Source organism: Caballeronia catudaia, assembly GCF_001544755.2.
GTDB lineage: Bacteria > Pseudomonadota > Gammaproteobacteria > Burkholderiales > Burkholderiaceae > Caballeronia > Caballeronia catudaia.
Genome location: NZ_FCOF02000041.1, coordinates 1 through 56793 on the forward strand (window position 1 = coordinate 1; position 56793 = coordinate 56793).

At 64.2% G+C, this 56793-nt stretch carries 53 protein-coding genes (1 of these 53 only partly in view); 14 read left to right on the plus strand and 39 right to left on the minus strand.

Going from position 1 to position 56793, the window contains the following annotated elements:
* The first annotated feature begins 198 nt into the window (after window positions 1–198).
* Genes AWB75_RS28920 through acnA form a run of 3 tightly spaced genes read left to right on the plus strand, consistent with a single transcriptional unit; the run spans window position 199 to window position 4945 of the window.
* Window positions 199–717, plus strand: a complete 519-nt coding sequence (locus AWB75_RS28920; RefSeq protein WP_061127448.1) for a hypothetical protein — start codon at window positions 199–201, stop codon at window positions 715–717.
* 31 nt (window positions 718–748) lie between these two features.
* The gene (locus tag AWB75_RS28925) at window positions 749–2200 is read left to right on the plus strand and encodes a bifunctional 2-methylcitrate dehydratase/aconitate hydratase (protein WP_061127449.1); all 1452 of its coding nucleotides are present in this window, start codon (window positions 749–751) and stop codon (window positions 2198–2200) included.
* Window positions 2201–2239: 39 nt separating this feature from the next.
* Window positions 2240–4945, plus strand: coding sequence for an aconitate hydratase AcnA (gene acnA / locus AWB75_RS28930; RefSeq protein WP_061127450.1), 2706 nt, complete (start codon window positions 2240–2242; stop codon window positions 4943–4945).
* 77 nt (window positions 4946–5022) lie between these two features.
* Here the strand turns inward: acnA and AWB75_RS28935 are convergent, their stop codons facing one another.
* Complete coding sequence (locus tag AWB75_RS28935; protein WP_061127496.1) at window positions 5023–5346, minus strand: DUF2917 domain-containing protein; 324 nt, start codon at window positions 5344–5346, stop codon at window positions 5023–5025.
* A gap of 301 nt (window positions 5347–5647) precedes the next feature.
* Here AWB75_RS28935 and AWB75_RS28940 point away from each other — a divergent pair, with 301 nt between their 5' ends.
* A complete protein-coding gene (locus AWB75_RS28940; RefSeq protein WP_061127451.1) occupies window positions 5648–7072 on the plus strand; it encodes an aminotransferase-like domain-containing protein in 1425 nt (474 codons plus the stop codon).
* Window positions 7073–7081: 9 nt separating this feature from the next.
* Here AWB75_RS28940 and AWB75_RS28945 read toward each other — a convergent pair whose 3' ends face one another.
* The 4 genes from AWB75_RS28945 to AWB75_RS28965 form a co-directional block, all read right to left on the minus strand.
* Complete coding sequence (locus AWB75_RS28945) at window positions 7082–7912, minus strand: NAD(P)-dependent oxidoreductase (protein WP_061127497.1); 831 nt, start codon at window positions 7910–7912, stop codon at window positions 7082–7084.
* Window positions 7913–8346: 434 nt separating this feature from the next.
* Entirely contained in the window at window positions 8347–8958 is a 612-nt protein-coding gene (locus tag AWB75_RS28955) for a hypothetical protein (RefSeq protein ID WP_061127453.1), read from the minus strand.
* A gap of 38 nt (window positions 8959–8996) precedes the next feature.
* Window positions 8997–9770, minus strand: coding sequence for a molybdopterin-dependent oxidoreductase (locus AWB75_RS28960; RefSeq protein ID WP_061127454.1), 774 nt, complete (start codon window positions 9768–9770; stop codon window positions 8997–8999).
* 3 nt (window positions 9771–9773) lie between these two features.
* Window positions 9774–10364 carry a cytochrome b/b6 domain-containing protein gene (locus AWB75_RS28965; RefSeq protein ID WP_200823050.1) on the minus strand — a complete coding sequence of 197 codons (591 nt, stop codon included), beginning with the start codon at window positions 10362–10364 and terminating at the stop codon, window positions 9774–9776.
* Between the two features lie 153 nt (window positions 10365–10517).
* Between AWB75_RS28965 and AWB75_RS28970 the strand changes: the two genes are divergently transcribed.
* Both AWB75_RS28970 and AWB75_RS28975 read left to right on the plus strand, forming a co-directional pair.
* Entirely contained in the window at window positions 10518–11189 is a 672-nt protein-coding gene (locus tag AWB75_RS28970; protein ID WP_061127456.1) for a heavy metal response regulator transcription factor, read from the plus strand.
* The gene (locus AWB75_RS28975; protein ID WP_061127457.1) at window positions 11186–12592 is read left to right on the plus strand and encodes a heavy metal sensor histidine kinase; all 1407 of its coding nucleotides are present in this window, start codon (window positions 11186–11188) and stop codon (window positions 12590–12592) included. Before AWB75_RS28970 ends, AWB75_RS28975 begins: the two co-directional genes overlap by 4 nt.
* A gap of 6 nt (window positions 12593–12598) precedes the next feature.
* Here the strand turns inward: AWB75_RS28975 and AWB75_RS28980 are convergent, their stop codons facing one another.
* The 13 genes from AWB75_RS28980 to AWB75_RS29040 all read right to left on the minus strand — a co-directional run bounded on the left by AWB75_RS28980 (window position 12599) and on the right by AWB75_RS29040 (window position 24339).
* Window positions 12599–14401, minus strand: coding sequence for an FAD-dependent oxidoreductase (locus AWB75_RS28980; RefSeq protein ID WP_061127458.1), 1803 nt, complete (start codon window positions 14399–14401; stop codon window positions 12599–12601).
* On the minus strand, window positions 14398–15504 hold the full coding sequence (locus AWB75_RS28985; protein WP_407642179.1) for a DedA family protein/thiosulfate sulfurtransferase GlpE: 1107 nt from the start codon (window positions 15502–15504) through the stop codon (window positions 14398–14400). Before AWB75_RS28985 ends, AWB75_RS28980 begins: the two co-directional genes overlap by 4 nt.
* A gap of 279 nt (window positions 15505–15783) precedes the next feature.
* A complete protein-coding gene (denD, locus tag AWB75_RS28990; RefSeq protein WP_061127460.1) occupies window positions 15784–16761 on the minus strand; it encodes a D-erythronate dehydrogenase in 978 nt (325 codons plus the stop codon).
* 28 nt (window positions 16762–16789) lie between these two features.
* Window positions 16790–17578 (minus strand): 2-oxo-tetronate isomerase, encoded by a 789-nt coding sequence (otnI, locus tag AWB75_RS28995; RefSeq protein WP_061127461.1) that lies wholly within the window; start codon window positions 17576–17578, stop codon window positions 16790–16792.
* Between the two features lie 349 nt (window positions 17579–17927).
* Window positions 17928–18569 (minus strand): 3-oxo-tetronate 4-phosphate decarboxylase, encoded by a 642-nt coding sequence (otnC, locus tag AWB75_RS29000; RefSeq protein ID WP_061127462.1) that lies wholly within the window; start codon window positions 18567–18569, stop codon window positions 17928–17930.
* Entirely contained in the window at window positions 18569–19855 is a 1287-nt protein-coding gene (gene otnK / locus AWB75_RS29005) for a 3-oxo-tetronate kinase (protein ID WP_061127463.1), read from the minus strand. The genes otnC and otnK overlap by 1 nt, the downstream gene beginning before the upstream one ends.
* Window positions 19852–20748 (minus strand): L-threonate dehydrogenase, encoded by an 897-nt coding sequence (gene ltnD, locus AWB75_RS29010; RefSeq protein ID WP_061127464.1) that lies wholly within the window; start codon window positions 20746–20748, stop codon window positions 19852–19854. Before ltnD ends, otnK begins: the two co-directional genes overlap by 4 nt.
* A gap of 13 nt (window positions 20749–20761) precedes the next feature.
* The gene (locus tag AWB75_RS29015; RefSeq protein WP_061127465.1) at window positions 20762–21466 is read right to left on the minus strand and encodes a FadR/GntR family transcriptional regulator; all 705 of its coding nucleotides are present in this window, start codon (window positions 21464–21466) and stop codon (window positions 20762–20764) included.
* 87 nt (window positions 21467–21553) lie between these two features.
* Window positions 21554–21892: a thioredoxin family protein gene (locus tag AWB75_RS29020; RefSeq protein WP_061127466.1), complete on the minus strand. Its 339-nt coding sequence runs from the start codon at window positions 21890–21892 to the stop codon at window positions 21554–21556.
* A 70-nt stretch (window positions 21893–21962) separates the two neighbouring features.
* The gene (locus AWB75_RS29025) at window positions 21963–22490 is read right to left on the minus strand and encodes a chromate transporter (RefSeq protein ID WP_061127498.1); all 528 of its coding nucleotides are present in this window, start codon (window positions 22488–22490) and stop codon (window positions 21963–21965) included.
* On the minus strand, window positions 22487–23035 hold the full coding sequence (locus tag AWB75_RS29030; protein ID WP_061127467.1) for a chromate transporter: 549 nt from the start codon (window positions 23033–23035) through the stop codon (window positions 22487–22489). The genes AWB75_RS29025 and AWB75_RS29030 overlap by 4 nt, the downstream gene beginning before the upstream one ends.
* A 6-nt stretch (window positions 23036–23041) precedes the next feature.
* Entirely contained in the window at window positions 23042–23968 is a 927-nt protein-coding gene (panE, locus tag AWB75_RS29035; protein WP_061127468.1) for a 2-dehydropantoate 2-reductase, read from the minus strand.
* 29 nt (window positions 23969–23997) lie between these two features.
* Window positions 23998–24339 (minus strand): hypothetical protein, encoded by a 342-nt coding sequence (locus AWB75_RS29040; protein ID WP_061127499.1) that lies wholly within the window; start codon window positions 24337–24339, stop codon window positions 23998–24000.
* A gap of 255 nt (window positions 24340–24594) precedes the next feature.
* Between AWB75_RS29040 and gndA the strand changes: the two genes are divergently transcribed.
* Window positions 24595–26001: an NADP-dependent phosphogluconate dehydrogenase gene (gene gndA / locus AWB75_RS29050; protein WP_061127470.1), complete on the plus strand. Its 1407-nt coding sequence runs from the start codon at window positions 24595–24597 to the stop codon at window positions 25999–26001.
* Window positions 26002–26133: 132 nt separating this feature from the next.
* Here the strand turns inward: gndA and AWB75_RS29055 are convergent, their stop codons facing one another.
* Genes AWB75_RS29055 through AWB75_RS29080 form a run of 6 tightly spaced genes read right to left on the minus strand, consistent with a single transcriptional unit; the run spans window position 26134 to window position 32866 of the window.
* A complete protein-coding gene (locus AWB75_RS29055) occupies window positions 26134–27255 on the minus strand; it encodes a Gfo/Idh/MocA family protein (RefSeq protein ID WP_061127471.1) in 1122 nt (373 codons plus the stop codon).
* Entirely contained in the window at window positions 27252–28316 is a 1065-nt protein-coding gene (locus tag AWB75_RS29060) for a sugar phosphate isomerase/epimerase family protein (RefSeq protein ID WP_061127472.1), read from the minus strand. The genes AWB75_RS29055 and AWB75_RS29060 overlap by 4 nt, the downstream gene beginning before the upstream one ends.
* A gap of 46 nt (window positions 28317–28362) precedes the next feature.
* Window positions 28363–29328: a substrate-binding domain-containing protein gene (locus AWB75_RS29065; protein WP_061127473.1), complete on the minus strand. Its 966-nt coding sequence runs from the start codon at window positions 29326–29328 to the stop codon at window positions 28363–28365.
* Between the two features lie 31 nt (window positions 29329–29359).
* Entirely contained in the window at window positions 29360–30376 is a 1017-nt protein-coding gene (locus AWB75_RS29070; RefSeq protein WP_061127474.1) for an ABC transporter permease, read from the minus strand.
* Window positions 30357–31844, minus strand: a complete 1488-nt coding sequence (locus AWB75_RS29075) for a sugar ABC transporter ATP-binding protein (protein WP_061127475.1) — start codon at window positions 31842–31844, stop codon at window positions 30357–30359. The genes AWB75_RS29070 and AWB75_RS29075 overlap by 20 nt, the downstream gene beginning before the upstream one ends.
* Window positions 31845–31846: 2 nt before the next feature.
* The gene (locus AWB75_RS29080; RefSeq protein ID WP_061127476.1) at window positions 31847–32866 is read right to left on the minus strand and encodes a LacI family DNA-binding transcriptional regulator; all 1020 of its coding nucleotides are present in this window, start codon (window positions 32864–32866) and stop codon (window positions 31847–31849) included.
* Between the two features lie 197 nt (window positions 32867–33063).
* Here AWB75_RS29080 and AWB75_RS29085 point away from each other — a divergent pair, with 197 nt between their 5' ends.
* Complete coding sequence (locus AWB75_RS29085) at window positions 33064–33480, plus strand: YciI family protein (RefSeq protein WP_061127477.1); 417 nt, start codon at window positions 33064–33066, stop codon at window positions 33478–33480.
* Here AWB75_RS29085 and AWB75_RS29090 read toward each other — a convergent pair.
* The 3 genes from AWB75_RS29090 to AWB75_RS29100 form a co-directional block, all read right to left on the minus strand.
* On the minus strand, window positions 33477–34670 hold the full coding sequence (locus tag AWB75_RS29090) for a thiolase family protein (RefSeq protein WP_061127478.1): 1194 nt from the start codon (window positions 34668–34670) through the stop codon (window positions 33477–33479). The two genes, AWB75_RS29085 and AWB75_RS29090, sit on opposite strands and share 4 nt — an antisense overlap.
* Window positions 34671–34681: 11 nt before the next feature.
* Window positions 34682–35389 (minus strand): SDR family oxidoreductase, encoded by a 708-nt coding sequence (locus tag AWB75_RS29095; RefSeq protein WP_061127479.1) that lies wholly within the window; start codon window positions 35387–35389, stop codon window positions 34682–34684.
* Window positions 35390–35470: 81 nt separating this feature from the next.
* Window positions 35471–35899 (minus strand): MarR family winged helix-turn-helix transcriptional regulator, encoded by a 429-nt coding sequence (locus AWB75_RS29100; protein WP_061127480.1) that lies wholly within the window; start codon window positions 35897–35899, stop codon window positions 35471–35473.
* Window positions 35900–36265: 366 nt separating this feature from the next.
* On the opposite strand from AWB75_RS29100, the gene AWB75_RS29110 reads away from it, so the two are divergent.
* Window positions 36266–37420 carry a branched-chain amino acid ABC transporter substrate-binding protein gene (locus AWB75_RS29110; protein WP_061127482.1) on the plus strand — a complete coding sequence of 385 codons (1155 nt, stop codon included), beginning with the start codon at window positions 36266–36268 and terminating at the stop codon, window positions 37418–37420.
* A 59-nt stretch (window positions 37421–37479) separates the two neighbouring features.
* Here the strand turns inward: AWB75_RS29110 and AWB75_RS29115 are convergent, their stop codons facing one another.
* The 5 genes from AWB75_RS29115 to AWB75_RS29135 form a co-directional block, all read right to left on the minus strand.
* Window positions 37480–37866 (minus strand): Fis family transcriptional regulator, encoded by a 387-nt coding sequence (locus AWB75_RS29115; RefSeq protein WP_235012287.1) that lies wholly within the window; start codon window positions 37864–37866, stop codon window positions 37480–37482.
* A gap of 102 nt (window positions 37867–37968) precedes the next feature.
* Window positions 37969–38220: a hypothetical protein gene (locus AWB75_RS29120; RefSeq protein WP_061127484.1), complete on the minus strand. Its 252-nt coding sequence runs from the start codon at window positions 38218–38220 to the stop codon at window positions 37969–37971.
* Window positions 38221–38385: 165 nt separating this feature from the next.
* A complete protein-coding gene (locus tag AWB75_RS29125) occupies window positions 38386–39057 on the minus strand; it encodes a response regulator (protein WP_061127485.1) in 672 nt (223 codons plus the stop codon).
* Window positions 39032–40552, minus strand: a complete 1521-nt coding sequence (locus AWB75_RS29130; protein WP_087086971.1) for a sensor histidine kinase — start codon at window positions 40550–40552, stop codon at window positions 39032–39034. Before AWB75_RS29130 ends, AWB75_RS29125 begins: the two co-directional genes overlap by 26 nt.
* A 185-nt stretch (window positions 40553–40737) precedes the next feature.
* Window positions 40738–41664 carry a LysR substrate-binding domain-containing protein gene (locus AWB75_RS29135; RefSeq protein WP_061127486.1) on the minus strand — a complete coding sequence of 309 codons (927 nt, stop codon included), beginning with the start codon at window positions 41662–41664 and terminating at the stop codon, window positions 40738–40740.
* 128 nt (window positions 41665–41792) lie between these two features.
* Between AWB75_RS29135 and AWB75_RS29140 the strand changes: the two genes are divergently transcribed.
* Together AWB75_RS29140 and AWB75_RS29145 are read left to right on the plus strand one after the other, a co-directional pair.
* Window positions 41793–42947 carry a methionine aminotransferase gene (locus AWB75_RS29140; protein ID WP_061127487.1) on the plus strand — a complete coding sequence of 385 codons (1155 nt, stop codon included), beginning with the start codon at window positions 41793–41795 and terminating at the stop codon, window positions 42945–42947.
* Window positions 42948–42970: 23 nt separating this feature from the next.
* Entirely contained in the window at window positions 42971–43753 is a 783-nt protein-coding gene (locus AWB75_RS29145; RefSeq protein ID WP_061127501.1) for an ABC transporter substrate-binding protein, read from the plus strand.
* 48 nt (window positions 43754–43801) lie between these two features.
* Here the strand turns inward: AWB75_RS29145 and AWB75_RS29150 are convergent, their stop codons facing one another.
* Window positions 43802–44155 carry a type II toxin-antitoxin system PemK/MazF family toxin gene (locus AWB75_RS29150; protein ID WP_061127488.1) on the minus strand — a complete coding sequence of 118 codons (354 nt, stop codon included), beginning with the start codon at window positions 44153–44155 and terminating at the stop codon, window positions 43802–43804.
* Between the two features lie 136 nt (window positions 44156–44291).
* Between AWB75_RS29150 and AWB75_RS29155 the strand changes: the two genes are divergently transcribed.
* Window positions 44292–45863, plus strand: coding sequence for a DHA2 family efflux MFS transporter permease subunit (locus AWB75_RS29155; protein WP_061127489.1), 1572 nt, complete (start codon window positions 44292–44294; stop codon window positions 45861–45863).
* A 30-nt stretch (window positions 45864–45893) separates the two neighbouring features.
* Here the strand turns inward: AWB75_RS29155 and AWB75_RS29160 are convergent, their stop codons facing one another.
* The 3 genes from AWB75_RS29160 to AWB75_RS29170 all read right to left on the minus strand — a co-directional run bounded on the left by AWB75_RS29160 (window position 45894) and on the right by AWB75_RS29170 (window position 51805).
* Complete coding sequence (locus AWB75_RS29160; protein WP_061127502.1) at window positions 45894–46331, minus strand: DUF29 domain-containing protein; 438 nt, start codon at window positions 46329–46331, stop codon at window positions 45894–45896.
* Between the two features lie 92 nt (window positions 46332–46423).
* Window positions 46424–50167: a DUF748 domain-containing protein gene (locus tag AWB75_RS29165; protein ID WP_061127490.1), complete on the minus strand. Its 3744-nt coding sequence runs from the start codon at window positions 50165–50167 to the stop codon at window positions 46424–46426.
* Window positions 50168–50338: 171 nt separating this feature from the next.
* A complete protein-coding gene (locus AWB75_RS29170; protein ID WP_061127491.1) occupies window positions 50339–51805 on the minus strand; it encodes a DUF1254 domain-containing protein in 1467 nt (488 codons plus the stop codon).
* Window positions 51806–52126: 321 nt separating this feature from the next.
* Between AWB75_RS29170 and AWB75_RS29175 the strand changes: the two genes are divergently transcribed.
* Window positions 52127–52777, plus strand: a complete 651-nt coding sequence (locus AWB75_RS29175; RefSeq protein WP_061127492.1) for an FMN-binding negative transcriptional regulator — start codon at window positions 52127–52129, stop codon at window positions 52775–52777.
* 132 nt (window positions 52778–52909) lie between these two features.
* Window positions 52910–55153, plus strand: coding sequence for a heavy metal translocating P-type ATPase (locus AWB75_RS29180; protein WP_087086973.1), 2244 nt, complete (start codon window positions 52910–52912; stop codon window positions 55151–55153).
* Here the strand turns inward: AWB75_RS29180 and AWB75_RS29185 are convergent.
* The 3 genes in view from AWB75_RS29185 to AWB75_RS29195 are tightly spaced (at most 20 nt apart) and all read right to left on the minus strand, a layout consistent with a single transcriptional unit that may run on beyond the window.
* On the minus strand, window positions 55096–55575 hold the full coding sequence (locus AWB75_RS29185) for a thioesterase family protein (protein ID WP_061127493.1): 480 nt from the start codon (window positions 55573–55575) through the stop codon (window positions 55096–55098). The genes AWB75_RS29180 and AWB75_RS29185 overlap by 58 nt on opposite strands.
* Before the next feature lie 3 nt (window positions 55576–55578).
* Window positions 55579–56526 carry an L-carnitine dehydrogenase gene (locus tag AWB75_RS29190; RefSeq protein WP_061127494.1) on the minus strand — a complete coding sequence of 316 codons (948 nt, stop codon included), beginning with the start codon at window positions 56524–56526 and terminating at the stop codon, window positions 55579–55581.
* Between the two features lie 20 nt (window positions 56527–56546).
* Window positions 56547–56793, minus strand: partial view of a BKACE family enzyme gene (locus tag AWB75_RS29195; RefSeq protein WP_061127495.1) — the 3' end only. It continues 683 nt past the right edge of the window; 247 of the gene's 930 nt are visible here — the last part of the coding sequence; its start codon lies beyond the right edge, outside the window — the gene reads right to left on this strand; the stop codon is at window positions 56547–56549.

Sequence of the window (56793 nt, forward strand, 5' to 3'; positions counted from 1 at the left end):
GGGCCGCGCACATCATCGAGCAACGCATCGACAACAAGATCATTCGGCCGAGCGCGAATTACACCGGACCGGAGAATTTGAGGTTCATCCCGATAAATAAGCGAAAATAGCAGGCTCCGCGATCGGATTTCGCAGAGCAGAAACCCACGCCGCGCGGCAAACTGTCATTCAACCCCAATGTTTTGAAAGGTTTTTTCGATGAATAAACTTCTGATCGCTGCATTCGCCGGAACGCTGGCAACGACGAGCGTCTTCGTCAGCGCCGACGCCTTCGCCGCGACGGCCACCGATTCGAGCACGAGCAAGGCCACCTCCACGGCCAAGCGTCCTGCCCCGGCTCGCCGCCTGATCAAGCGCAGCCCCAAGGCCGAAGCGGCCGCGGCGGCAAAGGTTGATCCGATCCCGGAAGGTGCAGTGAAATGGGCGTGTAAGGACGGCCAGGCTTTCTACCTGAAAGGCGACATGAAGCGTGACACCATCGTCACGGTGAACTGGGCCAAGAAGGACTACAAGCTTCCCCGTCAGGACACGACGACGGGCGCAGACCGTTTCCATGATCCGGCGTCGGGCATGGACCTGGTCGTGATCCCGTCGAAAGCAATGCTGTTCTCCGACAAGGATTCGTCGCGCCTCGCCGACGAATGCGTAACGCCGGCCATGGCCGCGGGCGCCGCAGCGCCCACCCAGTCGGAACAGCTGATCAAGAACGTGCAATAACTCAGGCAGCACTTACATCAGGAATCATTCGATGTCCGCACCGATCGCCAATGTTCGCCCTGATCCGGACACGGTACTTGTCGATATCGTCGATTACGTTGTCAATTACAACGTCGACAGCACGCTTGCGCTCGAAACGGCGCGCAACTGCCTCATCGACACGCTCGGTTGCGGACTCGAAGCCCTCTCTTATCCCGCCTGCACCAAGCTGATGGGACCCATCGTGCCGGGCACGATCGTCCCCAACGGTGCGAAGGTGCCGGGCACCCAGTTTCAGCTCGACCCGGTTCAGGCCGCGTTCAATATCGGCGCGATGATCCGCTGGCTCGACTTCAACGACACATGGCTCGCAGCCGAATGGGGCCACCCGTCGGATAACCTGGGCGGCATTCTGGCGACCGCCGACTGGCTTTCGCGGAATGCGATCGCATCGGGCAAGAAGCCGCTCACGATGAAAGACGTCCTGATCGCGATGGTCAAGGCGCACGAAATTCAAGGCTGCATCGCGCTGGAGAATTCGTTCAACAAGGTCGGTCTCGATCACGTGCTGCTCGTGAAGCTCGCTTCCACGGCAGTCGTCGGGCAGATGATCGGACTCACGCGCGACGAGCTGATCAACGCAGTATCGCTCGCCTTCGTCGATGGTCATCCGCTGCGCACGTATCGTCACGCGCCGAACACCGGTTCGCGCAAATCGTGGGCCGCCGGCGACGCGACCTCGCGCGCCGTGCGTCTCGCATTGATCGCGAAGACCGGCGAGATGGGGTATCCGTCCGTTCTGACCGCTAAAACGTGGGGCTTTTACGATGTGCTCTTCAAGGGCAACGCGTTCAAGTTCCAGCGCCCGTACGGCTCGTACGTGATGGAAAACGTGCTCTTCAAGATCTCGTTTCCTGCCGAGTTCCACGCGCAGACCGCGGTCGAAGCCGCGATGACGCTGCACGGCAGGCTGAAAGCAGCCGGCAAGAGCGTCGATGACATCGCGAAGATCACAATCCGCACGCACGAAGCGGCGCTTCGCATCATCGACAAGAAAGGGCCGCTGAACAATCCGGCCGACCGCGATCACTGCCTTCAGTACATGATCGCCGTACCGTTGATTCATGGCCGTCTCACCGCCGCCGACTACGAAGATTCGATCGCGCAAGATCCGCGCATCGACGCTTTGCGCGCGAAGATGGAATGCGTGGAAGACACGCACTACACGAAGGATTATCACGACCCGGACAAGCGCTCGATCGCGAACGCGCTGACCGTCGAGTTCAACGACGGCACCAGGCTCGATGAAGTCGCGGTCGAGTATCCGATCGGTCACAAGCGCCGCCGCGCGGACGGCATTCCGCTGCTCGTCGAGAAGTTCAGGACAAACCTCGCGCGGCGATTCCCGCAGAAGCAACAGCAGGCGATCCTCGCGGTATCGCTCGATCAGGCAAGGCTCGAAGCCATGCCGGTCAATGAATATGTCGATCTGTATGTGATTTAGAAGAAGCACTTTCCTCGTCTTAGCCCAAGGAAAATAAACATGGCCCACAATCTCCACAATACGCTCAAGGAATTCGACAGCGGTTCCGGCAAAGGCAAGTTCTACTCGCTGCCGCAACTCGGCGATGCACTGAAGGTCAAGATTCAGCGCCTGCCCGTTTCGATCCGTCTGGTGCTCGAGTCGGTGCTGCGCAACTACGACGGCAAGAAGATCTCCGAGGAGCACATCGAGCAACTCGTCAACTGGAAGCCGAATGCAGCGCGCGTCGATGAGATTCCGTTCGTCGTTGCGCGCGTGGTGCTGCAGGATTTCACCGGCGTGCCGCTTCTCGCCGATATCGCCGCGATGCGTGGCGTCGCGAAGCGCACGGGCAAGGACCCGAAGGCGATCGAGCCGCTCGTGCCGGTCGACCTCGTCGTCGATCACTCGGTGCAGATCGATCACTTCCGTGAGCCGAACGCGCTCGACCTGAACATGAAGCTGGAATTCCAGCGCAACAACGAGCGCTACCAGTTCATGAAGTGGGGCATGCAGGCGTTCGATACGTTCAAGGTCGTGCCGCCGGGCGTCGGCATCGTGCACCAGGTGAACCTCGAATATCTCGCGCGCGGCGTGCACAAGAAGGACGGCGTCTACTATCCGGACACGCTCGTCGGCACGGATTCGCACACGACGATGATCAACGGCATCGGCGTGGTGGGCTGGGGCGTGGGCGGCATCGAAGCGGAAGCGGGCATGCTCGGCCAGCCGGTGTACTTCCTGACGCCGGATGTGGTCGGCGTCGAGCTGAAGGGCAAGCTGCGCGAAGGCTGCACGGCCACCGACCTCGTGCTCACGATCACCGAAATGCTGCGCAAGGAGAAGGTCGTCGGCAAGTTCGTCGAGTTCTTCGGCGAAGGCACGGCGTCGATCGCGGTGCCGGATCGCGCAACCATCGGCAACATGGCGCCCGAGTACGGCGCGACGATGGGCTTCTTCCCCGTCGACGAAAAGACCATCGACTATTTCAAGGGCACCGGCCGCACCGACGCCGAAATCGCCGCGTTCGAGCAGTACTTCAAGGCGCAGAAGCTGTGGGGCGTGCCGAAGGCCGGCGACATCGACTACACCAAGACGCTCACGCTCGATCTCGGCACGGTCGCGCCGTCGCTCGCCGGCCCGAAGCGTCCGCAGGACCGCATCGAAATCGGCAACGTGAAGAGCACGTTCACCGATCTCTTCTCGAAGCCTGTCGGCGAAAACGGCTTCAACAAGAAGCCCGCCGAGCTCGAAGCGAACTACACGACGACCGATGGCGTCAATGTGAAGAATGGCGACGTGCTGATCGCGGCGATCACCTCGTGCACGAACACGTCGAACCCGAGCGTGCTGCTCGCGGCGGGTCTGCTCGCCAAGAAAGCCGTCGAAGCCGGCCTGACCGTTGCACCGCACATCAAGACGTCACTTGCGCCGGGATCGCGCATCGTCACCGAATATCTGACGAAGACGGACCTGCTGAAATACCTCGACCAGCTCGGCTTCACGCTCGCGGCGTACGGCTGCACGACGTGTATCGGCAACGCGGGCGACCTGACGCCGGAACTGAACGACGCGATCACGAAGAACGATATCGTCGCGGCAGCGGTGCTGTCGGGCAACCGTAACTTCGAGGCGCGCATTCACCCGAACATCCGCGCGAACTTCCTGGCCTCGCCGCCGCTCGTCGTCGCGTACGCGATCGCGGGCAACATCACGCGCGACCTCATGACCGAGCCGGTCGGCAAGGGCACGGGCGGCCGCGACATCTACCTCGGCGACATCTGGCCGACGAGCGAGGAAGTGCATGCGCTGCTCAAGTACGCGCTGGACGCGAAGGCGTTCCGCGAGAACTACTCGCAACTCACGAAGGAAGGCGATCTGTGGAGCAAGATCGAAGGCGAAAGCGGTCAGGTGTATGACTGGCCGAAGTCGACGTACATCGCCGAGCCGCCGTTCTTCGGCAGCGATTTTTCGATGAAGCCGGCCGATTCGATCCCCGCCGTGAAAGGCGCACGCGCGCTCGGCATCTTCGGCGATTCGGTGACGACCGACCACATCAGCCCGGCGGGCTCGATCAAGGAAACGTCGCCGGCGGGCGTGTGGCTGAAGGCGAACGGCGTGCAGAAGGCCGACTTCAACAGCTACGGCTCGCGCCGCGGCAACCACGACGTGATGATGCGCGGCACCTTCGCGAACGTGCGGATCAAGAACCTGATGATCCCGGCGAAGGCGGACGGCACGCGCGTCGAAGGCGGCCTGACGATTCATCAGCCGAGCGGCGAACAGCTTTCGATCTACGACGCCGCGATGAAGTACATCGACGCCGGCACGCAGACCGTGATCTTCGCGGGCGAAGAGTATGGCACGGGCTCATCGCGCGACTGGGCGGCGAAGGGCACGCAACTGCTCGGCGTGAAGGCCGTGGTCGCGCGCAGCTTCGAGCGCATCCACCGCTCGAACCTCGTCGGCATGGGCGTGCTGCCGCTGCAGTTCAAGGGCTCCGACAGCGTGCAGTCGCTCAACATCACGGGCGAAGAGACGTACGACATCGAAGGCCTCGGCGACGACTTCAAGCCGCAGCAGGAAGTCACGCTCGTGATCCATCGCAAGGACGGCAAGGAAGATCGCGTGCAGGTGCTGCTGCGCATCGACACGCCGATCGAAGTCGACTACTACAAGCACGGCGGGATTCTGCCGTTCGTGCTGCGCTCGCTGCTCGCGGCGTAAGCAAGCTTTTGCAGGTGACCGCGCTCGAAAGAGCGCGGGAACATTGAACCCGGCCACGGCCGGGTTTTTTTTCGTCTCTACGCTTTGAGGATCGCGATGTGAGCCGATGGCGTCCGGCGCGCGAACCACGCGCGCACGATCTGGCTCAGGCGCTGCGCGCTTCCGCGCGTCGAATCGGAAGCCAGCGAAAACCAGCTCGCGTCCGCCGTCGCGCTGACCCAGATCGTCGTGTACGGCTTCAGTTCGACGGACGCGCCCGCGTTCAGCCAGTGATCGCCGGTCTCGCCTTCGATCGTCAGCCAGAGTTGCCCGCGCTTGACACGCAGCGTCTGCGGCCGATCGATCACCCAGCGGGTCGGCGCATCGCGCCGGTCGAGTTCGAAAGTACGGATCTCACGCATGATGCTGCTCCTCATTGAACCGGTGGCCGCTGTATCGAAGTGACCGCGGCCCTTGAGCGTATTATTCGACCGATTCCGAACACCTTGAATGAACACTTCTGCACAGTTGTGATGGAACTGTTAAGCCGAAACCGCCGAACAGTTTGTGTAGGAGTGTCAGGTGTGTACACTATAAAAACAGCGCGGATAGCCATCTGGACAGGCTTGACGGCGGTTTTCGGATGCGTTCGAATGCCGTCATGACACCGGCGAACAGCGAAATCAAACTGTTCACCCATCCCGACCGAACACTTAAAACACGATGAACGCACTTCCGCTTCACATCGACGGCGGCACCGGCGTGCCGTTGACCGAGCAGATCGTCAGCCAGATCGAGGCGATGATCCGCTCGCGCCGCGTGCTGGCGGGCGCCAAGCTGCCGTCGATCCGTCAGTTGGCCGCCGAACAGCGCATCAGCCGCTTTCCGGTCATCGAGGCGTACGACCGCCTCGCGTCGCGCGGGCTGATTCAGCCGAAACACGGCTCGGGCTTTTACGTAGCGGACCACGTCGAGGAACGCGACAGCAAAACGAGTAACTGCGATCCGCGCCTCGCGGAAGAGGAATCGAATCAGATCCTTCAGCAGTTCAACTACCCCGGCGAGACGCTCAAGCTGTCGAGCGGATTCGTGCCCGAAGCCTGGCGCGACGTGGACGGACTCACGCAGGCGATCCGCCAGGTGTCGCGCATCGATGTGTCGAGCGTGGTCGACTACGCCCTTCCCCACGGCGACACCAATCTGCGCCAGCAGATAGCCATGCGCATCAATGCGCTCGGCATCGACGCCGATCTGCCGAACGTGATGATGACGAGTGGCGCGAGCCAGGCGTTCGATCTCATCGTGCGCTACATGCTGAAGCCGGGCGATACGGTGTTCGTCGAAGATCCCGGTTACTACAATCTTTTCGGCCTGCTGAAGCTGCAGGGCGTGCGGCTCGTCGGCGTGCCGCGCCTCGCGAACGGACCGGATGTGGATGTCGCCGAGGCATTGCTCAAGCAGCATCAGCCGAAGCTTTTCTTCCTCAACACCGTGTTCCAGAACCCGACCGCGACCAACATCGCGCCGCAGGTCGCGTTCAAGCTGCTGCGGCTCGCGACGCAGCACGGCTTCACCATCGTCGAAGACGACATTTATGCCGACTTCCAAGCCGTGCCGACGCAACGGCTCGCATCGCTCGACCAGCTCGATCGCGTGATCTACGTCGGCGGATTGTCGAAGACCTTGTCGTCGTCGCTGCGCATCGGCTATCTCGTGGCGAATCGCGAGCTCGTCAAGAATCTCGTCGACGTGAAGGTGCTGACGAGCCTCGGCGGCTCGCGTTTCGCGGAGAGCGTCGCGGCAAGCCTGCTCGAACGCGGCACGTATCGCAAGTATCTGGAGCGATTGCGCAAGCGCGTGCGCGATTCGCTGTCGAGCGCGGTGCAGACGCTCGAAGCACACGGCTGGGACGTATTCGACGAGCCGAGCGGCGGCAACTTCGTCTGGGCGAAAGTGCCGGGCATCGACGATTCGGCCGTGCTCGTCGATGAAGCCCTGAAGTTCGGCGTGACGCTCGCGCCTGGCAGCTACTGCCGTCCGAACGGCGAAGCGTGTCCGTGGGTGCGTATCAATTCGGCCTATGCGGGCGACCGGCGCGCGACGCGCTTCTTCGAGCACATGCAGGAAACGGCTATTACCCGCGTGTAGCGTCGCTCATCAGGCACGTCGGTTGAAGAAGCGTTCGAGCGCACCCGTCGCGTCTTTGTCATTCGCCAGTCGCGCGTACAGCCCCGCCGCGCCTTCGTAGATGCGATGCTCGGCGAACTCGTCGCCGATGAACTGCGCGATCTCTTCCATCTCCGCGACCCAGCGATACGCCTTCGGCGGCATCTTCGGCACATTGCCCGCGAGCCACGCGGCAAGCGCGGGCTGGCTTTCCGCAAGTTCGGCGACGAGCGCGTCGCCTGCGCCGTTGCGCATCGCGGCGAGCGACATGGCCGAGCCGAGCGCCGTCAATCCCTTCGTGATGCCCGCATACGACATCTTGAGCGCGGATGCCGCGCCGATGGGACCATCGAGCACACGCACGACGAGGCCGGCATCGGCGAGCACCTGTGCGCGATGCGCGTGCGGCCCCGACATGTAGAACTTCGGCGACGAAGGCGCGCCGATGATCGCGCCATCCACGAACGGCGTGCCCGTCGGTGCAAGCGTGCGTTCGATCTTGCCGGCAGTATCGGGATTGATCGCGTTGCAGTCGACATAGACGGGACGCACGCTTGCGCGTCCAAGCACGGGCGCCATCCGTTCAGCGGTCTCGATTGCAACCGCGGGCGGCACGATCGACAGCATGAACTCGCAGGCGGCCAGTGCTTCGAGGCTCGCCTCTTCCATGCCGGCTTCGCGTGCGCGCACCGCGCTCGCGCTGCTGCGGCCTTCGAGCGATGTCAGCACGCGCGCGCCCGCTTGCGTCAAAGCGCGTCCGATGGCCGATCCCATGCTGCCCGCGCCGAGCAACGCGACAGTCGGTTGATTCGATCGAGTCACTTGCACGCTCCGTGTGGTCGAGAAGGAAACACAGAATACGCCTGCGAGCAGGAAGGCGCTCGCGTCATTCGCTTTCGTCGCTTACGGAGGTACGCGGTTTCCAAAGTGCATCGAGGCGCCTCAGCATGTCCTGCCCTTTCTGCGTCAGAAGCGGCATCGGATCGCCGGTCCGCAGGCGTCTGATCTCGATGAGCGCTTCTCGTCGAAGATGCGTCGTGCTCTGCCCGAAGAGTTCGACTTGGTGAGGCGAGCGTTGAACCAGCAAGAGGGTGGGCTATGTTATTTTTTTCGCGTGTTACGCCGTTACACTCTCGAAACTGGCACTTATTGCAAGATGCTTTCGTTCGAATTTCTATTCGACATCCTTATCAACTGCGAAGATAACAAAACGCCCGCCGGCATCGCTCCGGCGGGCGCAAGCAAAGCGCGATCAATTACATCGGCGGCGCGACGCCATCCTTCTCCACGACGATGCGCTGCGCCGCGAAGTCCGATCCCGCCGGGCTCGCGACGACGAACACCTTCTTGCCAGGCTTCAAATCGTCGTGCGTCGCGGGCGCGAAGGTTACGACAGGCACGTTCTCCGGCACCGTCACCGCATTCGATCCGCCCTTGTACGAAAGCTTCAGATCGCGCCCGCTCGTGCCCTGCACGACCTGATCGACGTTCGCGTTGGTCATCGAACTCTGCGGACCGAGGTCCCATGCATAGTGACCTTCGCCCGTGCCGCGCGCGGCTTCGGGAAACACGAGCACTTCGGTCGCGGTGAGCTTGCCGTCGGTGCCGGTGGTCGCGGCCGTGCCGACGAACGAGCCCGGCTTGATGTCCTGCAGCTTGATGTTCTTCAGCGCGGTCACCGGCGTATCGGCCTTGACGGCGATCTTCACCGTGTCGCCGCTGCGTCGATGGACGGTGAGCGTATCGCCGGACAGCGACACGATATCGCCACGAATGCGCGCCGGCTTTGCAGCGGGCGTCTGAGCGAAGGCGGCGGAAGCGAGTGCCAGCGTCACGATGCTGACGCCGAGTTTCATGCGAATCGACATGCGTTCTCCTTTCGATGGATGTAAAGCGAAGTAGTGGATTACGAACCGCCGAACCAGTTGTAGCCCTGGTTCTCCCAGTAACCGCCGGGATAGTCGTTCGTCACGGTGATCGCGACGATATGCTTCGGATTCTTGTAGCCGAGCTTGGTCGGCATGCGCAGCTTCATCGGAAAGCCGTATTTCGGCGGCAGGATCTGGCCGTCGTAGGTGAGCGTGAGCAACGTCTGAGCGTGCAATGCGGTCGGCATGTCGATGCTCGTCGAGTAGTTGTCGGCGCAGTGAAAGGCCACGTATTTCGCGCTCGTATCGGCGCCTGCAAGTGCCAGAAAACGCGCGAAGCGCACACCGCCCCACTTGCCGATCGCGCTCCAGCCTTCGATGCAGATATGCCGCGTCACCTGGCTTACCTGCGGCATCGCGTGCAGTTCGTCGAGCGTCCAGACGCGCTTGCCTTTCACGAGTCCGCCGACTTCCAGCTTGTAAGTCGACGGATCGACTTCCGGCACTTGGTCGATGTCATAGAACGCGTTGAACGGAAACGGCCGCGTGATCATCGATTCGGAATACGTCGGCGCGAGCTTGTTCGGGTCGAACAGCAGCGCCTGCACGTCGTCGTTGAGGAATGAAATGCGGCGCAGCATCGCGTTGACGGACTTGTCGTCGGTGATATTGCAGCCCGATAACATCGCGAGCCCTCCGAGCGAAAGCATGCGCTTGCCGAATAGACGGCGCGCCGGGGCCTTCAATTCCTTCGCGGCATCCTTGATGATGAGTTCGGCATCCGGTCTCGATTTGAATAGCTTGAGCGACATGGCTTAACGACCTCGAATCATCAACACGAGCGAGCGCGGCACGAGCGCGACCATCGCGATATGCACGACGAAGAACGCCACCAGAAAGCTCATGCCGAAGAAGTGCACGACGCGCGCGCTGTCATAACCGCCCATCAGCGTGCGCAGCAAGGGAAACTGCACGGACTTCCACACCGCGAGTCCCGACAGAATCACGATCACGATGTCCACGATCACCGCGAGATAAGCGAACTTTTGTACGGCGTTGTAGTGCGTGAGATCGTCGTGACCGAGCTTGCCGCGCAGCGCGTCGAACGCATCGATGAAGACGCTTTTGATCGACAGCGGAAACATGCGGCGGCGAAAACGGCCGGTGACGAGATTCATCGCGAGATAGACGATGAAGTTCGCGACCAGCAGCCACATCGCGGCGAAATGCCATTGCAGCGCGCCGCCGAGCCAGCCGCCCAGCGTGATAGCGGGCGAGAAAGTAATCGATCTGAATATCGGCGATGCGTTGTAGATCTGCCAGCCGCTTGTCACCATGATCAACACGGCGAACGCGTAGAGCCAGTGCGTGATGCGCAGCCAAAGCGGTTGTACTTGCACATGCATTTGCAGATAGCCTCGCATATGGGATGACGATGGGCATGTTAGCGGCGCGGCGCTGATCGATCGATGACCTCTCGATGACTTTTTTGTCATCTTTCGCGGGACGTGCAGCGGCTCTGGCTAGAATGTCAGCAATTCATCGAACGCTGCGCCAGCATGACCATCCTCGTAATCGAAGACGACCGCAAGACCGGCGACTACCTGAAAAAGGGGCTCATCGAGTCCGGCTATCAGGTCGAACTCGTGCGCAACGGTACGGATGGACTGCATCAGGCGCTCGCGAACAACTACGAGCTGATCGTGCTCGACGTGATGCTGCCCGGCATCGACGGCTGGCAGATCATGTCGGCCTTGCGCGCGAAACGTGACTTGCCTGTCATCTTTCTCACGGCGCGCGATCACGTGACGGACCGCATTCACGGATTGGAACTCGGCGCGGACGACTATCTCGTCAAGCCTTTCTCCTTCACGGAACTCGTGCTGCGTATCCGCACGCTGCTGCGGCGCGGCGTGATGCGCGAATCGGACACGTTTCAGGTCGCGGATCTTCATGTCGATGTCCTGCGCCGCAAAGTGACGCGCAAAGGCATGGATATCGCGCTGACGAACAAGGAGTTCGCGCTGCTGCATCTCTTTTGCAAGCATCAGGGCGAAGCGCTTTCGCGCACGCTGATCGCATCGGAAGTGTGGGACATGAATTTCGACAGCGACACCAATGTCGTCGATGTCGCGATAAAGCGCCTGCGCGCGAAGATCGACAATCCGTTCGACCTGAAGCTGATTCACACGGTGCGCAGCATCGGCTATTCGTTCGGGGAGAATCCTTGAACCGGCCTTCGCGTTCGCTTGCAGTACGCATCGCGTTATCGTTCGTGGTGATCGTGTGCGTCGTCGTGGGCATGGTCGGCGCATCGCTGTATCACGCGACGAATCTCGCGCTGTCCACGCGGGCGGATTATCAATTGATCGGACGCGTCGAGCATTTTCGTTCGCTGCTGCACGATCTCTACACGATCAAGGAAATCGAAGCGCGCCCCCGCCTCTTCGAAACGATGCTCGGCGACCGGCAGGACGTCATCATCTTTCGCCGCGCGGGCGCCGCGCCTTTCATCAATGTGAATCCCGAGCAGATGCCGCTGCCGCCGTTGAAGGCCGTGCCGGTGACGCGTCCCATCGGGCTCGACGACCTCTACGAAGGCACGCGCGCGGATGGCGTGCGCATGCGCTGGCTCGGCGCGCAGGCGCGTATCGGTGAAAGCGGCGAGGTCGTGGAGATCATCGCGGCTCACGTGATGACGCAGGAAGCGCACGTGTTGTCGACGTATCTGGTGCGCGTGTGGATCAACGTGATCGGCGCGGTGCTCGTCACGCTGCTGCTCGCCTGGTGGGTCACGAGCCGGGGGCTGAAGCCGCTCAGATCGATGGCCGACAAAGCCGCGGAGATCACGCCGAACCAGTTGTCGTCACGGCTCGATGTCGCGCATGCGCCCGCGGAATTGCAGAGTCTCGCCGCTTCGTTCAATGCGATGCTCGATCGTCTGGAGCACGGCTACGAGCGTCTGCTGCAATTCTCCGCCGATCTCGCGCATGAGTTGCGCACGCCCATCGGCGTGTTGATCGGCGAGACGCAGGTGACGCTCGCGCATGAGCGCGGCGTCGCGGAATATCGTAGCGTGCTCGAATCGAATCTGGAGGAACTGGAGCGGCTCGCGCGCATCGCGCAGAACATTCTCTTTCTCGCGCAGGCCGATCACGGGCCGCAACGCATCGAGCGCGAGCGGCTCGATATCCGCGAGGAGGTCGAAACCATTGGCGCTTACTTCGAAGGCATCGCTGACGAGCGCCGCATCACGTTCGAGATCGACGCCAACGGCGAGATGCTCGCGAATCCGATCATGTGCCGCAGAGCGATCGGCAATGTCGTCGTCAATGCGGTGCGTTATGCGGCGACGGGGACCGTCGTGCGCCTGAGCGGGCACGCGGACGAAGAAGGCGCGCGCATCGTCGTGGGAAATCATGGCGCGCGCATCGCACAGGAAGAGCTCGAAAAGCTCTTCGACCGCTTTTATCGCGGCGATGCGGCGCGCAGCGAGTTCACCGAATCGAGCGGGCTCGGCTTATCGATCGTGCAGGCGATCATGCGTCTGCATGGCGGCAGCGCGTCCGCCACATGCACGCAAGATGGATGGATCGAATTCACGCTGCACTTTCCGTCCGCTCACGTGACCTGACCGGCATTACCGCGCCGGCACACTCAAAGCCTCGCGCTTCGCCAGCAGCCCATGAATCTGCGCGACGACCGCCGCGCCTTCGCCCACCGCAGCCGCGACGCGCTTGGTCGAACTGGAGCGCACGTCGCCGATTGCGAACACGCCCGGCACGCTCGTTTCGAGCGCGAGCACGCCTTGCGTGCGCCCTTCGTGCGCCTCGGGACCGGTCAGCACGAAACCCTTGCCATCGACATTCACGTTGCAATTGCGCAGCCAGTCGGTGTTCGGGTCCGCGCCGGTGAAGAGAAACAGATGCCGCGAATCAATCGTGAGCGGACCGTCGGGCGTCTTGCAGTTGACGGCGGTGAGCGCGCGGCCATCGCCATCGAGCGAGGTGATCTGCGTATGCGTGCGCACCGTCACGTTCGGCAAGGAGCCGATGCGCTCCACCAGATAATGCGACATGCTCGCCGCGAGCCCCGCGCCGCGAATCAGCACGTGTACGTGCTTCGCGTGCGAAGCCAGATACACGACCGCCTGTCCCGCCGAATTGCCGCCGCCGACGAGCACGACTTCCGCGTTCTTGCACAGCTTCGCCTCGACCGGCGACGCCCAGTAGTACGTGCCGTGCCCTTCATAACGCTCGAGTCCGGCGATGTCCGGCCGCCGATACGCCGCGCCCGACGCGATCACGACCGTCTGCGTCGTCACGCGCGTGCCGTTTTCCAGCTCGATCTGAATCGGATTGCAGTCGCAGTGCAGCGCCTTGATCTTCGTCGGAATCGCGATATGCGCGCCGAACTTCTGCGCCTGCACGAATGCGCGACCGGCGAGCGCCTGGCCGGAGATGCCCGTCGGAAAACCGAGATAGTTCTCGATGCGCGAGCTCGCGCCCGCCTGCCCGCCCGGCGCGCGGCAATCGAACACCGCCACCGACAGGCCTTCCGACGCCGCATACACCGCCGTCGCGAGACCGGCCGGCCCCGCGCCGACGATCGCCACATCGTAGATATGCGCCGGATCGAACTCGGGCAGCCAGCCGAGTTGCGTCGCGATCTGATTTTCGTCGGGCGCGCGCAGCACCGTGCCGTCCGGACAGATGACGAGCGGAAAATCGGAGGTCGATGCCGAGATGCGTTCGAGCAGCGCAATGGCGTCGGGATCGGTGCAGGCGTCGATCACCGTATGCGGATAACCGTTGCGCCGCAAAAAGCTTTGTAGCGACACGAGGTGGCCATCGTCCGACTGGCCGAGCAGCACCGGGCCACTGCCTTTTTCGATGAGCCCGACGCGCCGCAGGATCAGCGCGCGCATGATGCGCTCGCCCAGTTCGGCTTCCGCGACGAGCAGCGCACGCAGACGTTCCGGCGGAATCACGATGCCGTCGACGTCCTCGGCGGCCAGGCCATCGACGAGACATGGCTTGCCCGAAAGCTGCGCCACTTCGGCCAGAAAATGCCCCGGCCCGTGCTCGACGACGAGATGCTCCTGCCCGAGCGCATTGCGCCGCGTGACTCGCACGAGCCCGGCGAGCACGATCACCATGCCGCGGCCGGTTTCGCCCGTGCGAAACATCCACTCGCCGCGACGCCAGTGCGCCGCGGTGCCGAAGCGGCTCATGCGCTCGATTTCGCTGTCCGTCAGGCGCGGAAACATCTGATGCGCGCGCGTTTCGAGCGGCGAGAACGGCGCGCTTTCATCGGTTGCGATCGGAGGAGCGGCAGGCGTCGGCACGACATTCGGGTTCGGACTTTCGATAGGCTCGCGCGCACTCCACGCGACGACATTCGGCATGCCTTGTCCGTACTCGCCATTGGGGGTGGTGCTCATGCACGATCTCCGTGTGGAAAACCCGCTTCATGAAGGGATGCCGAACCCGCCGAGCCCGCCGATGCCGCCGATGCCGAGGCTTTCACCGGCCACGGGCACATCGCGGCCATTTCGGCGACTTCCTCGGGCGTCGTCGCCACGAGCTCGCCGAACTCGGTCAGCGTCGCGACATCGAAACCGGCGAGCCGCCAGGCGTCGAGCCCGCCGGTGAGCGGCACGACGTCGCGAAAACCCGCGTTGCGCATCGTCTTCGCCATCCACGCCGCCGATACCTCGTTCGGGCACGAACAATAGATGACGACCTTGCGCGACTTGTCGTAGCTTTCGATGATGTTCGCGAGATCGCGCTCGTCGGCGAAGAGCGAGCCGGGAATCGTCTGCGGATCGAGCATGCGCTTTTCCGGCGAACGGATATCGAAGATGACGGGCAGCGGCTCGTCGTTCATCAGCGCATAAAGCTCGTCCACGCTGATGCGCGCCTTCTCCAGCGTCGCCATGAGCGCGCGGCGGCGCCACCAGCGATAGACGACATAGACCGCGAGCAGCGCGGCGACGACCATCACCGCCTGGCGGCCGAGCTGCGAGATCATCGCGAACACCATTTCCAGTTGCGCCGCGAAGATCACGCCGACGGTCAGTCCGACCGCGCCCCACAACGCGATGCCCGCGCCGTCGTGCGCGATGAAGCTGCGCAGGCGCACGCCCATCGCGCCCGCGAGCGGGACGGAGACGAGCGACAGGCCGGGGATGAACTTCGCGACCAGCAGCACGCGCACGCCCCAGCGGCCGAAGAAGCGCTCGGTCTTTTTCACGCAAGTGTCGCGTGAGAGGGACAGCTTGCAGATGGTCTTGAGCGTCTTGTCGCCGTACTTGCGCCCGCCCTGAAACCAGACGAGATCGCCGAGCACGCCGCCCGCCACCGCGACGCACAGCACGCCGGCGAGCGGCGGCCAGAACGCGCCGCCGTCGACCGCCATCAGCGCGATGGACGCGCCGACGATGATCATCGTCGGCATCGCGGGCACGGGCAGCCCGAGCGCCGAGCCCATTACGTTGACGAAAACGATCGCCGGGCCGAATCGATCGACTAGCTGATGCAACAACATGGGAAATCTCCCGCGCGGGAAGGTGTATTCGCGAAGACGACGGGAAGCGCGCCGCCGGATTGGGTCAGCGGCGCGGCGAAGGCGCAAGAAGCACGAAAGCGAGCGAGATACGAGCTTGCCACCGCCCGTGGTTCAACGCGGTGCACGCGGCGCCAGGCCGACGTTCGTCACATTTAAGAGATAAGTGTAGCCCGGAAATGCGAATGCACGCATGACGGGCGCGAAGGACGCGGGCATCGCATTGCACGATGCCCGGTTGAGGGTCAGAGTTTGGGATTACGCGCGTTCGTCGGCGCGCTTTTCCTCGATATAGGCGCGGATCACGTCGGCGAAATTCTCGTCGCCCGACAGGCCCAGCTGCTCCGCGCGCGCGGTGTTCCATGCGCCCGGCCAGCTGCCGACGATCTTCTCGATGCGCTCGTCGCGCTGCCAGTCGATGCGCCCGGCGGCCTCATCGCCCGCCACTTCACGCAGCGCCGCGACCATCTCGTTCACGCTCACCGACAAGCCCGGCAGATTGACGATCGGCCGGTTGCCGAGTTTCTCACGATCGATCTCGCAGCCCGCGATCAGCGCTTCGACCGCGCTCTTCGGCGAAAGCAGCCACACGCGCGTTTCGCCGTCGACGGGACACGTCGAGCGAACGCCCGCCAGCGGTTCGCGAATGATGCCGCTCGCAAACGACGACGCCGCCGCGTTCGGCAAGCCCGGCCGCACGCTGATCGTCGGCAGGCGCAGCACGCGGCCATCGACGAAACCGCGCCGCGCATAGTCCGACAGCAGCAGCTCGGCGATCGCCTTCTGCGTGCCGTACGACGATTGCGGATTGAGCGCGGTGTCGTCCTGCACGACATCGGGCAGCGTGCCGCCGTACACCGCCACCGAGCTCGTGAACACGACGCGCGGCTTGTGGCCCGCCGCGCGGCACACTTCGAGCAGCGCGCGCGATGCGTCGAGGTTGATCTTCATGCCGAGATCGAAGTCGGCTTCGGCTTGACCGCTGACGATCGCGGCGAGATGAAAGATCGCTTCTGTCTGCGTATCGATGTGGCGGCGCAGCACGGCGGGATCGGATATATCGCCGGTTTCCGCGCGCACGCGTTCGTCGCTGAGGAGGCGATCGTCGTTCGGCAGCGCGACGTCCAGCAGGACGATTTCCGTGACCGGCTTGCCGTTCAGTTCGTTTCGATCCAGCAGACGCTTCGCGAGACGCTGGCCGATGAAACCCGCGCCGCCGGTGATGAGAATCTTCATGTGCGCTTTCCTTTCGTTGTTGCGTCGTTCAAAGGTAAGGTTTGAGCCAGCCGAGACCCTCGGATGTGCCCGCTTTCGGTTTGTATTCGCAGCCGATATAGCCCTCGTAACCGAGGGAATCGATCAGGTCGAACAGATACGGATAGTTCAGCTCGCCGATGCTCGGTTCATGCCGCTCCGGCACGCCCGCGATCTGGATATGGCCGATGCCCGCATTCGGGCGCTTCATGTCGCGCTTCAGCTTGATCGCGATGTCGCCTTCCACGATCTGGCAGTGGTAGATGTCGAATTGCACTTGCAGGTTTGGGGCGTTTATCTCGTCGCAGATTTGCTGGGCTTCGTCCTGGCGGTTCAGGAAGAAGCCGGGGATATCGCGGGTGTTGATCGGCTCTATTACGATGCCGATGTTCGCCTTCCGCGCTTCTCTTGCCGCGTAGTCGAGGTTCTTTTTGTATGTTTCGCGATGTTTGTCGCGGGGTTGATCTTTGGCGATCAGGCCGGCCATTACGTGGAGTTTCTTGTTGCCTAGTATGGCGGCGTATTCGAGGCCCTTTTCCACGCTCTGTTTGAACTCCTCTTCCCTTCCGGGGATGGACGCTATGCCGCGTTCGCCCTTGCTCCAATCGCCCGGTGGGGCGTTGAAAAGCGCTTGCGTCAGGTTGTTGTCTTTTAAACGCTGCTCGATGTCTTGCGCTGCGAAGTCGTACGGGAACAGGAATTCAACCGCCTTGAAACCGTCTCTCGATGCTGCCGCGAAACGGTCCAGGAACGCATGCTCCGTGTACATCATCGTCAGGTTTGCGGCGAATTTTGGCATTTTCTTCGTGCTCCTTATGGAATCATGATTTCTTGTCGGTTTATTTGTGTTGCCCCTGTGCGGGGCAGCAGTCACTTTCTTTGCTCGGGACCAGAGTAAGCGCTAAAGCGCCAACTCTGGTCGACGCAAAGAAAGTAACCAAAGAAACAGCTATCCCCATCCAAAGTACTTCACACCGGCCCCGGCACAGGCGATCGGCTGAATGGAACCCGGAGTAGCGGGTGCCCTCATTGCCGAACCGGGCTTAGATCGCGCACGGTCTGTGTCGTCGCACCGCTCAACAAATGGGTACAGCCCTTGCAAGCTCCGGCACTGCGCTACGCGCTGCCGTTGGGCATTCTTCAGGTTGCTACCAGCGTGCGCCAAATGTTTTTCTTAGATCCTCTATCGCTGCTTCCGGTAATGGCTCGGGGCGCGGCATCGTCGACAGATATAACCGCGCTGTCTCCTCCAGCTCCTCCAGCGCATAGCTCGCGTGCGATACCGTCTTCTCCCATACCACCGGTCCCAATCGCTCCAGCAACACCGCACGCACCCTCGACGCCAACGCCGCCACCTCCTCCGCTACGCCCTCATCTCCCGGACGGCGGTACGCTATCAACGGCACATGGCCCACCTTCATCACGTAGTACGGCGTGATCGGCGGCAAAACGTCATCGTTGCTCCATACGCCCGCCAACGTCAGCGCGACCAGATGCGTCGAATGCGTGTGAACCACGCCTTTTGCACCGGCACTGTTTTCATAGATCTTGCGATGCAGCGCCAGCGTCTTCGACGGCCTTCCGCCCGACACATGATTGCCCCGGCTGTCCACCTTCGAAATGTCGTTCGGGTCGAGGCGGCCGAGGCACGCGTCCGTCGGCGTGATCAGCCAGCCATCATCGAGACGCGCGCTGATATTGCCCGCGCTGCCAACCGTGTAGCGCCGCTCGTACAGGCTCTTGCCCGTCACGCAAATCTCTTCCCGGATACGGTTCTCGTTCGATGCCATCACAATGCCTTCAGCGCCTTCTCGAAGAAATCGGTCGCGCCGAAATTGCCGGACTTGAGCGCGAGACCGATGCTGTCTTCTTGGTTTCTCCCAATCGCTTGCGTCGCGGGCACGCCCGGATCGATCTGCGGCCCAATCCTCAAGCTGCGCACATCGAGGGCCTGCACCACCGCGCCCGACGTCTCGCCGCCCGCGACAACGAACTTGCGCACGCCCTCGTCACGCAACTTTCGCGCGATGGACGCAAGCGCCGCTTCGACCAAATGCCCCGCCTTCTCGACGCCCAACTCCTTTTGCACCGCCTTCACTTCGTCAGGCGACGACGTCGCGTAGATCAGCACCGTCTCGTTCTTCGCGAAGTGATCGCGCGCGAACGCGACCGCTTCATCGACGACCGGCTCGCCGCGCGAAAGCGCCATCGGATCGATGCGATAAGCCGGCTTCGATGCGCGCCAGCGCGCAACCTGCGCGTTCGTCGCCTTCGATGCGCTGCCCGCCAGCACCACCGACTTGCCCTCGAGCTTCGGCAAGTCCGCGGCGTGTTCCGCGTGCGCAAGCAGATTCGCCGCGCGAAAGTTCTGCGGAAGCCCAAGCGCGATGCCCGAGCCGCCCGTGATCAGCGCGAGATCGCGGCACGCGTCGCCGAGGGTGTACAGATCGGCGTCGGAGACCGCATCGGCGATCGCCAGGCGCACGCCGTCCCGCTTCAATTCGTCGATGCGCGCGCGGATCGCGTCCGCGCCCTTCGCGATCGTGTCGTAGCGGATCAGACCAACCTTCGATTTCGTCTGCCGCTGCAACACGCGCACGAGGTTCGGATCGGTCATCGGCGTGAGCGGATGATTCTCCATGCCGGATTCGTTCAGCAACACATCGCCGACGAACAGATTGCCGCGAAAGATCGTGCGGCCATTCTCGGGAAACGCCGGGCACGCGATCGTGAAATCGTCCTTGAGCGCATCCAGTAACGCGTCCGCGACCGGGCCGATGTTGCCTTCGTCGGTGGAATCGAAGGTCGAGCAATACTTGAAAATGAACTGGCGGCAGCCCCGCGCGCGCAGCCATTCGAGCGCGTCGAGCGACTGGCGCACGGCGTCATCGGCGGGAATCGTGCGTGACTTCAGCGCGACGACGAGCGCGTCCGCGTCGATCTGCGTATCGGCAGAAGGCACGCCGATGGTCTGCACCGTACGCATGCCGCCGCGCACGAGCATGTTGGCGAGATCGGTCGCGCCGGTGAAATCGTCGGCGATACAGCCGAGCAGTGCCCGCGCAGCTTGCGTCATGCCTTCGCTCCCTTCGGGATCTCGATGCCCGGAAAAATCTTGATGACCGCGGAATCGTCCTCGCCGCCGTGTCCGGCCGTGGACGCCATCATGAACATCTGATGCGCCGCCGCCGACAGCGGCAGCGGAAACTTCGACGTGCGCGCCGTATCGAGCACGAGGCCCAGATCCTTCACGAAGATATCGACGGCCGAGAGCGGCGTGTAGTCGCCCGCCAGAATGTGCGGCACGCGGTTCTCGAACATCCACGAGTTGCCCGCGCTGTGCGTAATGACGTCGTAAAGCGCAGCGGGATCGACGCCTTCGCGCAAGCCCAGCGCCATCGCCTCGGCCGACGCCGCGATATGCACGCCCGCCAGCAACTGATTGATGATCTTGACCTTCGAGCCCGCGCCGTGCGCGTCGCCCAGCCGATACACCTTGCCCGCGACCGCGTCGAGCACGTCCTCGCACGCGGCGTAGGCGTCGGCGGGACCGGACGTCATCATCGTCATGTCGCCGGAATTGGCCTTGGCCGCGCCGCCGGACAAGGGCGCGTCGAGCATCAGCACGCCTTTCTCGCCGATGCGCGCGCCGAGATCGGCGGCGAATTGCGGCGATACCGTCGCGCACGCGAGCACGACGCTGCCGCGCTTCATCGCGGGCACGGCGCCGCTTTGACCGAATAGCACGGCCTCCGTTTGCGCCGCATTGACGACGACCGTCAGCACGACATCGCACTTGCCGCCCAGCTCCGCAGGCGTTGCGCACGGGATGCCGCCTTCCGCCGCGAAGGCATCGAGCACGGGCTGGCGCACGTCGCACGCATGCACCGCAAAGCCCGCGCGCAGCAACGAACGCGCGACGCCCATGCCCATCGCGCCCAGGCCGATCACTCCGACGTTTCGTGTCATTCCGAGTAGCCCCTTAACAGATGCCCGCTTCCGCCAGGCGGCGCGCGGCGTTGATGAGATGCGTCTGCGCGGCGGTGCGCGCGGCGGCGGCGTCGCGCGCGCGGATCGCCTCGACGATCGCGGCGTGCTCCTCGCGCACCTGACGCATGAAATCCTCGCGCAGCGCCTCGTTGCCGCGCGTAACGATAGTGCCGGCTTCGAGATACTGATTCAGAAAGGTGAGGGTTTTCAGGAAGTACGGATTGCCCGTCGCGTTCGCGATCTCGCGATGAAACGCCACGTCCTCCGCGACGCCGTCCTGGCCCGCACGCACCGCTTCGTCGATGCGGACGAGGGCAATATCTATCGCGGCCAGTTGTTCATCGGTGCGGCGCAGCGCGGCTTCGGACGCGACTTCGGCTTCGATTGCGCGGCGCAGCGCGAGAATCTGCACGACCGCGCCCGGCTCGGCCGCCTGCGCGTAATCGATGCGCAACGGCCGGATGCCCGCCCGCTCGACGATGAACACGCCGCTGCCCTGCCGCGGCTCGACCATGCCTTCATTCTTCAGCCGTGACACGGCTTCGCGAATGACCGTGCGGCTCACGCCGAACTCCTGCGCGAGCACGGCTTCGGTCGGCAGCTTGCCGGTTTCGGCGAAACTGCCCTTCTCGATCAGCTTCTGCAATTGCTGCGCGACGGTATCGCTCAACGCGCGCGGCGGAATCTTCTCGAACATGGGATCCGGCGAGGCTTGTAATGTCATCGGGTCATCATACAAGTTTTGTACACAAATTTTGACCAAGGGATTTCCCTTGGTCCGGCGTTATTGCGCGAGCGGTTCGTCGATGAGCGCGAGCGCGTCGCGGATTTCGGATGCGTCGCCGGGGCGCACGAGGCGCGCGACTTCCTTGCCGCCGAGCATGAAGACGAGCGTCGGCCAGAGCTTCACGCGAAACGAGCGGCCGAGCGCGCGGCCCGGGCCGTCCTCGATCTTCATGTGCTTCACCGCGCCGTGTTGCTGAAACGCCTGCGCGATCAACGGCTGCGCGGCGCGGCAGAAGCCGCACCAGTCGGTGCCGAACTCGACGACCGTCGGGCCGCTCAGCGCGTCGACCTCCGCGCGCTCCGGCGCGGTCTTCGCGTATTGGATATTCATGCTCATGGCGCTCTTCCTTGCTCCTTTCGTTTCGATGAAGTCAGCAGAAAACTTGCCTGGTGTTCATTGCCGGGGTTCACTGCCCGAATCCCGTCAGCCCGGCGAGCGCACCGCCCGCGAGCAGCCATAACGGATGCAGCCGCGTTTTGTACGACACGGCGGCGACGGCGGCGGTGATCGCCGCCAGTGTCCATGTGCGGTCGGACGCCTCCGCGATCAGCAACGCGCTCGCCGCGACGAGCCCCGCCGTTATCGGCACGAGGCCGAGCTGGACGATGCGCCGCCACGGACGGTCCTTGAAGCGCTCCCACGCGTGCAGCGCGCCGATCGTCACGAGCGACGAAGGCCCGAACTTCGCGAGCGACGTGACCAGCACGCCCGGCCAGCCCGCCACATGCCAGCCGATCAGCGTGACGACCATCATGTTCGGGCCGGGCGCGGCCTGCGCGAGCGCGAAGAGCGCGGAGAAATCGGCTCTCGACATCCATTCGTGAACCTGCACGACCTGGCGCTGCATTTCCGGCAGGATCGAATTGCCGCCGCCGAACGCGAGCAGCGAGAGCTGGCTGAAGATCGCGGCGAGCGACAGGAGATCACTTTTCATCGGCCGGCCTTCCATGCGATCAGCACCGAGAGCGGCGTGAAGACGAGCATCGTCGGCAGAAGCGGCGTGCGCAGAAACGCGATCGCGCCGAACATCAGCAGCGCGACGATGGCCGCCTCCGGCTTGCGGCGCAGCGGCCACATGATCTTCACCGCCATCGCGACGAGCAGGCCCGCCGCCGCTGCCGCGAGCCCCGCGAATAGATGCGCGATGCGCGGATCTTCATGCGTGCGCTGATAGATCACGCCCAGCCCGATCACGATGAGCGACGGCCCGACGAGCAGTCCGCACAGACCCGCGAGCGCGCCCGGCCCGCCGCGAAAGCGCATGCCGATCGCCACCGACAGGTTGATCACGTTGCCGCCCGGAAGGAACTGGCAGAGGCCGAGCAGATCGGTGAATTCGTCGGCGTCGAGCCATTTGCGGCGCTCGACGATCTCGCGGCGCGCGAGCGGCAGCGCGCCGCCGAATGCGGTCAGCCCGAGCGTGAGAAAGCCGATGAAAATCTCCGCGACGGTCGGGCGCGGCGGGGCGTCGTGCGTCATCGCGTGTCAGGCGCGCGCCCGACGCGCCTCATACGCCTTCAGATGCGCGTACGCCACTTCCAGCATCGACGCGCCCTCCGGTTTCGTCCGGCGCCGCGCGATCAGATCGCCGACGATGTGATCCGCCTCGATCGGCGCGTTGTTTTCCAGATCGCGCAGCATCGATGCGGTCATCGTCGAGCTGCGATCAGCGAAGAAAGAACGCGCGCGCTCGAGCACCGCTTCCGCCGGCGGATGATCGTTGTCCGCCGCGATGCCCTGACATTCCGTGAAGAGCCGCCGCAGCACGTCCTCACCGCCGGGCGCCGCGAGAATGTCGCAGATCGGCGCGCGCATCAGGCAGGTGCCGGTGGCGAGCGTCGCGAGGAACACCCACTTGTCCCACATCGACTGGAGCACGTCGTCGCTGACGGTCAGATCGAAGCCCGCATCGCCGAGCTGCCCGGCGACGGCCTCCACGCGCGGTGAGCGCCCGCCCGCGCGCTCGCCGAACACGAGCGAATGCATGCTGCTCATCTGCACGATCTCGCCTTCCGCATTGAGCGTCGCGGCAATCGAGCACTGGCCGCCTAGCACGTTCGCGGGATTGAAGCGCGCGTCGAGCGCATCGAGATGCGCCATGCCGTTGAGAAGCGGCAAGATCAGCGTGTCCGGGCCGACGGCGGGCGCGAAGGAATCGATCGCGCCTTGCAGGTCGTACGCCTTGCAGCTCAGCATCACGAGATCGTAAGGACCTTCGATGTCTTTCGCGAGCACCATCGGCGGACATTCGAACGCGAGATCGCCTTCGGGCGTCTTCACTTTCAGGCCGCATTGCCGCAGCCGTTCCGCGCGGCGCTCGCGCACGAGAAAAGTCACGTTCCTGCCCGCGTCGAGCAGCCTCGCGCCGAAATATCCGCCGATGGCCCCCGCGCCCACTACCAGAATCCGCATGTCTCGCTCCTTGTGTCAGATGCACGGCTTTACGCCTGCCATACGCCATAGCCCGCTTCCCGCAAGCCGATGGCCAGTTCCACTTCCATGTCGCGCGCGCCGTCGTAGGGCATCGGGTTGTACATCTCGTACAGATGCGGCAGAAGCCGCAGCCCGAATTCGCGCACGAGGCGATTCGACTGAATGCCCGCCTTGTGTTTATCGAAACGCACGTCCGGATCGATGCCTGTCATGCCGACGTACACGAACGGCATGCCGATCACGTAATCCGGATTCGCGCGGCGAAAACGCGCTTCGTTCCAGACCGTGCCGGACAATTCGACTACGTAGACGGAGTAATGATGACTGCGCGCGCGCCGTGAATGCGGCATATTTCTGCGGGCCTTCGCGGCGTGCTCGTTGCGGGCGTTCATTCTAAGGCGGCATGGCGCAATGCGCTCGTCCGGGCGGCACGCGCCCTGCCGGAAGCGGCTCAAAGTGGTAAATTCGGGCGGTCTGCGCTCGCGCAAAGCGGATCGCCGCATCGGTCGCCGTACTCGCGCGCGTGCGCCGCTCCCATCGACACATTTTCATTCCGAAGCCGCGCGCCACGAGCCGCGTCGCTTCGGTCATCCGGAGATCAAGCAATGAGCAAGCAAGCTATCGGCGTGGTGGGCCTCGCCGTCATGGGCCGTAATCTGGCCTTGAATATCGAGAGCCGCGGTCACGCCGTTTCGGTCTACAACCGCAGCCGCGCCAAAACCGACGAACTGATTGCCGAACATGCCGACAAGAAGCTCGTGCCGACCTACACGCTCGAAGAGTTCGTGGAATCGCTGGAAAAGCCGCGCCGCATCCTGATGATGGTGAAGGCCGGCGCCGGCACCGACGACACCATCGCCGCGCTGCGCCCGCTGCTCGAAAAGGGCGACATTCTCATCGACGGCGGCAACACGCACTTCACCGACACCATCCGCCGCAATCAGGACCTCGCGAAGTCGGGGCTGCATTTCATCGGCACGGGCGTTTCGGGCGGTGAGGAAGGCGCGCTGAAAGGCCCGTCGATCATGCCGGGCGGACAGAAGGAAGCGTACGAACTGGTCGCGCCGATTCTCACCGAGATCGCCGCGAAGGCGCCGGACGGCGAGCCGTGCGTCGCGTACATGGGTGCGGACGGCGCGGGCCACTTCGTGAAGATGGTGCACAACGGTATCGAGTACGGCGACATGCAGTTGATCGCCGAGAGCTATGACGTGCTCAAGCGCGTCGCCGGATTGTCGAACGAAGAGCTCGGCAAGGTGTATGTCGAGTGGAATCAGGGCGAGCTGGATAGCTATCTGATCGAGATCACGTCGAAGATCTTTACGAAGAAGGACGATGAAACGGGCAAGGATCTCGTCGATGTCATTCTCGACCGCGCCGCCCAGAAGGGCACGGGCAAGTGGACGAGCCAGAACGCGCTGGATCTGGGCGCACCGCTGCCGCTGATTACCGAGGCTGTGTTCGCGCGCGTGCTGTCGTCATTGAAGGATCAGCGCGTGGCGGCGAGCAAGGTGCTCGCGGGACCGACGCCGAAGTTCGACGGCGATCGCGCCGCGTTCATCGAATCGGTGCGGCGCGCGCTGTATCTGTCGAAGATCGTTTCTTATGCGCAGGGCTTTGCGCAGTTGCGCGCGGCGTCGGAAGAATATAAGTGGGATCTGCATTACGGCGAGATCGCGAAGATTTTCCGGGCCGGTTGCATCATCCGCGCGCGCTTTCTGCAGAAGATCACGGATGCGTATGCGAAGAATGCGCAACTCGCGAATCTGCTGCTCGATCCGTATTTCAGCGATATCGCGGCGAAGTATCAGGACGCATTGCGCGATGTCGTCGTCGCGGCGGTGAAGGCGGGCATTCCGGTGCCGGCTTTCTCGTCGGCGATCGCATATTTCGACGCGTATCGGTCGGAGAGGCTACCCGCGAATCTCGTGCAGGCGCAGCGGGATTTCTTCGGCGCGCATACGTTCGAGCGGGTCGATAAGGCGGGAAGTTTTCACGCGAATTGGGGTTAAAACGCCAAGCTGTTTTTATCGGGAAAATGCGGCTCTCGTTTGAGCCGCATTTTTTTGTTGCCTCGCACGGCTCGGCATGCTGGAAGAAGCGATGATTCGAGGAAAGTGGGCCATCGACTGAAACATCCTTCGTCAGGCAAGCGCCACCCACTCCCCATCCCCCCCACTGCTCCTTAAAACCGCCTCCACGAACCTCAACCCCGCGACCCCGTCCTCGACGGTCGTGAGCCAGTCATCCCCTTGCGTGGTCCCGCTCGCGATGCACGCCGCCGCATCGGTATAAACCTGGGCGAACGCTTCCAGATACCCTTCCGGATGCCCCGCCGGCACGCGCGTCGCGTGCAGCGCCTCGGGACTCTGCACGCGCCCGCGCGTGATGCGTTCCGACGCCCCTCCTATCGGCGTGAACCACAGTTCATTCGGCCTCTGCTGATCGAACGCGATGCCCGCCTTCGTGCCATACACGCGCAAGCGCAGCGCATTCTCTTCGCCCGCCGCGACCTGGCTCGCCCACAGCATGCCGCGCGCGCCGCCCGCGTAACGGAACATCGCCTGAACGTGATCGTCGACGCGCCGGTTCGGCACGAATGTCGTCACGTCCGCCGATAACGCCGCTGGCCGCATCCCCGTCACGTATTCCGCGAGCTGATACGCATGCGTGCCGATATCGCCGAGACAACCGGCGGGGCCCGCGAGCGCCGGATCGGTGCGCCACACGGCCTGACGGTTCGATTGCGCTTCGACCGGCAACGAAAGCCAGTCCTGCGCATACTCGACCTGCACGACGCGGATATCGCCGAGCAAGCCGCGCCGCACCATCCCGCGCGCGTGACGCACGAGCGGATAGCCCGTGTACGTGTACGTCACCGCGAACACGCGATCTTTCTCGCGCGCAAGCTTCGCAAGCGCCTCGCCTTCGGCCAGCGACACCGCGAGCGGCTTGTCGCAGATCACGTGGATGCCCGCTTCGAGAAACGCCGTCGCGATCGGCGCATGCAGATGATTCGGCGTGACGATCGCCACCGCCTCGACGCCGTCCGAGCGCCCCGCTTCGATGCGCGCCATCTCGCGATAATCGTCGTAACTGCGCGCAAGACCGATCGCCGCCGCGCTCGACGCAGCCCGTCGCGCATCCGACGACAACGCGCCCGCCACGAGCTCATAACGATCGTCGAGCCGCGCCGCGATACGATGCACCGCGCCGATGAACGCGCCCTCGCCGCCGCCGACCATCCCCAGTCGCACGCGATTCATCGCTCGTCTCCGACGATGCCGAGCACGCCGCGCATCTGCTCGCGGCTCGCGCCGCTGCCGGCGAAATCGTCGAACGCACGCTCGGCCACGCGGATGATGTGGTCGCGTATGAACACCGCGCCTTCACGCGCGCCGTCTTCGGGATGCTTCAGCGCGCATTCCCATTCGAGCACGGCCCAGCCGTCGAAATCGTATTGCGACATCTTCGAGAAGATCGCCTTGAAGTCGATCTGACCATCGCCCAAAGAACGGAATCGCCCCGCGCGATCCACCCAGCCGGAATAGCCGCCGTACACGCCTTGTCGACCGTTCGGCCGGAACTCCGCGTCCTTCACATGAAACGCCTTGATGCGCGCGTGATAGATACCGATGAACGCGAGGTAATCGAGTTGCTGCAAGACGAAATGACTCGGATCGAAGAGGATGTTCGCGCGCGGATGATCGTCCACCGCCGCGAGAAAGCGCTCGAACGTCACGCCGTCATGCAGATCCTCGCCGGGATGCAGTTCATAACATACGTCGATGCCCGCGCGATCGAACTCATCGAGAATCGGGCGCCAGCGCTGCGCGAGTTCATCGAATGCGGCTTCGACGAGCCCCGCCGGACGCTGCGGCCACGGATAGACATACGGCCACGCGAGCGCGCCCGAAAACGTCACGTGCGTGCTCAGGCCAAGGCGCTTCGACGCCGCCGCCGCGAGCTTGAGTTGCGCTATCGCCCATTCGGTGCGCGCCGCGGGATTGCCACGCACGTGCGGCGCGGCGAAGCCATCGAACAGCGTGTCGTAGGCCGGATGCACCGCGATCAACTGGCCTTGCAGATGCGTCGACAGTTCTGTGATCGCGACGCCCGCATCATCGACCGTGCGGCGGATGTCATCGCAATACGCGTCGCTCGACGCGGCCTTCTCGAGATCGATCAGACGCGGATCGGCGGGCACCTGTATGCCTTTATATCCAAGCGATGCCGCCCACTTCGCGAGGTTCGCAAGCGTATCGAACGGCGGCTGATCGCTCATGAATTGCGCGAGAAAAATCGCCGGCCCTTTGATGGTCTTCATCTTTCGCCTCTAGGAGAAAGAAGGCCGATTGAACGGCCTTCGCACATCAGAACGGCGAGTTCGGGAAATAGAACTGCCTGGCGTTCTCCTTCGTGATGAGCACCGAAGGGATGATCGTCGTCGGCGGCAGCTTGTCGCCCTTCAGACGCGCTTCGGCGGTGAGCTTGATCGCGTCGTAGATGAACTTAGGCGAGTACGAGACATCGGCCTTCACACGCGGATCGCCATCGATGATGCGCTTCACCGCTTCCTTCGATCCCGCGCCGCCGAACACGATCTTGATGTCCGTGCGCTTCGCCTGATCGATCGCCTTCAGCACGCCGACCATCATGTCGTCGTCAGCGGCCCAGACTGCATCTATATGCTTGAAGCGCGTCAGATAGTCCTGCATCACCTTGAAGGCGTCGTCGCGATTCCAGTTCGCGTACTTGGCGTCGAGAATCTTCATGTCGGGATGCTGCTTGATCACGCCCTCGAACGCGGTCCAGCGCTCGTTGTCGAGCGTCGTCGGAATGCCGCGCAGCGCGACGATATCGCCCTTGCCGTTAAGCTCCTTCGCGAGATACTCGGCGGGAATCTTGCCGAACGCGGTGTTGTCGCCAGCAACGTATGCGTCTTGCGCGCTGGTGTCGGTGAGGCCGCGATCGACCACCGTCACGTACACGCCTTTCTTGTGGACCTGCGCGACCGGCTGCGTGAGCGATGCCGATTCCTGCGGAAAGATCACAAGCGCGTTGATCTTGTTGACCGTCACGAGATCCTGCAACTGATTCGCCTGCTCGGGCGCGGTGCTCGCCGTCTTGACGATCACCTTGAGATCGGGATGCGCTTTCTCCAGCTCCTTCTTCGCCTCGTTGGCCCACCACACGATGCCGCCCGTGAAGCCATGATCCGCGGTCGGAATGGCGACGCCGAGGATCACCTTGTCCGCGGCGGATGCAGACGACGATGCAACGGCGAACGCACTCGCCGCGAGCGTGAGCGCGCCGAGCGCGCGAAGCATTTTCTTCATGACAATGTCTCCGGTTTTATAAAGGCAATCTCTATCGACGGCCGCGCTGCAAGAAAGCTACGAGGATAATCACGGCGCCCTGCACTGCCGCGTTCAGATACACGCTGATGATGCTCGTGAGATTCAGAATGTTGTTGATGACCGAAAGCAGAATCGCGCCGATGACCGTGCCGATCACACGCCCTTCGCCGCCTTTGAGCGCGGTCCCGCCCACGACGACCGACGCGATCGCTTCGAGCTCCCACAATAGGCCGGTCGTGGGGGTCGCAGAGCCTAAGCGCGGCACATACAGAATAGTCGCCACCGCAACGCACATGCCGAGCAGAACATAGGTGACGATCTTCACGCGATCGACGCGAATCGCCGCATAGCGCGCGACCTGTTCGTTCGATCCGATCGCCTGCACGTGCCGTCCATACACCGTGCGATTGAGCACGAGCGCGCCGCCCGCCGCGACGATCAGAAACACCCAGATCGGCACCGGCACGCGCAGCACGCTCGCGTAATAGACCGGACCGTAGAGATCGACGAGCGAATTGTCGAGCGTGAGCGCGCCGCCATCGGCGAGCCATGTCAGGAGCGCGCGAAAGATGCCGAGCGTGCCCAGCGTGACGATGAACGGCTCGATGCGCCCCTTCGTCACGAGCACGCCATGCGCGAAGCCGAACACCGCGCCGAGCGCGAGCGCGAGCACCATGCCCAGCGCGATGATCAAAAGCGGCGGCACCGCATGGCCATGAAAACCCTGCATGAGCGCGTTCATCATGTAGATCATGCTGCCCGCGATCAGCGCGGCCATCGAGCCGACCGACAAGTCGATGCCGCCCGAAATGATCACGAACGTCATGCCGACCGCGATAATGCCGATGAACGACGTGCGCGTGAGCACGTTCATCGCGTTATCGAGCGTGGCGAAATCGCTGTTGAGCAGCGTCCCGCCGATGCACAGCGCAATCAGCCCGATCAGCGGCCCGACGCCGAACAGAAAGCGCGCGACAGTCGAGAGGCGGCTCTCGCTTTCGGTGTCTTCAGTGTGTGCCGGTCGCATGCGCGATCAACCTCTCTTCGGTCAAATGGTCCATGCCGAGCGTCGTGACGAGCTCGCCCGCGCGCATCACCGCGACGCGATGACATAAGCCGATCAATTCGATCAGCTCGGAAGAAATCACGATCACCGCGCGCCCTTGCGCGGCGAGGCGATGGATCAGAAAGTAGATATCGCGTTTCGCGCCGACATCGACGCCGCGCGTGGGTTCGTCGAGCACGATCACGCGCGGATCGGGATGCAGGAACTTCGCGAGCGCGAGCTTCTGCTGATTGCCGCCCGAGAGCATGCGGGCGCGGATCGAGACATTGCCCGTGCGGATGCCGAAATCCTTCACCGCTTCTTTCAACGCATCGCGTTCGGCGCGCGTGTCGATGAGCGGACGCGCGTAGCGTTCGAGCGTCATCATCGTGAGATTGTCTTTCAGCGCCATGTCGACATGCAGGCCGCGTCCCTTGCGGTCTTCGCTCAGGTACGTGAGGCCGTGGCGCATCGCATCGCGCGGGCTATTCAGCCTGACCGTTTTCGTGTCGATGATCACGCGCCCCGCGCTCAACGCCCGCAATCCGACGAGCGCCTCGAACAGCTCCGTGCGCCCCGCGCCGACGAGCCCCGCGAAGCCGAACACTTCGCCCGCGCGCACCGCGAAGCTCACGTCATGCGCCCAGCCGGGCACCGACGCGCCTTCGACCTTGATCGCGACCGGCGCGTCATCGGGCAATGAAGGCTTGTCGGGAAACATGTCGGAGACTTCGCGGCCGACCATCAGGTTCGCCATCTGCTGGCGCGTGAGCGCGTCGGTCGGCGCGCGCGCGACGAAACGGCCATCGCGCATCACGATCACTTCGTCGGTCACGCGCTCCACTTCATCGAGCTTGTGCGAGATATAGACGATGGTCGTGCCCGCATCCTTCAGGCGCGCCATCAAAGCGGAGAGACGCTGCGTCTCGGATGGTGTGAGCGTCGCGGTCGGCTCGTCCATGATGAGCAGGCGCGACTTGCGCAACATCGCCTTCGCGATCTCGACCAACTGCTTCTCCGCGACGATCAGATCGCGCACGCGCGTGTCCGGATTCTTGTGCAGGCCGACGTCGTTCAACGCGGCGCGGGCGTCGTCGCGCATCGCGGCTTCATCGAGAAAGAAGCCCTTCTTCAACTCGTGCCCGAGGAACATGTTCTGCGTGATGGTCAGATGATCCGCGAGATTCAGTTCCTGGTGAATCAGCACGATGCCCGCATGTTCCGCATCGCGCGAGCTCGTGAAATCGGCCTCGCGTTCGTCGATATAGAACTCGCCCGCGTTCGCGCGTTCGTAGCCGGCGAGAATCTTCATCAACGTGGATTTGCCCGCGCCGTTTTCGCCGAGCAAGCCGTAGATACGCCCCGGCGCGAGATCGAAGCTGACGCCGTGCAGCACGCGCACCGGCCCGAACTGTTTTTCGATTCCTTCGAAGCGCACGGCGAGGCTCATCGTCACGCGCTCCTTCTTTGAATCAGCCGATGCGGCAGCAGCACGCCCGGCACCTCCGCGCGCGGATCGCGCAGCCGCTTGAGCAGCAGACCGGCCGCGGTTTCGCCGAGCAGTTGCATCGGCTGCGAGACGGTCGTGAGCGGCGGATCGACATGCGCGGCCACGGCGATATCGTCGAAGCCGACGACGGCCACATCGTCGGGCACGGCATAGCCCGCACCGCGAAAGCCGTTCATCACGCCGATGGCGAGCGTGTCGGACACGGCGAACGCGGCGGTCGGGCGCGCTTCCCCAAGCGCGGCGAGTTGCGCGGCGGCGCGTTCGCCGGCGTCGTAATCGAGGCTGTCGAGCTCGACCAGCCACGCCGGATGCGGCTCGATGCCCGCGTCCGCGAGCGCGTCGCGAAAGCCCGCGAGCCGCTGCTGTCCGTAGAGATAGCCTTGCCCCGAATTGATGAGCGCGATCTTGCGATGACCTTTGGCCGTCAGATAACGCACGACATCGCCCGCCGCGAGATGATTGTCGATGCCGACATACGGCACGCCCGCCGATGGATCGAACTCGCAGCACGCAACCCACGGCAAGGTCGATGCTTCTTCGGCAAGCGCCTTTTGCACCGCGGCGGGATCGAGGCAAATGGCGCCATCGGCGCGGCGTCCGCGCAAGAGATCGAAATAGCTTCGCTCGCGCAGCGGGTCCGCGCCGGTATCGCACAACAGCATGAAATAGCCGTTCTGACGCGCGACGCTGTCGATGCCGCGCACGATCGCCGCATAGAACGGATTGCCGAAGTCGGGGACCATCGTGAGGAGCAGGCGGCTTTCCGCCGTGCGCAGATTGCGCGCGAGTTCGTTGATGCGATAGCCGCTCGCCGCGACCGCCTGACGGACTTTTTCGCGCGTCGCCTCGCGAACGTTCGTGTGCCCGTTGAGCACGCGCGATACCGTGGCGACGGACACGCCCGCGCGCTCGGCGACGTCGGCAATCGATACTTCCTCGCGTGGACGAACGGTATCTGACATCGCTGAAGTCGCTCGCGGCGATCGAGATGTAATGGATTACATTATTTGATCGGACGAGCGCGAAGGCAACAGCAATCGACTAGGGAAAAACGCTTAAGAGGGCACATGTCGATCTCGTGTCATGTTGCTCGTCGTAGTGGTCAGAGCGCGCCGAATGGCGCTCGACACCAATACTCTCATTTCAAGGAGCAATCCACATGCGATTCATGATGCTAATGATCCCGCGCGGCTACGAAAGCGCCGCGCCCGGCACGATGCCGGCCGCGGACGCCGTCGCCGCCATGATGAAGTACAACGAGGAATTGCAAAAGGCGGGCGTGCTGCTGGCGCTCGACGGACTGCATCCCCCGTCGATGGGCGCGCGCGTCACGTTCGAAGGCGGCAAGCCGCGCGTCACCGACGGACCGTTCGCCGAAGCAAAGGAAGTGCTGGGCGGTTACTGGATGCTTCAGGTCAAATCGCGCGAGGAAGCGATCGAGTGGGCGAAACGCTGCCCGGCCTCGGACAGCGAGATGATCGAAGTGCGTCAGGTGATGGAGATGGACGATTTCCCGCCGGACGTGCAGCAGGCCGCGGCGGGATTCGAGGAAATGCAGAGCAGGAACAAGCCTTAGGCGAGCGCCTCCAGCGCGAGCGCGATGCCTTGCCCGCCGCCGATGCACAGCGTCACGATGGCGCGCTTAACGCCATCGCGGCGCATCGCGTGAGCGAGGCGCGTCGTGAGCACCGCGCCGGTCGCGCCGATCGGATGCCCATGCGCGATCGCGCCGCCTTCCACGTTGACGATGTCCTCCGGCACGCCGAGCGTCCGCGCCACCGCGATCGGCACCGCCGCGAACGCTTCGTTGATCTCGAAGCGCTCGACATCGCCGAGCGACCATCCCGCGCGCTGCAGCGCCAGTTGCACGGCGGGCACCGGACCGAGACCGAACATGCCCGGCTCGACCGCCGCCACGCCGAACGCCGCGAGCCGCACGAACGGTTCTATGCCCCGCGCGTCGGCTTCATCGCGGCTCGTCACGATCATCGCCGATGCACCGCTGTTCAGGCCGGGCGCGTTGCCCGCCGTGATCGCGCCATCGGGACGGAACGCCGGACGCAGCTTCGCGAGCGTCGCAAGCGTCGTATCCGGGCGCGGCTGCTCGTCGCGCACGAACGCGACGGTTTGCTTGCCCTGCTTCACGTCGATGCTCGCGATTTCCGCATCGAACACGCCGTCGCGCTGCGCCGCCGCGAACAGTTGCTGCGAGCGCTCGGCCCAGCGGTCCTGCGCCTCGCGCGTGATGTCGAGCTTCGTCACGAGGTCTTCCGTGTGCCAGCCGGAATGTTCGCCGGAGAAGGCGTCGACGAGGCCGTCGCGCAACATGCTGTCGTAGATCTGCGCGTGGCCCATGCGATAACCGCGCCGGCCGCCATCGAGCAGATACGGCGCGCGATCCATGTTTTCCATGCCGCCAGCGATGGTGACTTTCGCCACGCCCGCCGCGATTTCAGTCGCCGCCGACGCGATGGCCTGCGCGCCCGAGCCGCACACGCGGTTCACCGTCAGCGCGGGCACCGTGACCGGCAGGCCGCCGCCGACCGACGCCTGCCGCGCGGGATTCATGCGGTTGCCCGCCTGGATCACGTTGCCGAACGTGACCGAATCGACCGATGCAAGATCGAGCGACGCACCCGCGCGCCGCAGCGTCTCGGCGATCGCGGCCGCGCCGAGATCGACGGCGGGCGTGTCCTTCAGCGCGCCGTTGAACGCGCCGATCGCCGTGCGCACCGGATGACACAATACGATGTCTTCTGAAAACATGTCGAACCCTCTTAGCGCGCGATGCCCGTGAGATAGATCGGCTTGTCAGTCGACAGCGACGCCTTGATCGCGCGGCCGGTGTCATCGACGGTCACTTCCTCCTGATTCTTCGCGACCGCCGCGAGCACCGCGTTCACGACATGCTCCGGCGACGATTTCGGCGCGGTGATCTGCCTGACCATGTCCGTATCGATGAAGCCGGGATGCGCCGACACGACCAGCGTGCCCTGCCCGCGCAGTTCCTCGCGCAGCGCGTTGGTGGCCGCCCACGCCGCCGCCTTCGAGATGTGATACGCCCCGCCCGCGGGCAGCGACGCCCAGCTCAGCACCGACAGAATATTGATGACCGCGCCGCCGCCGTTCTTCTTCAGCGTGGGCGCGAATGCCTGCGTGAGCGCGATCGGACCGAACGTGTTGATTTCGAGCAGATCGCGAATGCCTTGCGTCGACGCCGGATCGACGAGCAGGCCGCGCGTCGTCACGCCCGCGTTGTTCACGATCACGTCGACGTCGGTGTAGGTGGCCGCCGCTTCGTTGATGTCGGCGGTGTTGGTCACGTCGAGCCGGATCGCATGGACGCCGGGAATATCGACGCTTTTCGGATCGCGCGCCGCCGCATACACCTTCGCCGCGCCCGCTTTCAGCAGCGATTGCGCGAATTGCTTGCCGAGACCGCGATTCGCGCCGGTGACGAGTACCACTTTTCCTTCGATCTGCATGACGTTGCTCCGATTATCTGTGCATATGCACTGGTAGTGCCGAGTAAAAGGCCCGCGCGATGCGGGCCTGCTGTAGACCGCTCACTCCATCGTCGTGAGTTCGAATAGCGATGCGCGCAATGCCTTCGCGCGTTTCTCGCCGAACTTCGCCTCGAATTCCGCCTGTGCTGCGCGCCATTGGGCCGACGCCTTCACGAGCGTGTCCTTGCCCGCCGCCGTAAGCCGCAGGCCGACCGCGCGCGAATTCGCCGACTCCTGCGCCGCTTCCACGAGGCCGTCGCGCTGCAACGGCTTGAGCGCACGCACGAGCGTCGTGCGGTCCATCACCATCGAATCGGACAGTTCGGCCATCTGCACGCCGGGCTTACGCCCGATCGCCGCGATGATCGTGAACTGCGCCGCCGTGATGCCGACGACCGCAATATGCCGTTCGTACATCTGCGACACGTAACGCGCGGCCTGACGGATCGCGAAACAGTTGCAGTCGAGGGGAGAAGAGCTGGGGTTCATGTGTCGCAGGATATTTGTGCATATACACTTTGTCAACCGGGGAAATTTCAATCGATGCGATAGGCGCCGCGCGGGCATTGACGGGAATCGTCGCGCGCGATCGGGCGGCCAAACGCGCGAAGCCGCACCGGGCTTGCGAAGCGGCGGACGCGGGCTATGCCGAAATCCGCATCGCGCGCGCGACTAAACACCAAGACGCGCCGAAATTGGCTCCCTACATTGCGCATGTCCGCTGCTCGTGCCGGGCTGAGCGCGAAGCGGCTGTCCTCGGCGCACGCATCGTAGGACGTTTGAGGGCAAGCCCGTCTTGCCGGCACGGCATCGGTCGCGTTTCAATCGACTTCAGACCAAAAAGGAGAGCAAACCATGCGCGTTCGTACCCAACCTCTGGCGTGGCTCGTGGCCTGCGCCACGGCGTCTCTCGGCGCCGTGCCGTTCGCGGCGAGCGCCGAGGATCTCGCGGTGAAAGTCGGTTTCGCCGCGCCGCTCACCGGCGCGAATGCGGGCTATGGCAAGGACCTGCAGAACGGCGTGCAGCTCGCGCTCGACGAAGCCAACGCGAAAAAGATCACGATCGGCGGCAAGACCGCGAAGTTCGAGATTCACGCGGAGGACGATCAGGCCGATCCGCGCATCGGCGTGCAGGCGGCCCAGAAGCTCGTCGACGACGGCGTGGCGGTCGTCGTCGGCCACTTCAATTCGGGCACGACGCTGCCCGCCTCGCCGATCTACAACACCGCGGGCATCCCGATGATCGATCCCGCCGCGACCAACCCGACGATCACCACGCGCGGCCTGGAAAACGTCTTCACGGTCATTTCGAGCGACGCGCAGAACGCAGGCAACGCCGGCGTCTACGCGGTGACCACGACGAAGGCGAAGCGCATCGCGATCATCGACGACCGCACGGCCTTCGGCCAGGGCGAAGCCGACGAGTTCGAAAAGGCGGTGAAGGCGAAAGGCGGCACGATCGTCACGCGCGAATACAGCGACAACCAGACCGTCGATTTCAGCGCGCAACTCACGCGCATCAAGGCGGTCAACGCGGATCTGATCTTCTTCGGCGGCCTCGATCGCCAGGCGGCCGCGGTCGTCAAACGGATGAAGCAGCTCGGCATGAACGCGCAATTCGTGGGCGGCGGCGGCGTGATGGACGCCGATTTCCTCAAGCTCGCCGGCGATGCCGCCGAGGGCGCGCAAGCATGGGAATACGGCAGCCCGCTCGACAAGCTGCCCGACGGCAAGGCGTTCAGCGACAAGTTCCAGAAGCGCTTCGGCGTGGCGATTCTGTCGTATGCGCCGTTCGGCTACGACGCCGCGTGGGCCGCCATCAACGCGATGCAAAAGGCCAATTCCGCCGATCCGAAGGTGTACCGTCCGGCGCTGAAGTCGAACAAGTTCGAAGGCATCACGGGGCCGATCGCGTTCGACAGCAACGGCGCGCTGAAGAACGCGTCGTCGACGCTGTATCAGGTGAAAAACGGGCAGTGGGCATCGGTGGTCACCAAGCACGGCATGTAAGGCTCGGCCGGCACGGCGCGCTGCGGCACATTCGGCGGCGGCGCGCCTTCTCCCCCGGCTCAGGCTGCCTTCGAATCCGGCGCCTGCGTGGTCGCCGCTATGAATCGCTCGAGGCGCTCATTACATGCAATGATGTCGGCGAGACGCACCTCGCGCAATTGCCGGTCGTGCTCGTTGACGATGGCCATCAGCCCCGGCAACCTTGCCTCTGAGAGCCGCCACTCGCCCGTCTGCGCGCCGGCATCCAGCATCGCCAGCATGCCTTCCTCGGCCTCGCGGATGATATCCGGGTCGAGCAATCCATGCCCCACTTCCGACAGCAGCCGCGTGAGCAGAACGGCATGCGCGATGCACTGCGCCTCAGTCCGGCTCGCGCCGCCTTGGCGCATGACTTCGAGCGCAAGACGGCATTGCAGGATGACCGTATCGGCATCGTGCCGGGGCATGGGCAACCAGTAGGCTCGCGCAGTGCGCGGCCGGCTGCTCTTCGCGGATTTTCTGCTTCTGGAATGTGGCATTTTGGGGAACGAGACCGACGTTTCGCGGATTCAGGTGAGCACGACGAGCGCGAGCGTGGACGTCAACGCGAGCCACGCATTCAGATAGATGAACCAGGATGATCTGAGAAACCGGAATAGCGATGGCGGCGGCATGAACTCGCCCTTCTCGTCGAACCTCCACAAATCAATGTACATGGTGACCGTGCTGCACACCATCGCGACCGTGGCGCCGCCCAGTATGATCAGTAGTACAAACGTAAACCATTCCTCCGGATAGATTGCCGTGTAATCAGGGTACATCGCCCGCCTCCGCCGAATCGATTGTCGCGTTGACTATTCTTTTCTCGATGTCTTCGCCGACATGCGATCCAGACGAAGGTCATGGACCGATGCTATCCGAGCCAACCCTTCATCGCGCTATCACGAACGTATCGGATACCCAAGTGTTTGTACCGATATATCGATTCAATCCGCTCGCGTGCGCAACACGTAGCCGAGGCCGCGCAACGTCATGATCTGCGCGCTCGACGATGACAGGTGCTTGCGCAAGCGGTGAATGTAGATGTCGATGGCGTCGTCGCTCGGCGCGTCGTCGAGGCTTGAGATGCTGTCCACGAGCATGGCCTTCGACACCGTCTTGCCCTGTCGCAACATGAGCGCTTCCAGAATCGCGTGCTCGCGTCGCCGCAGCGAAAGAATCTCGTCGTGCAGACAGAATTCGCGTGTGTCGAACCGGTAGTAAAGATCGCCGCACGTCAGCTCGCTATCGTGCTGCCCCGTCTGACGCCGCACGAGCGCCTTGATGCGCGCCACCAGTTCGCGCACGTCGACGGGCTTGACCACGTAGTCGTCGGCTCCCGCGTTGAAACAATCCACCTTGTCATCGACGGAACCGTGCGCGGTCAGCATCAGCACCGGCATGTTCTTGCCGCGACGCCGCAGCCGCGCAAGCAGGTCCTTGCCGCTCATCGACGGCAGCCGTATATCGAGCAGCACGACGTCGTAGCCCGGTTGCTGGAGCATCGCCTCGGCCCGTTCCGCGTCGGGAACGTAGTCGATCACGAAGCCTTCGGCCTTCAGGAGTCTCACGAGCCACTCGGAGAGTTCGGCGTTATCGTCGACCAGCAGCAGCTTCATCGCCGGCTCCCTGACTGCGCGCCGCAGGCAATATCACCGTGGCGGTCAGACCGCGGCCATCGGCGCCCGGAGCGAGCGCCACGTCGCCGCCGTGCCGGCGCGCGATTTCCCTCGCGATCGGCAAGCCGAGGCCGGTGCCATCCGTCGATGTGGAACCGCGCACGAAGCGCTCGAAAGCGCGCTCGCGGATGTCGTCTGGAAGTCCCGGTCCGTTGTCCATCACCTGCGACTCGATCCGGTCTGCTTCGCGTTTCGCGACTACGGTCACCCGGCCTCCTGTCTGCGTGTAGCGAATGGCGTTGTCGATGAGATTGGTCACGAGCGCCATCAGCAGCTCCGGGTTGCCCTTCACGCACAGGTCTTCGCCGATTTCCGCGCCGAGATCGATGTTGCGCCGCTGCGCCGCCGCGAGCATCTCTTCGAGCGCCGACGCCAGCACTGCGCCGAAGTCCGTTTCGATGAGCGCAGGTTGAGGCGTCGACTCCGCCTGCGCCATCATCAGCAACTGATTGGTCATGTCCTTCAACTTTTGCGTGCTGCGGCAGGCTCCGAAGAGCGCATCGGCCCGGGCGGCGGCGTTTTCATCGAGGCGGCGCGCATACTGGAGCTGCGCGTCGAGCAGCGCGAGCGGCGTGCGCAGCTGATGCGCGGCGTCCGCAACGAACTGCCGCTGCGCCTCGCTGTGAAGCTTCAGTTGCGCGATACATTGATTGATCGCATCGACGATCGGCTGCAGCTCGCGCGGCAGGCCTTGCGCGCACATCGGTTCGAGCTGCAGCGGCTCACGCCCGGCGACCTCGTCCTTCAGCTTCATCAGCGGGTCGAGCTCGAATTTCAGTCCCAAGGGAACCAGCACGGCGACCAGCAACAGCATGAGCGATCCGACGACCAGTTGCGGACGCCACAGCTCGTCGAGCATCGCGCAGCGCGACCCCTCGGTCTTGGCGACGATCACCGTTACCGGCACGACCTTGCCCGCGTCGTACAGCTCGCGCCGATACGCAACCGCCCGCACGGGCATGCCGGCGAGTCTTACGTGATAAAAGACGGGCCCGACGGCCCGGGTGTCCGGCGCAGCCAGATCGGGCCGGCCGCCGAGCAGTTGCCCCGACCCCGTTTCGAGCTTGTAGAAAACCTGATCGCGATAGGGCGATTCGAAAAGCTCGAACGCGGCGGGCGGAATGTCGGCGACGGGCCCGCCATCGTTCCAATGGACGTCCTCCGCGATGATCCGCGCGGAGGCCAGCAACATTCTGTCCTGCAAACGATCCGCGGTGCGGCGAGCATTGTCGTAGCCGGTGATCGCCGCCATCGAAACGAACAACGCGAGCGGCACGAGCAGCCACAGCAGCAGCCGCGCGCGCAGGCCAGGCTGGACGCCGGCATCGCGCGTTCGCGCCGATGTGATCGGGCGGCGGCTGCGCGCCCCGTGCGGGAGAGCATGGCCCGAAACGTCGAGGCGATCGTAAGGTGTCTTTAATTTTAGTCCGGGCATATTGCGCACGTGACGGAAGAATCCGAGTCGCGCCCGGAGATTTCCGTCGGTTGATCGAGCTGCGCGATGCAGCTTTATATTGCGCGGATTTTATGTGATTAAATCCTTCGCGCCGCTTTCGCGCATTCCCTTAGGCATGGGGGAATACCATGAGCGCAGTCAGCAATGCGCGCGGTTTGCACCGATCAGTGCTCCCGGCCGCTCGTCTGCGAACCGGGTGTTTCGCGCGTCGTCCTGGCCTCGCCATCGAGCCATTGCGCGAACTGCTGCAACGCCTGCGACGGCGCCGGCCGCTCCGGATAAACGAGGTAGTACGCGGCGCCGCTCGCGACGCGCAACGGGAACGGCGCAATCACGCGCCTCGCCCGCAGGTCTTCCTCGATCAGCGAGACATCGCCGATCGTCACGCCGAGACCCTGCATCGCCGAAGAAATGGCCAGATCGAGTGTGTCGAAATGTTGCGCTTTCGTCGACGGCAGGCCCGCGTAGCCGTACGCGCCGAGCCACAGGAGCCAGTCGCGGCGATCGCGCGTGGGATGCAGCAGGGTTTTGCCCGCGAGATCGTCGGGGGTCGGCGCGACGCTTTTTCGCGGCTTCCACAATTCCGGTGCACAGACCGGGGTCAGCACTTCGTCGAAGAGATGATGCACGGTCAGGCCCTTCAGCGACGGCGCATCGCCGAAGACGATGGCCGCATCGAACTGCTCCGCGCCGAAATCGACGCCGTGCGACACCGATGCGGTCACTTCAACAACCAGGTCCGGACGCTCGTTCTGCAGCCGGATGACGCGCGGGAGCACCCAGCGCATCGCGCAGGTCGGGCACTTCACGCGCAAGATGCCGGATTGCGCGCCGCCTTTCGCGAGCGCATCGCCGATCTGTGCGAACGCCTGCTGCAACGGCGCGACGAGCAGGGCGCCGTGGTGCGTGAGCGCGAGCCCGCGCGCCTGCCGCGTGAAGAGCGCGTAGCCGAGATGCGCCTCCAGCCCCGCGATCTGGCGGCTGACCGCGCCCTGCGTCACGTTCAGGGTGTCGGCGGCGCGCGTGAAATTGAGTTTCTGCGCGACGACCAGGAACGTTCTCAGGACATCGAGGGAAGGCAGCGGTTTCATCGGGTTTTTGACATATAGCCATGATCTGAAAGCATGGCTAGTATGACAAAGTTTCGATTGTCCGCGCTTTATGGCTGCGGTTGAATCGTCGGCAATATCGTCGAACCGCAATTCCGGAGACACCTGCCGTGCACAGCGCCTGTATTCCCGAGTCGAAGCTGCCGAACGTCGGCACGACCATTTTCACCGTCATCGGCCAGTTGGCCGAGGAGCATCACGCGCTCAATCTGTCGCAGGGCGCGCCGAATTTCGCGTGCGACCCGAAGCTCGTCGAAGGCGTCGAGCGAGCCATGCGGGCAGGACATAACCAGTACTCGCCGATGTCGGGCGTGCTCGCGCTGCGCGAGGCGATCGCGGTGAAGACGCAAAAGCTGTACGGCGCGACCTACGACCCGGGCACGGAAGTCACGGTGGTCGCGAGCGCGAGCGAAGGCCTGTACGCGACGATCAGCGCACTCGTGCATCCCGGCGACGAGGTGATCTACTTCGAGCCGTCGTTCGACAGCTACGCGCCCATCGTGCAACTGCAAGGCGCAAAGCCTGTCGCGATCAAGCTGTCGCCGGAGGATTTCCGCATCGACTGGGACGAAGTGGCGGCCGCGATCACGCCGAAGACGCGCATGATCCTCGTCAACACGCCTCACAATCCGACCGGCAGCGCGTTCACGTCCGCCGACATCGAGCGCCTTACGGCGCTCACGCGCGGCACGAAGATCATCGTGCTGTCCGATGAGGTCTACGAGCACGTCGTGTTCGACGGCGCGCTGCATCACGGCATGGCGCGCTATCCGGAGCTGGCGGAGCGCAGCGTGATCGTGTCGTCGTTCGGCAAGTCGTATCACGTGACGGGCTGGCGCGTCGGCTACTGTCTCGCACCCGCGGCGCTGACCGCGGAGATCCGCAAGGTTCACCAGTTCATGACCTTTTCCGCCGACACGCCGATGCAGATGGCGTTCGCCGAAGCGCTCGCGGACGCATCGAGCTATCTGAATCTCGGCCCGTTCTATCAGCACAAGCGCGATCTGCTCGCCGAGTCGCTGAAGGGCTCGCGCTTCGAACTGTTGCCGAGCGCGGGCAGCTTCTTCATGCTTGCGCGTTACGACGCGATTTCGGACGAAAGCGACAGCGACTTCGTGCTGCGCCTGATCCGCGAGGCGCGCGTCGCGACGATTCCACTGTCGGCGTTCTATACCGACGGCACCGACAGCCGCCTGATCCGTCTTTCCTTCGCAAAGGACGACGACACGCTCATCGAAGGCGCGCGCCGCCTTTGCTCGATCTGACGATTTTTTTGGAGACCAACACGATGAAACTGAATCACATCGCCGGCGCATTGTTTGTCGCATGCAGCTTCGCAAGCGGCGCCGCGCTCGCCGCCGACACCTTGCGCTTCGGGCTGGAGGCGCAATATCCGCCGTTCGAATCGAAATCGTCGACGGGCGAACTGCAAGGACTCGATATCGATGTCGGCAATGCGGTGTGCGTCGCCGCGAAGATGCAGTGCAAATGGGTCGAAACCTCGTTCGACGGCCTGATCCCCGCGCTGCAGGGCCGCAAGTTCGACGCGATCAATTCCGCCATGAACGCGACCGAGCAGCGCCGCCAGGCGATCGACTTCACGACGGTCGTGTATCGCGTGCCGACGCAGCTGATCGCGAAGAAAGGCAGCGGTCTGGAGCCGACGTCGGCGTCGCTCAAGGGCAAGACCGTGGGCGTGCTGCAAGGCTCGATTCAGGAGACGTTCGCCAAGGCGCATTGGGAAAACGACGGCGTGAAGGTCGTGCCGTATCAGGACCAGAATCAGGTGTATGCGGATCTCAAGTCCGGCCGTCTCGACGGGACGCTGGTGCTCGCGCCCGCAGGACAGAGCGGTTTCCTGTCGAAGCCGGATGGCGAAGGATTTGCGTTCGTCGGCGCGCCGGTGCGGGACGACAAGATTCTCGGCAGCGGCATCGCCTACGGCGTGCGCAAGGGCGACGATGCGCTCAAGGCGAAGCTCAACGCGGCGATCGAGAAGGTCAAGGCGGACGGCACCATCGACAAGTACGCGAAGAAGTATCTGGGGAATATCGATATTTCCTCGAAGTAATCGGGCGGGCGCGCGGCGGCGATGTTGCCGCGCGCCGCTCGTCACGATTCACAATTGCAGGAAGGCGCGGATCGCGTACTTCGCGGCGTCGAGTTCGTCTTCCGTGACCGTCTCGCCACGGAACGCGAGTTCCCGGTGAACATGGCTCCACGTACGAATCTGATCGATCAGGGCGACACCGGGACGCTCCAGACTGCTGATCGGCACTTCCGTTTCCCATCCCCGAATCGTCGACGTGACCGGCAGGCCGGTGAAGCGGCCGGTGATCTCGTTCATCACGACATCGGAGATGACCAGCACCGCGCGATATCCGTCCCGTTCGTTGCCCTTCGACGGGCCGACGTGCAACCGCACGACATCGCCCGCATCGGGAATTTTGTGTGTGTCAACGCGTCGATACATTTTTTGGAGCGCCGTGCAGGCATCCCTCTGTCGTTCGGCTAAGCATGTTTCTTTAAGCACTGGCACACTGGCGGCTTGATCTGATTCGGCCGCGCCTCGCACATGGCAATGCAGCGGCTTCACGCCCGGAATCCGCATGAGCACGCCGCCGACGCCGAACCCCGCCGCCGCACCGCCACCGCCGCTCGAAGGCGGCAAGCTCGTCCTCGCCACCTTCGCGGTGGCGCTCGCGACGTTCATGAACGTGCTCGATTCGTCGATCGCCAATGTCGCGATTCCGACGATTTCCGGCAATCTCGGCGTGTCCGTCAACGAAGGAACATGGGTCATCACCGTGTTCGCCGCGTCGAACGCCGTCTCGATTCCGCTCACCGGCTGGCTCACGCAGCGGCTCGGTCAGGTGCGTCTTTTCGTCGGCGCGATTCTGATGTTCGTGCTGTCGTCGTGGCTGTGCGGGCTCGCGCCCAGTCTGCCGGTGCTGCTGTTGGCGCGCGTGCTGCAGGGCGCCGTGGCCGGGCCGCTGATTCCGCTGTCGCAGGCCATCCTGCTCGGCTCGTATCCGAAAGAGAAGTCGTCGATGGCGCTTTCCCTCTGGGCGATGACCGCGACCGTCGGCCCGATCGCCGGTCCCGCGCTCGGCGGCTGGATCACCGACAGCTATTCGTGGTCGTGGATCTTCTACATCAACATTCCGGTGGGCATTTTCGCGGCGGGCGTGACGTGGCTCATCTACCGCGAGCGCGAGTCGCCGGCGCGCAAGGCGCCGATCGACGTGATCGGGCTGGCGCTGCTTATTACATGGGTCGCGTCGCTGCAGATCATGCTCGACAAGGGACGCGATCTCGACTGGTTTTCGTCGCCGCTGATCGTGGCGCTGGCGATCGTCGCGGCGATCGCGTTCGCCTTCTTCGTCGTGTGGGAGCTGACGGACCCGAATCCCGTCGTCGATTTGCGGCTTTTCACCGGACGCAATTTCTTCGGCGGGACGGTGGCGATTTCCGTCGCGTACGGCGTGTTCTTCGGCAATCTCGTGCTGCTGCCGCAATGGATGCAGCAGTATCTGAACTACCGTTCCATCGATGCCGGACTCGTCACCGCGCCGCTCGGCATCTTCGCCGTCGTGCTCGCGCCGGTGATGGGCAAGGTCTTGCCGCGCAGCGACGCGCGCATCATCGCGACGGCGGCGTTCATCGGTTTCGCGTTCGTCTTCTGGCTACGCTCGAAGTACGTGATCGAGATCGACACCTGGCATCTCGTCTTGCCGACGCTGCTGCAAGGCATCCCGATGGCGATGTTCTTCGTGCCGCTCACGGCGATCGTGCTGTCGGGCCTGCCGCCATCGAAGATTCCGGCGGCGGCGGGCTTATCGAACTTCGCGCGGGTGTTTTGCGGCGCGGTGGGAACATCGCTCGCGGGCAATGCGTGGGATAACCGCATCGCGCTGCATCACGAGCGGCTGACCGAGCAGGCGAACGTCTACAACCCCGCGTTTCTGCAATCGCTCGGGCTGTCGCGATCGACGCTCGATGTGAGCGAGGCGCAGGCGCGCGGCATGTTCAATTTCACGGTGAACTCGCAAGCCGCGATGATGGGTCTCAACGATATTTTTCTGATCTCGGCGGTGATCTTCATTCTGATCATTCCGCTGATCTGGATCACGAAGGTGGCGAAGGGAGGCGGTGGCGGGGCGGCTTCCGGGGCGCATTGAGGTTGGCGAGCCCACTGGCTCGCACGCCGGCTAGTCCGGGAAGAACGACTCTGACAGCGCGTCAGTCATCGACCAGGGACAGTTTTCCGGCAGCATGGCCATGCCAATTTTCATTTCCTTGGCCGCCTGCTGCCGCGCGTCGCCCCACATGTCGCTGATCCAGTCCTCATCGTGAAGCATCGGCTTCAGACTCGGTGTTTTCCTCAAGCGACGCCCGATTGCCGCGCGCTGGACTCGAATCGTGGTTTGCCAACTCGTGCCTCGCCGCTCCGGCTGCCATTGCCACTTCAGCAGATGCGCGAGCAACACCGCCATCCTGTTCGCAAATTCCCTTTGTTCGCTCTTGCCCACGTCCTCGATTTCCTCTGCGATATGCTCGATATCGATGGACGCAAGCTTCCCTGCACGCAGCAGCGCGGCCTGTTCCCTGGCCCACGCCACTACGTCCTTCTCATAAGGTGTTCCCATCGGCTGATTCCCGTCTTCCTTCGAACTGTCGGTATCGCCGATACTAGTCTTTGCTTTCTCGTTCATTCAGTCGTCCAAACGGCCAGCGCCGCTCACTTCAACCCAAGCTCTACGCGCGAACCCGCGCCCTTGTCCTTGATATCGTCCGCGCTCAGCTTCGGCGCCACGACGAAAATGCGCGTGTTGTCGATTTTCCCGTCGAAATATTCCTGTACCGCCTGCGCGCGGCGCTGCGCCAGATCGCGCAGCGAGCCTTCGTCCACCGGCGCGTTTTTCGTCAGCGCCGCCTTCATGTCGTCGTCAGGCAAGGACTTCGTCATGCCGATGAGATTCGTCGGCTTCTTGAAATCCGCCGACTTGTACACCTTCGCCAGGTATTTGTCGTAGTCGGCGCCCGATACCTTGATCGCGTTCCAGTCAACATTCTCGCCGCTGCTCGACATGTCGCGCACCTTCGCCCGCTTCACCTGGCTGTCGACCCACGCGGCGCGCAATGCGGGCTCGTCGGTCTTCGGGTCGACGCGGCCTGTCACGTCCACGCGCACCGATGGCTTGTCGACCAATGCCTTCGCGATCGTATCGAGCTTCTTCTGCGCGGCATCGTTGAGGCTGGCCGAGCCCGCATCGAATTCGACGTAGTTCAGATCCTCGCCGCCCCCGCCGAACGCATGCGCGAGCAGCGTGAATGGCGCGGTCACCGCCTTCTGCACGAGATTCAGAATAGCCTGCCACACGAGGCCGCCGATCGAGAACTCCGGATTGTCGAGCGAGCCGGTAATCGGAATGTTCACATCGATTTCGCCGCGCGAGTTCTTCAGCAGCGACACCGCGAGCCGCACCGGCAGCTTCGTCGCCGTCGGATTGTCGATGTGATCGCCGAACGTCAGTTGATCGATGAACAAATGGTTGTTCGCCGTGAGCTTGTTGTCGGCGAGCATGTAATGCAGATCGACGTTGAGCTTGCCCTTCGTGATCGGATAGCCCGCGTACTTCGACGAATACGGCGTGAGGTTCGTCAGCTCGACGCCGTGCGCGCTCGCCGTGAGATCGAGCGCGGGCTTGTCGATCAGCGGATTGACCTGCCCCTTGATCGACACGGGCCCGTTCGCCGCCAGTTTCGCCGATACATCGACGGGCGCGGGGGTCGTCGAATGCGTGCCGAACGCGCCGATCGTGCCGTTGATCGCGACGAGATTCGCCGTGTAGTTCGGCTTGATGAAGTTGTCCGTGTACGTGACGCGGCCGTCTTGCAGCACGAGCTGGCCGAAGCGCATGTTGAGCGGCGGCCCGGCCGTCGCGGCTGTATTCACCGGCACGGTCGCGGGTGCGCTCGTGGGTGTGCTCGCTACTGCGGGCGCGGACGCGCCCTCGTCTTTGCCAGCGTCGCGCGTCACGGAGCGCGGCCCGCCCTCGCCCGCCACGACGCTCTTCAGGTTCAGCTTGCCTTGCGCATCGAGCAGCACGCGGCCGTAGAACTTCGCGAAGATCACGCGCGCCGCGTCGATATCGGTGCCGCGCTCGCCGTAGTTCACCTTCACGTTGGTCAATCCGAGCAGCTTCCAGCCGGCGAAACGGTCGGACGTCGCCTTGTCGAGCGTGCGCACGTCAGATAGCGACACATCGCCCTTGTACGACGCCGCGAGCGTCTTGCCGCTGCCCGACATCGCGACGTCGCCGTTCGCGTTCAGATATCCGCTCGTCACTTCGATATTCAGCTTGTCGCCGAAATACGGCTCGAACGCGGACGCATCGACCTGATCGCCCTTCACGTGCAGAGCGAGCTTGAGCGGCGTGACCGTGACATTGCCGCCGATCGCGAGCGCGCCCTTGCCGTTCAGCGTGAGCTTGCCGTCGACGGCGAGCGGCTTCGTGAGGTCGTCGCTGAACTGCTTCACGTTCACCGCGAGCGGCGCGATGCGCAGCTTGACGGGGCGCGCCGTGGTTTCGTCGGTGATATTGGCCGATGCGCCGTCCAGCGAAATCTGCCCGATCTGATACCGCCACGCCGGCCCCGCTTGCTGCGCTTTCTGGATCTTGCGCGTCGCGGTCTGCTCGGGCGCGGCCTCGTGCGGCCCCGCGAGCGCGGCGAGGTCGATGCTCCCGTCCTTGCGGCGCGTCGCATCGAGCGCGAGGCCGTTCAGTTGCACGCTGTCGAGCGATGCCTGGCGCGCGGATACATCGACCTTGCCGATCTTCGCCACCGCCGACTGAAGCTTGATCGGCGCGCCGCCGCCCGCATTCGGCACGAGCGTGAGCGCGTCGAGCTTCACGTCGCCCGAACCGACCTGCACGCCGCCATCGGCTTTGCTCCAGTCCACGGACACCGGCAGATTCGCGCCGAGCGTGCCGCTCGCGACGCGCGCGGCCATCAGGTTCGCGAGATACGGCTGCAACGGCGGCAGCACGAAGCCATTCAGCGCGAGCTTCGCGTCAGCCGTTTTCCCGGCGAGCGCGACGTTGCCGGACGCGTCGAGCGTGCCGCCGTGATCGAACGCGGTCTTGAGCGTGTATTTCGCCGGTGACTTCGAGAGCGTGGAAAAGCCGTCGAGCGTCACGGCGAGCCCGGTCAGCGCGCCCTGCACGCGCGCCTTGAGCAACTGATCGTCGAGCACGATCTTGCCGTCGCTGATTGCGAGATGGCGGATCGCGAGGTCGAGCGGCGGCGCTTCTTTCTGTGCTTCCTTCTGTGCTTCCTTTGCTTCCTTTTGCGCTTGCTTCTGCGTCTGCTCGGCGGTTTGCTTCGGCTCGGGTCCGGCGAGCTTTTGCACATTCAGCACGCCGGCCGAATCGCGCACGAGCCGCACATCCGGATTGGCGAGCGTGACCTCGTCGAGGTGATAGATATCGCGCAACGGCTCCGCATTCGCGATCTTCACATGCAGCGCGCGCGCGGCGACGAGCGGCGCGTCCGATTTGTCGGTGACGGCGAGATCGGCGAGATCGGCAGTGCCTTCGATGCGGATCGTCGGCGTATCGCCGGAAATGGCGAAGCTGATGTTGAGATCGGTCGAGAGCTTGCCGCTCTTCACCGCGACCGGCACCGAGGCCGGCGCATAAGACGCGATCCGTGGCACGTCGAGCCCGTCGAGCGACAGCGCGACCTCCGATTCGCGCGACTGCGCGAACGGCTTGGTGCGGCCCTTCACGACGAGCGGCGAACCGTCGATGCGCGCCTGCAACAGCGGCGTCACGAAAATATTGGTGGCGGACGGCAGCGTTGCGATGAACGGAATGCCGAGCGCGAAGCGGTCGATCACGTGCTTGGCCTTCAGAAGCCTGTCATCGAACGTGATCTGGCCGTTTTCGACGCGGATGTTCGACACCGAGAAACGCGCGGGCTTCTCCGATGGCGTCGGCGACGGCTTCGCGAACTTCGCGATGAGATCGGAGAAATTGAAATGCTCGCCATCGAAGCGCACGACATTGATGCGCGGCGAATCGATTTTCAGCTCGTTGACGACCGGCGCGAGCCTGAAGACGGACGCCCACGACGTGCGCACGACGAGCCGCGATACATCGACGAAATCGGCCGAGCCGCCCGGCGCCTTCGCGAGATTCGCGGGCGATTCGCCGATATGCACGCCATCGGCTTCGAAATCGAGCGTATAGGGATTGAGCGAGATGCGCCGGATCGTGACGGGCCGGTCCAGTTGCTTCGCGAGCTGCTGCTCGGCGATATGCCGGATGACCGGCGGCGCGATGAAGAATCCGAGCGCGCCGATAACCAATATTGCAATCAGCAAGCCGATGAAGATGCGCCGCGTGCGACGCGCGTGAACGACGCCGCGCAGCGTCTGACCGGCGGAAACAAGTGAAGACCTGGTGATGCTTGACATTCGATGCGCGGCGACGAGCCGCCCGTATGAGCGCCGCCCGAGCTTCGCCGTCCCGGGAAAAGATGAAGCTCGAGTATACGACGGCGCGGCCCGCAAACGTTGGCCAAAGCGCGCCAGAAAGACATAAAGGCCGCGAAAAATTCGCGGCCTTTATGTTCATCAACGGCTCGATCACTTGCGTTCGACGGGCGGCGGCGCCCACGAACCGTCGCTCGCCTGCGGCTTGGGCGCATAAAGACGCATCGCGATCTGGAATTCGCCTGCGGGCGCGGGCAGCCAGTTCGCATCGCGCGCGCGTCCCGGCGATTTCGCCGACACGATCACGTCGATGGAGCCATCGCGATTCTTTCTGAAGCGATCGCGATCGGAGACCGACAGGCGCGGCAGCTTCGCCGCGTCCGTGAGCGCGCCGTCCTTCGTGTAGGCGGTGATCGTCCAGAAGCCGCGCACCGGCGGCAAACGGTCCGGCGCGAAGTGCAGCGTGTACTGGTTCGCGCCGTTGAGCGCGTGGCCTTCGTCGTCCACGCGCGTGACGGGCTTCACCTCGCCTTCCTTCGTGCCCGTCGCGACCTGCCGGCGGGCAAGATACGCGCGCAGCGTGTAGTCCGTGCCGTAGATGCCGACGCCATCGCCGAACCAGGTCCAGCCGTTCTTCGTGACCGCATTCGGCGGCACCGTCGCGAGCCGCTCGCGGGCATCGGCGAGGCCGGAATCGAGCAGCGGCGCGTCGGACTTCCTGAACTGCACCGGCTCGCCCGGCTTCACGCCGAGCTCGGCGAGCTGGCTCATCGCGTGGGCGTCATCGGCGGCGGCGGGATTGTCGTCGAGCGAACGGGCAAGGCGCGCGAAGAACGCGTTCGCATCGAGCGCCTCGGCCTGCGCGCCCGGCGTGGCCGCCGCCAGCGCGGAGGACAGCGGCGGCACCGCGGGCTGCTTCGCGCCGCTCGCGGGCCACGCGCCCGCGACGGCCGGCGTCGGGTCGGACACGGAGCCTTTCGCGGGCGTGAGCGTGTCGATGCGCATCGCTGCCTGCAGCTTGCTCGCCTCGCGCACGTCGCGCGGGCCGTTCACGCGCACGCGCACCGAAAGCCATACGTAGCGCGTGCGCGTCTCCACGCGCGTTGCGTTCGCGGGCAGCGTGCCGGTCCAGCCTGCGGGCACGAACGCGATCAGTTGCATCTTCGGATACGGCGTCGTGTCGGCGCTGGAATAAAGCGCGTTGGTCCAGGCATCGAAGGCGCGGGCGTCGAGATAGCGGCCGCGAGGCGCGGCGGGCAGCGAGACGATGACGGGATCGGCGGAGACATCGAGCCAGGCGGTGGAATCGAGCGTGTCGACGCTCGGCGAGCCGGCCGCGCCCGCCGGCGGCAGCGCGCTCGCATGACGGAACGCATTGAGCGGCGCCTGGCCGGGCTGCCCGGCGCCGCCGCTCGCCCGCTCTCGCGCGATGTCGGTGGCGACGAGCGGAAAGCCGAACGTATAGGCATCGGCGACCTGATTCTTCACCCAGCCGGCGGTGGTCGGTTTCAGCTCGGGCGCTTTGGTCGCACAGCCGGAAAGGATCGCGATTCCGGCGAGGCTCACGCTCATCCAGATGGCGGCGTCGAGCGGAAACGTCCAGCGTCGGTTGTTCTTCATTCGAATGGAAATCCGGTTCTTCTTTCGATTTGAGTTCGCGCGCTATTCGGCTCGCGATCGATCGGGGACACGCTCGCATACGCGATGATCGCCGCTTCCAGGCCCCGCGCGGCGCACCACGAGCACGATCTCGAAACTCGGGTTTTAACTTATCCGCTGTCTATAGGCAAGATAAAGGACAGGGGAAGCGGATAAAACAGCGAAAGCGTTTCGAAGCATGCACCAAACGCCCGTCGAAAGCACGCGTGACGCGCCACCCGCGCTTCTCGCGTACCATCATCGTTCAATTGTCATTCCCCACTCTTCCCGCCGAGTCTGCCGATGTATTTGCCCGCCCATTTCGAAGAAAGCCGCGCGGAAGTTCTTCACGCGCTGATCGCCGCGTATCCGTTCGGCGCGCTCGTCACGCACGGTCCCGACGGACTCGACGCAAACCATGTGCCCTTCGAGCTCGATGCCGCCACGGGCGCGCACGGCACGCTGCGGGCGCACGTCGCGCGGGCGAATCCGGTGTGGCGCGGAGTCGGACAAGGCGACGACGTGCTCGTGATCTTCCAGGGCGAGCACGGCTACATCTCGCCGAACTTCTATCCGGGCAAGCAGGAGACGCATCGCCAGGTGCCGACCTGGAACTACCTCGTCGTGCATGCGCACGGCCGCATCACCATTCGCGACGACGAAGCCTACGTGCGCGGCGTCGTCGCCAGGCTCACGCGCAAAATGGAGGCGGGCGAGGCCGCGCCGTGGAAGATGGGCGACGCCCCGCGCGATTACATCGATCAGATGTTGACGGCGATCGTCGGTATCGAAATCGAAGTGACGCGGCTCGTCGGCAAGGCGAAGCTGTCGCAGAACAAGGAAGACGCCGATCGCGTGGGCGCCGTGAAAGGCCTGCGCGCGCGCGGCGGCGACGCGGCCAACGCCCTCGCCGACGCCATGGCCGGCTCGATGAACGGCGTGGCGCGCGACTGAGTTTTTAATCGCACGACGCGATTCGTGCCGCCCTTGACCTTCCAATCATTGGAAGGTCGATACTGGTCTCGTTAGGGATTCGCGCGCTTTGACTTTCACTTCGCGCGGTCCCGGCCAGACCGGAGTTTCATCATGTCCACCGCAACATCGTCTGAAAACCCCCGAACCGCGGAGCTCGCTGTCAGCGGCATGACGTGCGCGTCGTGCGTCGCGCGCGTCGAGAAAGTGCTCAAACGCGTGCCGGGCGTCGAGAGCGTCGCGGTCAATCTCGCGACCGAGAAGGCGACGGTGCACGCGAGCGCCGCCGTCACCGACGATCAGCTCGTCGCCGCCATCGCGAAAGCCGGCTACGAAGCCGCGCCGATCGTGCCGGAAGCGCCGCCTGTTGCCGCACCGCAGGCGTTCGACCGCGAATTGGCGGCCGTTCTCGCTTCTGCCGTGCTGACCCTGCCGCTGCTCGCGCCGATGCTCGGCCTGACGCTGAATCCGTGGCTTCAGCTCGCGCTCGCGAGCGTCGTGCAATTCGGCTTCGGCGCGCGCTTTTATCTCGGCGGCTGGCGCGCGGTGCGTGCGTTCGCGGGCAACATGGATCTGCTCGTCGCGCTGGGCACGTCGGCGGCGTGGGGCTTGTCCGTCTGGCAGATGGCCGCGCACGGCGGCATGACGGAGCATCTGTTCTTCGAGGCGTCGGCGGTCGTCATCACGCTCGTGCGCTTCGGCAAATGGCTGGAAGCGCGCGCGAAACGGCAGACCACGGACGCGATCCGCGCGCTCAACGCGCTGCGCCCGGACAAGGCGCGGGTGCGCGATCCGCAGAATCCCGCGCGCGAACGCGATGTGGCGCTCGCCGACGTGCGGATCGGCGATATCGCCATCGTGCGGCCGGGCGAGCGCGTGCCGGTCGACGGCATCGTGCGCGAGGGCCGCACGCATATCGACGAATCGCTGATCACGGGCGAAAGCTTGGCCGTAGCGAAGGAGCCGGGCGCGCGCACGACCGGTGGCTCGATCAACGGCGAAGGTGTGATCGCGATCGAAACCACGGCGATCGGCGCGGAAACGACGCTCGCGCGCATCATCCGGCTGGTCGAATCGGCGCAGGCTGAGAAGGCGCCGATCCAGCGGCTCGTCGATCGCGTGTCGGCGGTCTTCGTGCCGGCCATTCTGGCGATCGCGCTCGTCACACTCGGCGGCTGGCTGCTGCATGGCGCGGATGCCGAAACCGCGCTGCTGAACGCGGTCGCGGTGCTCGTGATCGCGTGCCCGTGCGCGCTCGGGCTGGCCACGCCGACCGCGATCATGGCGGGCACGGGCGTCGCGGCGCGCCAGGGCATTCTGATCAAGGACGCGCAGGCGCTGGAGCAGGCGCACGCCATCAAAATCGTCGCGTTCGATAAAACCGGCACGCTGACCGTGGGGAAACCGGGCCTCGTCGCGTTCGATGCCGCGCCGGGTCAGGATCGCGATGCGGCGCTCGCGCTCGCCGCCGCCGTGCAGCGCATGAGCGAGCATCCGTTGGCGAAGGCCGTCGTCGCGGCGGCTGACGGCGTCGCGCGTTTCGATGCGAGCGCGGCGCGCGCGGTCGCGGGGCGTGGCGTCGAGGCGAATGTCGGCGAAAAGCGCATCGCGATCGGCAGCGCGCGCTGGCTCGCGGAACTGAAGCTCGACGTGCCGCCGACGCTCGCCGCACGCGCGCGCGAACTGGAAGCGCAGGGCAACACGATTTCCTGGCTGATCGAACGCGACGATCACGACGCCGCCGTGCTCGCGCTCTTCGCATTCGGCGATACCGTCAAGCCCACCGCGCGCGCCGCCATCGAACGGCTCGCGGACATGGGCGTGCAAAGCGCGCTCGTCACCGGCGACAACGAGGGCAGCGCGCGGGCCGTCGCGCGCGCGCTGGGCATTCCGTCGGAACAGGTGTTCGCGCAGACCTTGCCCGACGACAAGGCGCGCGTCGTCGCCAGCCTGAAAAGCCGAGGCATCGTCGCGATGGCCGGCGACGGCATCAACGACGCCCCCGCGCTCGCCGCCGCCGATATCGGCATCGCGATGGCAAGCGGCACGGACGTCGCGATCGAAGCGGCCGGCGTCACGCTGATGCGCGGCGACCCGGCGCTCGTCGCGGACGCGATCGACATTTCACGGCGCACGTACCGCAAGATTCAGCAGAACCTGTTCTGGGCGTTCGTCTACAACCTGATCGGCATTCCGCTCGCGGCGTTCGGGCTGCTCGATCCGATGTTCGCGGGCGCGGCGATGGCGTTTTCGAGCGTGAGCGTCGTGACCAACGCGCTGCTGTTGCGGGCGTGGCGCGCTCAGGCGGGCGCGGCGGAAGACGCGCGCGCCGGCAAGCCGATCACGCGGCCTGCGTAACGCGCGTCCTTCGCGGCGACGGACGGCTCGGCGGCGATGCGCGCGGCGATGTCTTCATCGAACGATGCGGACTTCGGCGCGCCGCTCGAATCGATGTGCATCATCATCTGCTCGCACGCCGAAACCGGCTCGTGCGCGTCGCCCTCGAACATTTCCAGGTAGAGATGGACGCGCTTTTTGTCATGCGCGATCACGCTCGTCTCGACGCGCACCGCCGCGCCTTCCTTGATCTCGCGCAGATAGCTGATGTGCGCTTCGAGCGTGTAGAGCGTGCGTTGCCGCGCGCTTCGGCCAGCCTCGTCGAGACCGATGCGGTCCATGAACGCATCGGTCGTGAGGCTGTAGATCAGCATGTAGAACGCGTCGCGCAGATGGCCGTTGTAGTCGACCCATTCGGGTTTGACCGTGTCGCGATAGATCATTTTTTAATCCTCGATGCCGTGCCGCGCCTTCGCCTGCGCGATCGCTTCGATCACGCTCGCGATGCAGTCGTCGCGATAACGCTCCAGCGCCTTGATGCTGCGCCCGTTCGTCTGCCGCGACGTGCCGTCCACTACGCGGTCGATCAGCCCGTCGGTCAGCTTTGGCGCGACGAGCTTCGTCCACGGCAATTCGAGCGCGGGGCCGAATTGCTGCATGAAGTGTCGCATGCCCGCCTCGCCGCCCGCCAGCGTGTACGTGAGGAAGCTGCCCATGAACGACCAGCGGATGCCTGCGCCGTAGCGGATCGCGTCGTCGATTTCGCCGGTCGTCGCGACCCCGTCGTTCACGAGATGCAGCGCCTCGCGCCACAGCGCTTCGAGCAGCCGGTCCGCGACGAAGCCCGGCACTTCCTTCCTGACGCGCAACGGCCGCATGCCGATGGACGCATAGAAGCCGATGGCGGCATCGATCGCTTCGCCGGAAGTCTGCTCACCGCCGAGCACTTCGACGAGCGGCAGCAGATACACCGGATTGAACGGATGGCCGACGACGCAGCGTTGAGGATTCACGGCGCGCGCGTAGAAATCGCTCGGCAGGAGACCCGATGTCGACGATGCGATGATCGCATCCGGTTTTGCCGCGCGGCTCACGCGCTCGTGCAGCGCGAGCTTCAGTTCCTCGCGTTCGGGCGCGCTTTCCTGGATGAAATCCGCATCGGCGACGCATGCTTCGACGCTCGCGACGACGCGCAATCTGTCCTGCGATGCGCCCTTCGCCAGCCCGACGCGTTCGAGCGCGGGCCACGCATTCGCGACGTTCGCGCGCAGTTGCGCCTCGGCGCCGGGCGCGGGGTCCCACGCGGTGACGTCGAGACCTGCTCCGAGCGCGCGCGCTACCCAGCCGCTGCCGATCACACCCGCGCCGAGCGCGGCGAATTGCTTGACTTGCATGTTGGCGATGTCCTTTGAGTTCAGGCGAGTTGTTCGAGCTTGCGTTTTTCGAGCGGACGTTCGCCGCGCGGCGGCAGGCCGAGCTTTCTGCGTCCTTCGGCGGGCGTGAGCACGCGTGCCCCCAGGCGTTCGATGATTTCCACGGCGCGCTGCACGAGCGAGCCGTTGGTCGCGTGCACACCGCGATCGAGCCACAGGTTGTCTTCCAGGCCGACGCGCACGTGGCCGCCGAGCAGCATGGCTTGCGCGACCATCGGCATTTGCATG

Bases quoted from the DNA above. Each gene is read 5' to 3' on its own strand.
- AWB75_RS28920 (WP_061127448.1), top strand. From the start codon at position 199: ATGAATAAACTTCTGATCGCTGCATTCGCCGGAACGCTGGCAACGACG.
- AWB75_RS28925 (WP_061127449.1), top strand. From the start codon at position 749: ATGTCCGCACCGATCGCCAATGTTCGCCCTGATCCGGACACGGTACTT.
- acnA (WP_061127450.1), top strand. From the start codon at position 2,240: ATGGCCCACAATCTCCACAATACGCTCAAGGAATTCGACAGCGGTTCC.
- AWB75_RS28935 (WP_061127496.1), bottom strand. From the start codon at position 5,346: ATGCGTGAGATCCGTACTTTCGAACTCGACCGGCGCGATGCGCCGACC.
- AWB75_RS28940 (WP_061127451.1), top strand. From the start codon at position 5,648: ATGAACGCACTTCCGCTTCACATCGACGGCGGCACCGGCGTGCCGTTG.
- AWB75_RS28955 (WP_061127453.1), bottom strand. From the start codon at position 8,958: ATGTCGATTCGCATGAAACTCGGCGTCAGCATCGTGACGCTGGCACTC.
- AWB75_RS28960 (WP_061127454.1), bottom strand. From the start codon at position 9,770: ATGTCGCTCAAGCTATTCAAATCGAGACCGGATGCCGAACTCATCATC.
- AWB75_RS28965 (WP_200823050.1), bottom strand. From the start codon at position 10,364: ATGCATGTGCAAGTACAACCGCTTTGGCTGCGCATCACGCACTGGCTC.
- AWB75_RS28970 (WP_061127456.1), top strand. From the start codon at position 10,518: ATGACCATCCTCGTAATCGAAGACGACCGCAAGACCGGCGACTACCTG.
- AWB75_RS28980 (WP_061127458.1), bottom strand. From the start codon at position 14,401: ATGAGCACCACCCCCAATGGCGAGTACGGACAAGGCATGCCGAATGTC.
- denD (WP_061127460.1), bottom strand. From the start codon at position 16,761: ATGAAGATTCTCATCACCGGCGGCGCGGGTTTCATCGGCCAGCGTCTC.
- otnI (WP_061127461.1), bottom strand. From the start codon at position 17,578: ATGCCAAAATTCGCCGCAAACCTGACGATGATGTACACGGAGCATGCG.
- otnC (WP_061127462.1), bottom strand. From the start codon at position 18,569: ATGGCATCGAACGAGAACCGTATCCGGGAAGAGATTTGCGTGACGGGC.
- otnK (WP_061127463.1), bottom strand. From the start codon at position 19,855: ATGACGCAAGCTGCGCGGGCACTGCTCGGCTGTATCGCCGACGATTTC.
- ltnD (WP_061127464.1), bottom strand. From the start codon at position 20,748: ATGACACGAAACGTCGGAGTGATCGGCCTGGGCGCGATGGGCATGGGC.
- AWB75_RS29015 (WP_061127465.1), bottom strand. From the start codon at position 21,466: ATGTTCGAGAAGATTCCGCCGCGCGCGTTGAGCGATACCGTCGCGCAG.
- AWB75_RS29020 (WP_061127466.1), bottom strand. From the start codon at position 21,892: ATGAGCATGAATATCCAATACGCGAAGACCGCGCCGGAGCGCGCGGAG.
- AWB75_RS29025 (WP_061127498.1), bottom strand. From the start codon at position 22,490: ATGAAAAGTGATCTCCTGTCGCTCGCCGCGATCTTCAGCCAGCTCTCG.
- AWB75_RS29030 (WP_061127467.1), bottom strand. From the start codon at position 23,035: ATGACGCACGACGCCCCGCCGCGCCCGACCGTCGCGGAGATTTTCATC.
- panE (WP_061127468.1), bottom strand. From the start codon at position 23,968: ATGCGGATTCTGGTAGTGGGCGCGGGGGCCATCGGCGGATATTTCGGC.
- AWB75_RS29040 (WP_061127499.1), bottom strand. From the start codon at position 24,339: ATGCCGCATTCACGGCGCGCGCGCAGTCATCATTACTCCGTCTACGTA.
- gndA (WP_061127470.1), top strand. From the start codon at position 24,595: ATGAGCAAGCAAGCTATCGGCGTGGTGGGCCTCGCCGTCATGGGCCGT.
- AWB75_RS29055 (WP_061127471.1), bottom strand. From the start codon at position 27,255: ATGAATCGCGTGCGACTGGGGATGGTCGGCGGCGGCGAGGGCGCGTTC.
- AWB75_RS29060 (WP_061127472.1), bottom strand. From the start codon at position 28,316: ATGAAGACCATCAAAGGGCCGGCGATTTTTCTCGCGCAATTCATGAGC.
- AWB75_RS29065 (WP_061127473.1), bottom strand. From the start codon at position 29,328: ATGAAGAAAATGCTTCGCGCGCTCGGCGCGCTCACGCTCGCGGCGAGT.
- AWB75_RS29070 (WP_061127474.1), bottom strand. From the start codon at position 30,376: ATGCGACCGGCACACACTGAAGACACCGAAAGCGAGAGCCGCCTCTCG.
- AWB75_RS29075 (WP_061127475.1), bottom strand. From the start codon at position 31,844: ATGAGCCTCGCCGTGCGCTTCGAAGGAATCGAAAAACAGTTCGGGCCG.
- AWB75_RS29080 (WP_061127476.1), bottom strand. From the start codon at position 32,866: ATGTCAGATACCGTTCGTCCACGCGAGGAAGTATCGATTGCCGACGTC.
- AWB75_RS29085 (WP_061127477.1), top strand. From the start codon at position 33,064: ATGCGATTCATGATGCTAATGATCCCGCGCGGCTACGAAAGCGCCGCG.
- AWB75_RS29090 (WP_061127478.1), bottom strand. From the start codon at position 34,670: ATGTTTTCAGAAGACATCGTATTGTGTCATCCGGTGCGCACGGCGATC.
- AWB75_RS29095 (WP_061127479.1), bottom strand. From the start codon at position 35,389: ATGCAGATCGAAGGAAAAGTGGTACTCGTCACCGGCGCGAATCGCGGT.
- AWB75_RS29100 (WP_061127480.1), bottom strand. From the start codon at position 35,899: ATGAACCCCAGCTCTTCTCCCCTCGACTGCAACTGTTTCGCGATCCGT.
- AWB75_RS29110 (WP_061127482.1), top strand. From the start codon at position 36,266: ATGCGCGTTCGTACCCAACCTCTGGCGTGGCTCGTGGCCTGCGCCACG.
- AWB75_RS29115 (WP_235012287.1), bottom strand. From the start codon at position 37,866: ATGCCCCGGCACGATGCCGATACGGTCATCCTGCAATGCCGTCTTGCG.
- AWB75_RS29120 (WP_061127484.1), bottom strand. From the start codon at position 38,220: ATGTACCCTGATTACACGGCAATCTATCCGGAGGAATGGTTTACGTTT.
- AWB75_RS29125 (WP_061127485.1), bottom strand. From the start codon at position 39,057: ATGAAGCTGCTGCTGGTCGACGATAACGCCGAACTCTCCGAGTGGCTC.
- AWB75_RS29130 (WP_087086971.1), bottom strand. From the start codon at position 40,552: ATGCCCGGACTAAAATTAAAGACACCTTACGATCGCCTCGACGTTTCG.
- AWB75_RS29135 (WP_061127486.1), bottom strand. From the start codon at position 41,664: ATGAAACCGCTGCCTTCCCTCGATGTCCTGAGAACGTTCCTGGTCGTC.
- AWB75_RS29145 (WP_061127501.1), top strand. From the start codon at position 42,971: ATGAAACTGAATCACATCGCCGGCGCATTGTTTGTCGCATGCAGCTTC.
- AWB75_RS29150 (WP_061127488.1), bottom strand. From the start codon at position 44,155: ATGTATCGACGCGTTGACACACACAAAATTCCCGATGCGGGCGATGTC.
- AWB75_RS29155 (WP_061127489.1), top strand. From the start codon at position 44,292: ATGAGCACGCCGCCGACGCCGAACCCCGCCGCCGCACCGCCACCGCCG.
- AWB75_RS29160 (WP_061127502.1), bottom strand. From the start codon at position 46,331: ATGGGAACACCTTATGAGAAGGACGTAGTGGCGTGGGCCAGGGAACAG.
- AWB75_RS29165 (WP_061127490.1), bottom strand. From the start codon at position 50,167: ATGTCAAGCATCACCAGGTCTTCACTTGTTTCCGCCGGTCAGACGCTG.
- AWB75_RS29170 (WP_061127491.1), bottom strand. From the start codon at position 51,805: ATGAAGAACAACCGACGCTGGACGTTTCCGCTCGACGCCGCCATCTGG.
- AWB75_RS29175 (WP_061127492.1), top strand. From the start codon at position 52,127: ATGTATTTGCCCGCCCATTTCGAAGAAAGCCGCGCGGAAGTTCTTCAC.
- AWB75_RS29180 (WP_087086973.1), top strand. From the start codon at position 52,910: ATGTCCACCGCAACATCGTCTGAAAACCCCCGAACCGCGGAGCTCGCT.
- AWB75_RS29185 (WP_061127493.1), bottom strand. From the start codon at position 55,575: ATGATCTATCGCGACACGGTCAAACCCGAATGGGTCGACTACAACGGC.
- AWB75_RS29190 (WP_061127494.1), bottom strand. From the start codon at position 56,526: ATGCAAGTCAAGCAATTCGCCGCGCTCGGCGCGGGTGTGATCGGCAGC.